Annotated in this window: 49 protein-coding genes, 1 tRNA gene and 1 other annotated feature (1 of these 51 running past the window's edge); of the genes, 44 read left to right on the top strand and 6 right to left on the bottom strand. The window is 45.7% G+C overall.

All coding sequences use genetic code 11. The annotated features are described in order from the left end of the window. Positions 1 to 113 precede the first annotated feature (113 nt). Positions 114 to 1,010: a YitT family protein gene (locus tag HGO97_RS19545; RefSeq protein ID WP_168866259.1), complete on the bottom strand. Its 897-nt coding sequence runs from the start codon at positions 1,008 to 1,010 to the stop codon at positions 114 to 116. A gap of 217 nt (positions 1,011 to 1,227) precedes the next feature. Between HGO97_RS19545 and HGO97_RS19550 the strand changes: the two genes are divergently transcribed. From HGO97_RS19550 to HGO97_RS19570, 5 genes are all read left to right on the top strand, one after another. Beyond that, positions 1,228 to 3,138, top strand: a complete 1,911-nt coding sequence (locus HGO97_RS19550) for an EAL domain-containing protein (RefSeq protein ID WP_168866258.1) — start codon at positions 1,228 to 1,230, stop codon at positions 3,136 to 3,138. Positions 3,139 to 3,222: 84 nt separating this feature from the next. Then, complete coding sequence (locus HGO97_RS19555; protein WP_168866256.1) at positions 3,223 to 3,861, top strand: cytidylate kinase-like family protein; 639 nt, start codon at positions 3,223 to 3,225, stop codon at positions 3,859 to 3,861. Further along, a complete protein-coding gene (locus tag HGO97_RS19560; RefSeq protein ID WP_168866254.1) occupies positions 3,854 to 4,081 on the top strand; it encodes a hypothetical protein in 228 nt (75 codons plus the stop codon). The genes HGO97_RS19555 and HGO97_RS19560 overlap by 8 nt, the downstream gene beginning before the upstream one ends. After that, the gene (locus HGO97_RS19565; RefSeq protein WP_216244559.1) at positions 4,062 to 4,376 is read left to right on the top strand and encodes a YbjQ family protein; all 315 of its coding nucleotides are present in this window, start codon (positions 4,062 to 4,064) and stop codon (positions 4,374 to 4,376) included. The genes HGO97_RS19560 and HGO97_RS19565 overlap by 20 nt, the downstream gene beginning before the upstream one ends. Positions 4,377 to 4,477: 101 nt before the next feature. Further along, entirely contained in the window at positions 4,478 to 5,611 is a 1,134-nt protein-coding gene (locus HGO97_RS19570; protein ID WP_246597612.1) for a ComEC/Rec2 family competence protein, read from the top strand. A gap of 153 nt (positions 5,612 to 5,764) precedes the next feature. On the opposite strand, the gene HGO97_RS19575 is transcribed toward HGO97_RS19570, so the two are convergent. Next, entirely contained in the window at positions 5,765 to 6,685 is a 921-nt protein-coding gene (locus tag HGO97_RS19575) for an AEC family transporter (RefSeq protein ID WP_168866248.1), read from the bottom strand. Between the two features lie 277 nt (positions 6,686 to 6,962). Here HGO97_RS19575 and rhmD point away from each other — a divergent pair, with 277 nt between their 5' ends. The 6 genes from rhmD (at position 6,963) to HGO97_RS19605 (ending at position 13,213) form a co-directional block, all read left to right on the top strand. After that, positions 6,963 to 8,156, top strand: a complete 1,194-nt coding sequence (gene rhmD, locus HGO97_RS19580; RefSeq protein WP_168866246.1) for an L-rhamnonate dehydratase — start codon at positions 6,963 to 6,965, stop codon at positions 8,154 to 8,156. 26 nt (positions 8,157 to 8,182) lie between these two features. After that, positions 8,183 to 9,565, top strand: coding sequence for a GntP family permease (locus tag HGO97_RS19585; protein ID WP_168866244.1), 1,383 nt, complete (start codon positions 8,183 to 8,185; stop codon positions 9,563 to 9,565). 224 nt (positions 9,566 to 9,789) lie between these two features. Then, a complete protein-coding gene (locus HGO97_RS19590; RefSeq protein WP_216244560.1) occupies positions 9,790 to 10,548 on the top strand; it encodes an IclR family transcriptional regulator in 759 nt (252 codons plus the stop codon). 1 nt (position 10,549) lies between these two features. Further along, positions 10,550 to 11,446, top strand: coding sequence for a dihydrodipicolinate synthase family protein (locus HGO97_RS19595; protein WP_216244561.1), 897 nt, complete (start codon positions 10,550 to 10,552; stop codon positions 11,444 to 11,446). Between the two features lie 96 nt (positions 11,447 to 11,542). After that, positions 11,543 to 12,049, top strand: coding sequence for a YhcH/YjgK/YiaL family protein (locus HGO97_RS19600; RefSeq protein ID WP_216244562.1), 507 nt, complete (start codon positions 11,543 to 11,545; stop codon positions 12,047 to 12,049). Positions 12,050 to 12,061: 12 nt separating this feature from the next. Then, complete coding sequence (locus HGO97_RS19605) at positions 12,062 to 13,213, top strand: zinc-binding dehydrogenase (RefSeq protein WP_216244563.1); 1,152 nt, start codon at positions 12,062 to 12,064, stop codon at positions 13,211 to 13,213. A 109-nt stretch (positions 13,214 to 13,322) separates the two neighbouring features. Here HGO97_RS19605 and HGO97_RS19610 read toward each other — a convergent pair whose 3' ends face one another. Both HGO97_RS19610 and HGO97_RS19615 read right to left on the bottom strand, forming a co-directional pair. Beyond that, entirely contained in the window at positions 13,323 to 13,769 is a 447-nt protein-coding gene (locus HGO97_RS19610; protein ID WP_216244564.1) for a GatB/YqeY domain-containing protein, read from the bottom strand. 76 nt (positions 13,770 to 13,845) lie between these two features. Continuing rightward, positions 13,846 to 14,493 carry a PduL/EutD family phosphate acyltransferase gene (locus tag HGO97_RS19615; protein WP_216244565.1) on the bottom strand — a complete coding sequence of 216 codons (648 nt, stop codon included), beginning with the start codon at positions 14,491 to 14,493 and terminating at the stop codon, positions 13,846 to 13,848. 286 nt (positions 14,494 to 14,779) lie between these two features. Between HGO97_RS19615 and HGO97_RS19620 the strand changes: the two genes are divergently transcribed. The 24 genes from HGO97_RS19620 to HGO97_RS19735 all read left to right on the top strand — a co-directional run bounded on the left by HGO97_RS19620 (position 14,780) and on the right by HGO97_RS19735 (position 48,803). Then, positions 14,780 to 16,411, top strand: a complete 1,632-nt coding sequence (locus HGO97_RS19620; protein ID WP_216244566.1) for a Na/Pi cotransporter family protein — start codon at positions 14,780 to 14,782, stop codon at positions 16,409 to 16,411. Between the two features lie 84 nt (positions 16,412 to 16,495). Beyond that, positions 16,496 to 17,041, top strand: coding sequence for a stage V sporulation protein T (gene spoVT / locus HGO97_RS19625; protein WP_216244567.1), 546 nt, complete (start codon positions 16,496 to 16,498; stop codon positions 17,039 to 17,041). Between the two features lie 66 nt (positions 17,042 to 17,107). Then, the gene (locus HGO97_RS19630) at positions 17,108 to 17,494 is read left to right on the top strand and encodes a TIGR04086 family membrane protein (protein ID WP_216244568.1); all 387 of its coding nucleotides are present in this window, start codon (positions 17,108 to 17,110) and stop codon (positions 17,492 to 17,494) included. Between the two features lie 153 nt (positions 17,495 to 17,647). Next, entirely contained in the window at positions 17,648 to 17,791 is a 144-nt protein-coding gene (gene scfA, locus HGO97_RS19635; protein ID WP_009002406.1) for a six-cysteine ranthipeptide SCIFF, read from the top strand. A 153-nt stretch (positions 17,792 to 17,944) separates the two neighbouring features. Further along, positions 17,945 to 19,366, top strand: coding sequence for a thioether cross-link-forming SCIFF peptide maturase (scfB, locus tag HGO97_RS19640; RefSeq protein ID WP_216244594.1), 1,422 nt, complete (start codon positions 17,945 to 17,947; stop codon positions 19,364 to 19,366). Further along, positions 19,353 to 21,581 carry a protein translocase subunit SecD gene (secD, locus tag HGO97_RS19645; protein ID WP_216244569.1) on the top strand — a complete coding sequence of 743 codons (2,229 nt, stop codon included), beginning with the start codon at positions 19,353 to 19,355 and terminating at the stop codon, positions 21,579 to 21,581. The genes scfB and secD overlap by 14 nt, the downstream gene beginning before the upstream one ends. 495 nt (positions 21,582 to 22,076) lie before the next feature. Then, positions 22,077 to 23,789: a single-stranded-DNA-specific exonuclease RecJ gene (recJ, locus tag HGO97_RS19650; protein ID WP_216244570.1), complete on the top strand. Its 1,713-nt coding sequence runs from the start codon at positions 22,077 to 22,079 to the stop codon at positions 23,787 to 23,789. 142 nt (positions 23,790 to 23,931) lie between these two features. Beyond that, positions 23,932 to 26,238, top strand: coding sequence for a RelA/SpoT family protein (locus tag HGO97_RS19655; RefSeq protein ID WP_216244571.1), 2,307 nt, complete (start codon positions 23,932 to 23,934; stop codon positions 26,236 to 26,238). Positions 26,239 to 26,243: 5 nt separating this feature from the next. Beyond that, entirely contained in the window at positions 26,244 to 26,864 is a 621-nt protein-coding gene (locus tag HGO97_RS19660) for an MBL fold metallo-hydrolase (RefSeq protein ID WP_216244572.1), read from the top strand. Between the two features lie 111 nt (positions 26,865 to 26,975). Beyond that, complete coding sequence (gene hemZ, locus HGO97_RS19665; RefSeq protein ID WP_216244595.1) at positions 26,976 to 28,403, top strand: coproporphyrinogen dehydrogenase HemZ; 1,428 nt, start codon at positions 26,976 to 26,978, stop codon at positions 28,401 to 28,403. Continuing rightward, positions 28,394 to 29,659, top strand: coding sequence for a histidine--tRNA ligase (gene hisS / locus HGO97_RS19670; RefSeq protein ID WP_216244573.1), 1,266 nt, complete (start codon positions 28,394 to 28,396; stop codon positions 29,657 to 29,659). The genes hemZ and hisS overlap by 10 nt, the downstream gene beginning before the upstream one ends. Positions 29,660 to 29,759: 100 nt before the next feature. After that, on the top strand, positions 29,760 to 31,544 hold the full coding sequence (aspS, locus tag HGO97_RS19675; protein WP_216244574.1) for an aspartate--tRNA ligase: 1,785 nt from the start codon (positions 29,760 to 29,762) through the stop codon (positions 31,542 to 31,544). Between the two features lie 252 nt (positions 31,545 to 31,796). Continuing rightward, positions 31,797 to 31,869 (top strand) — tRNA-Gly (locus HGO97_RS19680). 193 nt (positions 31,870 to 32,062) lie between these two features. After that, positions 32,063 to 32,440 carry a hypothetical protein gene (locus HGO97_RS19685; RefSeq protein ID WP_216244575.1) on the top strand — a complete coding sequence of 126 codons (378 nt, stop codon included), beginning with the start codon at positions 32,063 to 32,065 and terminating at the stop codon, positions 32,438 to 32,440. A 192-nt stretch (positions 32,441 to 32,632) separates the two neighbouring features. After that, a complete protein-coding gene (locus HGO97_RS19690) occupies positions 32,633 to 33,970 on the top strand; it encodes a glycoside hydrolase family 125 protein (RefSeq protein WP_246597620.1) in 1,338 nt (445 codons plus the stop codon). Between the two features lie 138 nt (positions 33,971 to 34,108). Then, the gene (locus HGO97_RS19695) at positions 34,109 to 37,228 is read left to right on the top strand and encodes an alpha-mannosidase (protein ID WP_216244576.1); all 3,120 of its coding nucleotides are present in this window, start codon (positions 34,109 to 34,111) and stop codon (positions 37,226 to 37,228) included. Between the two features lie 103 nt (positions 37,229 to 37,331). Next, on the top strand, positions 37,332 to 38,012 hold the full coding sequence (locus tag HGO97_RS19700; protein WP_246597622.1) for a YesL family protein: 681 nt from the start codon (positions 37,332 to 37,334) through the stop codon (positions 38,010 to 38,012). 252 nt (positions 38,013 to 38,264) lie between these two features. Beyond that, positions 38,265 to 40,256, top strand: a complete 1,992-nt coding sequence (locus HGO97_RS19705; RefSeq protein ID WP_216244577.1) for a sensor histidine kinase — start codon at positions 38,265 to 38,267, stop codon at positions 40,254 to 40,256. Then, a complete protein-coding gene (locus HGO97_RS19710; protein WP_216244578.1) occupies positions 40,228 to 41,742 on the top strand; it encodes a response regulator in 1,515 nt (504 codons plus the stop codon). The genes HGO97_RS19705 and HGO97_RS19710 overlap by 29 nt, the downstream gene beginning before the upstream one ends. 276 nt (positions 41,743 to 42,018) lie before the next feature. Next, a complete protein-coding gene (locus HGO97_RS19715; protein ID WP_216244598.1) occupies positions 42,019 to 43,002 on the top strand; it encodes an ABC transporter permease in 984 nt (327 codons plus the stop codon). A 16-nt stretch (positions 43,003 to 43,018) separates the two neighbouring features. Continuing rightward, positions 43,019 to 43,969, top strand: a complete 951-nt coding sequence (locus HGO97_RS19720; RefSeq protein WP_216244579.1) for a carbohydrate ABC transporter permease — start codon at positions 43,019 to 43,021, stop codon at positions 43,967 to 43,969. Positions 43,970 to 44,005: 36 nt separating this feature from the next. Then, positions 44,006 to 45,499 carry an ABC transporter substrate-binding protein gene (locus HGO97_RS19725; RefSeq protein WP_216244580.1) on the top strand — a complete coding sequence of 498 codons (1,494 nt, stop codon included), beginning with the start codon at positions 44,006 to 44,008 and terminating at the stop codon, positions 45,497 to 45,499. A 96-nt stretch (positions 45,500 to 45,595) separates the two neighbouring features. Further along, a complete protein-coding gene (locus HGO97_RS19730) occupies positions 45,596 to 46,276 on the top strand; it encodes a D-lyxose/D-mannose family sugar isomerase (protein ID WP_216244581.1) in 681 nt (226 codons plus the stop codon). 1 nt (position 46,277) lies between these two features. After that, positions 46,278 to 48,803 (top strand): beta-mannosidase, encoded by a 2,526-nt coding sequence (locus HGO97_RS19735; RefSeq protein WP_216244599.1) that lies wholly within the window; start codon positions 46,278 to 46,280, stop codon positions 48,801 to 48,803. Positions 48,804 to 48,856: 53 nt separating this feature from the next. Here HGO97_RS19735 and HGO97_RS19740 read toward each other — a convergent pair whose 3' ends face one another. Both HGO97_RS19740 and HGO97_RS19745 read right to left on the bottom strand, forming a co-directional pair. Continuing rightward, positions 48,857 to 49,075 (bottom strand): helix-turn-helix transcriptional regulator, encoded by a 219-nt coding sequence (locus HGO97_RS19740; protein WP_216244582.1) that lies wholly within the window; start codon positions 49,073 to 49,075, stop codon positions 48,857 to 48,859. Positions 49,076 to 49,150: 75 nt separating this feature from the next. Then, on the bottom strand, positions 49,151 to 49,342 hold the full coding sequence (locus HGO97_RS19745) for a helix-turn-helix transcriptional regulator (RefSeq protein WP_216244583.1): 192 nt from the start codon (positions 49,340 to 49,342) through the stop codon (positions 49,151 to 49,153). Between the two features lie 439 nt (positions 49,343 to 49,781). Between HGO97_RS19745 and HGO97_RS19750 the strand changes: the two genes are divergently transcribed. The 9 genes from HGO97_RS19750 to ilvB form a co-directional block, all read left to right on the top strand. Next, a complete protein-coding gene (locus HGO97_RS19750; RefSeq protein WP_216244584.1) occupies positions 49,782 to 51,065 on the top strand; it encodes a homoserine dehydrogenase in 1,284 nt (427 codons plus the stop codon). Positions 51,066 to 51,194: 129 nt separating this feature from the next. Then, positions 51,195 to 51,629: a MarR family winged helix-turn-helix transcriptional regulator gene (locus HGO97_RS19755; protein ID WP_168866646.1), complete on the top strand. Its 435-nt coding sequence runs from the start codon at positions 51,195 to 51,197 to the stop codon at positions 51,627 to 51,629. A 105-nt stretch (positions 51,630 to 51,734) separates the two neighbouring features. Continuing rightward, a complete protein-coding gene (gene thyA, locus HGO97_RS19760) occupies positions 51,735 to 52,583 on the top strand; it encodes a thymidylate synthase (protein WP_168866645.1) in 849 nt (282 codons plus the stop codon). 27 nt (positions 52,584 to 52,610) lie between these two features. Continuing rightward, on the top strand, positions 52,611 to 53,102 hold the full coding sequence (locus HGO97_RS19765; RefSeq protein WP_168866644.1) for a dihydrofolate reductase: 492 nt from the start codon (positions 52,611 to 52,613) through the stop codon (positions 53,100 to 53,102). A gap of 30 nt (positions 53,103 to 53,132) precedes the next feature. Next, complete coding sequence (locus HGO97_RS19770) at positions 53,133 to 54,182, top strand: metal ABC transporter substrate-binding protein (RefSeq protein ID WP_216244585.1); 1,050 nt, start codon at positions 53,133 to 53,135, stop codon at positions 54,180 to 54,182. Next, positions 54,169 to 54,882, top strand: a complete 714-nt coding sequence (locus tag HGO97_RS19775) for a metal ABC transporter ATP-binding protein (protein WP_216244586.1) — start codon at positions 54,169 to 54,171, stop codon at positions 54,880 to 54,882. The genes HGO97_RS19770 and HGO97_RS19775 overlap by 14 nt, the downstream gene beginning before the upstream one ends. Continuing rightward, entirely contained in the window at positions 54,875 to 55,699 is an 825-nt protein-coding gene (locus tag HGO97_RS19780; protein ID WP_216244587.1) for a metal ABC transporter permease, read from the top strand. Before HGO97_RS19775 ends, HGO97_RS19780 begins: the two co-directional genes overlap by 8 nt. A 59-nt stretch (positions 55,700 to 55,758) precedes the next feature. Next, the gene (locus tag HGO97_RS19785; protein WP_216244588.1) at positions 55,759 to 56,388 is read left to right on the top strand and encodes a lysoplasmalogenase; all 630 of its coding nucleotides are present in this window, start codon (positions 55,759 to 55,761) and stop codon (positions 56,386 to 56,388) included. A gap of 151 nt (positions 56,389 to 56,539) precedes the next feature. After that, positions 56,540 to 56,796 (top strand) — a binding site (T-box leader). Positions 56,797 to 56,886: 90 nt separating this feature from the next. Beyond that, a protein-coding gene (ilvB, locus tag HGO97_RS19790; protein ID WP_216244589.1) for a biosynthetic-type acetolactate synthase large subunit crosses the window boundary here: on the top strand, positions 56,887 to 57,671 show its 5' end (the start). The gene runs 934 nt beyond the window's last position; 785 of the gene's 1,719 nt are visible here — the first part of the coding sequence; the start codon lies at positions 56,887 to 56,889; the stop codon falls past the right edge of the window.

Raw genomic sequence — 57,671 nt, forward strand, 5'->3', positions numbered from 1 at the left:
GCAGATGCAAATCTGTCTATTTGTGCTGCTTTTTAATCTCAAAAGAAGGCTGAAGACAAAAATATCTTCAACCTTTCTATTGCAAACCAATCTTAACTTAGTGACATTGCCCGTCAAGGGTACAGCCTTTTCTCGAAGTTGCCCGATACAGAGCAGCCTTCGGTAAAAATCATAAATGCATTCGGATCGATACTGCGTACGATTCGTTTCAGTTGGTTGACTTCGTATTTAGAAATCACAACGAACAGGATATAGGAGGTCTGGTTCGTATAAGCTCCAGCTCCGTCCCAGTTGGTGACGCCGCGTCCGGTCTGTTCGATGATCGCCCTGGAGATCCCAAGCTTTTTTGTAAAGATCATGACGCTCATGTTGATGTTCTGGATATGTACCCGGTCACATGCGATGGAATAAATCACACCGTAGATCAGAGAATAGATAACGACTTCCATATTGAACATCAAAAGACAGATTCCATAAACAAAGAAGTTGATGATAATGGATACTTTACCTACACTGAATCCAGGGAACTTCTTAGTGAAATAAATACCCAGGATATCCTGTCCGCCTCCGGAGCTTCCTCCGCGCAGGATCATACCGGAGCCTGTGCCTGCAATGATACCGCCGATCACACATGCGGTCAGGTAATCATCAATGACAGGAGCTGACGGAACAGGAATAAAGGTCAATGCTGCTGTCTGAATGATGATCGTTATGATGGAGCGCGCAAAAAATTCTTTGCCCATCTTGCTCCAGGCCATATATATCAGGGGGATATTAATCAAAAAATAAATGATACCTGCAATATCTGTCTGACCGAACGAAAAGTGGAACACATGTACGATCAATGTACGAATCAACTGGGAAATACCCATGAACCCTCCATTATATAAGGAGAGAGGCGTAATAAATACATTCAGCCCAAATGCGAACATGACAGAGCCGAGTATGGCGTTCCCCATCCCGAATAAACGCTGTCTCTGCTGGTTGTCTAACCGATTAAAAAATGACATCTTAATTTCCTCCGCTACAGTACTAAAGTTATCTGACGTGTATCTATTCTAGCACTTCAAATTCACCATTACAAGACAAAAATAAGGAATTCCTATTATACTTCTTTATAACTGCATAAACTGGTATTATTTACAAAATGAGAGTAAAAAAAGTCTATAATTCTTGATAAAATATGATATAATATTTCCATTAATGGCAGAAAATTGGGGGAAGTATATGATACAGTGGTCGCTTGCGGGAGACTTTATGTCTTTTATCGTCATTTTTGTTCTAATGTTGTATTTTTATGAAAAGAGGATGCTGGCTAATATCAGAATCAGGCTGTATCGGGCCTGCCTGTGGTCTTCCATGCTATCTATTATTCTCAATGCAGTATGTGTGTATCTGATTGAACATTCGGACCGGGTCCCCTATTGGGTGAATATGTTGTTCAACAGCATGTATTTCGAGCTTACCGTTATTGTATGCTCGCTGATCGCAGCATATGTATTTATTAAGATGCTGGAGCATGTATATGATAAAAGCTGTCTTAGGAGGGCCTTCACTGGACTGGCGGTGGTCAATGTCCTTTATCTGGCGGCGGTTCTCTATAATCTGAAATCAGGAATCATTTTTTATTTTGATCCGGCGGGGAATTATCACAGAGGTCCGCTGAATATACTGGGTTATGGGGCGATGGCTGTAGAAATCATGATGATCTATCTCTGTTACATAAAGAATCATCCCAGTGTCAGTCAGTCTGTTGTGAGGATTATTTATACGATTCCAACGATCACGGTGCTTTTGTATCTGTTCCAGTTTATGTATCCGCAGATGATCATGAACGGGACAGGAATGGCGATTGCAGATCTGGTCTTATTCATCAGCTTTCAGGCAAGGGAGCTTAAGAAGGATCATCTGACAATGGCAGGTAACAGGGAAAGCTTTTTTGAGAACATTTCCCTGCGTCTGGCCGGTGGTCAGCAGTTTCAGATCGTTGTACTGGCCCTACGGAAGTTTGATATTATCAATAAAAATTATGGACACCAAAAGGGAGACGAATTCCTTTATACGATTGTAAAGGAGCTGCGCATGTTGATTCCAGAAGCAGAGGTCTTTCGGTTCGGAAATGTAGAGTTTGCTTTGATCATCCCGTGGAGATCTGCTGAGGAATCTGCTGAGAACTACCGGCGTATTAAGGAACGATGCCAGGAGGGCTGGACGGTGGAAGGGATTCATGCCCATATCAGAGCTGCCTTCATGTATCTGGATTATATGGGACAGCATTGTACTCCATCTCAGTTGATGGATTATGTGGAGTACGGGATTCAGAAGGCAAAGGATTCCCCAAGCCATGATGTTCATTTTACAGAGACGGTGATGAGGGAGTATGAAGAGGAAAAGAAGATTCTTGAAATCATGCAGCAGTCCGTAGAGCAGCGGCGTTTCCGGGTGTGGTATCAACCGGTCAGTCATCTGGAAAGCGGGTTCGCTTCTGCGGAGGCACTGCTTCGGCTCAATGATTATGAAGGGAATCCGGTCCCTCCATCTCGGTTCATACCGATCGCAGAGGAATCAGGGATGATCGATGATTTGAGCTGGATCGTGCTGGAAGAGGTATGTGAGCTTTTGGAAAAGCATCCAGAAAGCCAGGTAAAGAGTATCTCGATTAATATGTCTATGCAGCAGTTCGCAGACGCAGGACTTGAAAAGAGAATTTTGGATTGTCTAAAGCGCCATCACTTAACGCCCGACAGGCTGAAGATCGAGGTGACTGAGCGGGTTCTTTTGCATGATATGGCATATATGAAAAATGTAATGTACAATATGAACCATGCTGGTATCGGCTTTTATCTGGATGATTTCGGCACAGGATACTCCAATCTTGCAAGTGTCCTGGAATTCCCATTCGAGTGTGTGAAGCTGGACAAGAGTCTGCTGATCGGATTCCCCGGGAATCCAGATTCCGAGATGCTGGTAAAGACATTGATCGAGCTATTTCACAGTATGGGTGAGAAGGTGGTCGTGGAGGGCATTGAGGATGCGGCACAGGCAGAATTCCTCAAAGCTCTGGGAGCCGACCGTATTCAGGGATATTACTATAGTAAACCTCTCCCAGAGGAGGCATTTGAAAAATATTATTTATAAATCCTACCTTTTTTCTGACAAAATGAGTTATAATGGAACTAACTAAAAGGCGGTATTTCATTTGTCATAAAAAGGAGTGATAGCATGACAGATCACACGATTATAACGATCGGCAGACAATTTGGCAGCGGCGGACATGAAATAGGAAACCGCCTTGCAGAGCGCCTGGACATCCCGCTCTATGATCATAACCTGATCAGAATGGCGGCCCAGGAACTCAAAGTGAGTAACGAAGAGGCATCCCGGGTGGATGAATCGATACTGGGTAAGTTCTTATCGGCCTATGTTGTGGGAACTGGAGATTATACCACATTTGCCGGTTCGGATGTGTATGAGGCGCCATTAAGCGACCGGATGTATGAGACGCAGACCGAGATCATTAAGAAGCTGGCTAAGCAAAGTTCCTGCATATTTGTGGGCAGATGTGCGGATTATGTACTGGGAGATTACTCGAACTGTATCAATGCATTTATTTATGCTTACAAGGATGACCGCATCCGCAGAGTGATGAATATTTACAAGTTGACAGAGAAACAGGCCTGGGATAAGATTAAAAAGACAGATAAAGAGCGTAAGCTGTATTATGAGGCGCGCACAGGCCGGGAATGGGGACAGATCGAGTCTCATGAGATGATGCTCAATGTAAGCCTGATGGGAATTGACGGTGCTGTAGATGCCCTGGAGGCTATTTATCGGACATGGGAAGGTAGAGAACATGAATAAACATCATAAGAAAATGGTTGCTCCGGTTATTATTACGGTGCTTTTGGTCCTGTATTTCATAGGATTTTTTGCACTTGTCATTATGCTGCGTCCCCCTGTAGCGGCCTGCGTCATCGGAGCGGTCATACCGCTTGCACTGGCAGGCGTTTCGTTAGCGGTCTGTATCCAGAGAATCAAAGAGATAAGGAGTGGAGAAGAAGATGATCTTAGTAAATACTGATTACATTACAGGAAAGAAATTTGAGATGCTGGGGCTGGTAAAGGGAAGCACCATCCAGTCCAAGAATGTGGGAAAGGACATTACCCAGGGCTTTAAGACACTTGTAGGCGGTGAATTGAAGGCTTACAATGAGATGATGAATGATGCCAGAGCACTGGCGACCAAGCGGATGACAGAAGAGGCAGAAAGCATGGGCGCGGATGCAGTGATCAATATCCGGTATGCATCTGCAGCAGTCATGGCAGGCGCAGCAGAGGTCATGGCTTATGGAACTGCAGTGAAGTTCGTAGATTAGAAAGCAGAACGGCCGGAATAGGAAGGGCTGTGTATTAGAAAGAAAAAGAAACAGGGATTCTGAGAAACAGGCAGGGTCCCTGTTTTTATGCAAAGGGTGGTATGATGAGAAAAAAAGGGATAAGAAACATTTTTATTGCTCTGTTTCTGGCGCTGTTGATGCTTGGCACTGGATGCTTTACAGGATCAGCAGAGATGGAAGTAAGAGCGGCAGAGAAGAACAAGGACTCACTGGAGGTACATTTTTTGGATGTAGGCCAGGGGGATGCGACACTCATTCTCTCTGACGGACATGCAATGTTAATTGATGCCGGCAATAACAGTAAAGGAACAGCGGTGCAGAGCTATCTGCAGAACAAGGGAGTCAAAAAGCTGGATTATGTCATTGGGACGCATCCTGATGCAGACCACATTGGCGGATTAGATGTAGTAATTTATAAGTTTGACTGTGGGAAAGTTTTCTTGCCGGATTTTAGTAAAGATACAAAAACGTATGATGAAGTAGTCGATACCTTGAAGGAGAAGAATTATAAAGCAATCCATCCAAAGGCAGGGGAGCGGTATCAGCTTGGAGATGCTTCCTTTACAATCACGGCTCCAAACGGCAGCAAATATGACAGCGCGAATGATTACTCGATCGCTGTCCGGCTGGAGCATGGGAAGAATCATTTTCTGTTCGTGGGAGATGCGGAGGAGGAATCCGAACAGGAGATGCTTCACAGCGGACAGAAGCTCGATGCGGACGTGTATAAGGTCAGCCATCATGGCAGCAGGACAGGGACGAGTGAGGAATTTTTGGATGCGGTCTCTCCCAAGTATGCAGTCATCAGTTGTGGAGAGGATAATTCATATGGTCATCCTCATGCAGAGGTGATGAATCTTCTGCGCCGGGAGGGCGTGAAGGTCTTTCGAACGGATGAGCAGGGGACGATCGTGGCTGTTTCAGATGGGAAGAAGATTACCTGGAATATGTCTCCAGATGAAAGCTGGAAAGCAGGAGAGCCAAAAGGAGCTCATTCCGACGCCGAGCCTGCGGTCACTGTAAAAAAGAAGGCGCAAAAGGATACGAAAAACAGTACATCCTATATTCTGAATACGAATACCAAAAAGATTCATCTGCCGTCATGCAAGAGTGTGAAAAGGATGTCTGATAAGAATAAAGAAAAGACCAGTCAGTCCATAGAGGAATTAAAGAAGGAGGGCTATACCCCCTGCCAGAATTGTCTGGGGAAGTAATCCTGTATAAGGCAGGATAATGTCCATAATGAAAGAACAGGATAGTAAATAGGATACGAGGCAGTATATGTTTCATATGAATTGAAAAAGAACCGGTCAGCGGTTCCGCTTATAAGGCGGAGGCTGGCTGGTTCTTTTTCTTTCGAAACAGGATTATTTGATTAAAAATCCGGCAACAAAAGTGACGAAAGGAATGGTGACCATAGACAGGACTGTGGTCAACGCAAAAATTTCGGAAGAATAAGTATAGTTTCTATTATAACGAATTGCCATCATTGTAGTCGTTGTCGCGGTGGGACATGCAGCAGCAATCAGTGTGGTATAGGCGATGTCATGACTGATACCTGCAGCAAACAAAAATACAGCGACCATAAGCGGCATGGCAATTAATTTTAGAAGGCTCACCCAGTAGAGATGGAAGGTGGTAAATATTTTTTTCAGGTCGGCCTGTGCAACAGAGAAACCAGCCACCATCATGGCCAGAGGAGTATTCATATCTGCGATGTAATTCATAGAGTCAAGTACGGTTGCAGGAATTTTGAACTGGATGAAGAACAAAATAACTGCAATGAAGGTCGCTATGATCATCGGGGAGAGAAGCCCCTCCTTTAATTGTTTCAATGTGAACTTATTCTCCAGGAGGCTTAAACCATGGGTCCAGGTAAATAAGTTAAATACGGTCATATATGCGGTAAGATAAAAGACTCCTTCGTTTCCAAGGACACTGTATATCAGCGGAATTCCAATGAAACCGCAGTTAGAGTACACTGCACCGAAGCGGTCAAGGCTGTATTCAGGATTGTTCTTCGCTGGGATGAGAAATCTGGCTATGATGATTCCGATGATATGTGACATACATGCGGCTGCAAATGCGATCAGCAGCCCTTTTACGAGCCTTGCATCATAGTCTGTCTGATAGACCGTGATGATCAGACAGGGATTGACGACCATCAGTAATAGGTTGGAGACCGATTTATTTCCCTCCTGAGATACGACTTTCATTTTGTAGCAGATAAAAGCCAATATCAAGATAATAAGCATTTTTAATAGTTGGTTGAAAATTAATAGAAACATAATTGTTTACTTGTCCTCTCATTGATTCCTGTAATTATTTTAGCAACAAATTAAAGTATACTGTATCTTTTTCTAAAAAGCAATCCTGCAAAAATTAGCCAAATGAGAAGAATTGTGCATAATAACCAAAAAAATAGATTTGAATTTGACAATACTGTCGAAAAAATGTATTCATTATTGACTTGATTATGGAGAGATGATAAACTGATTAAGAAATGAGAATTCAATTCACATATATGAATTCAAGAAAAACGGATGAGAAAGGAAGGTATGAAAGATGGCATTAATGGGAAGAAAGATTGCAGCAATCCGTGCTTATGTAGTGGAAGGGGGCGGAGCGGACTATCATGACCAAAGCGAGGACCACTGGATCGTTAAGCAGATTGCGACGCCGATGAGTATTTATCCAGAGTATAAAGCAACTAGGACCAGCTTTGGAATCAATGCATTGAAGACGTTGGTCGTAGAGGTAGAAGCTGACAATGGAGTGACCGGGTTTGGAATTACAACAGGCGGATATCCGGCAGCATGGCTGGTAATGAATCATCTGGACCGTTTTGTGGTAGGAAAGGATGCTAACGAGATCGAGGCAGCCTGGGATCAGATGTACCGTGCATCTTTGTACTATGGACGCAAGGGTGTTGTTATGAATGCGATTTCTGCAATCGACCTTGCATTATGGGATCTGCTCGGTAAGCTGCGTCAGGAGCCTGTATATGCAATGCTGGGCGGAAAAGTCCGTGAAGAGCTGACCTTCTATGCAACAGGACCGAGACCGGATCTGGCAAAGGATATGGGATTTGTTGGAGGAAAGATTCCACTTGTCTATGGGCCGGATGATGGGATGGAAGGATTAAGAAAGAGTATAGAACTGGCAGCCGACATGCGCGAAAAATGCGGAGACGATTTCCTGTTGATGTGGGACTGCTGGATGGCACTCGATCTATATTATGCAAAACGGCTGATGCAGGCATCTGCAGATCTGAAATTCAACTGGATCGAGGAATGCTTCAACCCGGATGATTATTGGTCATATAGAGATTTAAAGAAAGCTGCGGGCAATCAGATCATGGTAACGGGCGGAGAGCATGAAGCCTCCAAATTGGGATTCCGTATGCTGATCGAGGATTGCGATTTGGATGTCATTCAGCCGGACGTTGGCTGGTGTGGCGGTATGACAGAGCTGATCAAGATCGGTAACATGGCAGAGGCGCATGGCAAGCTCGTGATTCCTCACGGAAGTGGTACATACAGTTATCATTATGTCACAACAAAAACAAATTCTCCAATCACAGAGTGTCTGATGATGGCACCTCAGGCTGATAAGGTAGTACCACAGTATTATCCGTTACTGAAGGATGAACCAATGCCGGTGAACGGAAAATTGAAGGTCAGTGACAAGCCTGGATTCGGCGTGGAATTAAATAAAGATAAGACACTCATTGAGGTAAAGAAAGGCACGAGGCTGTAAAAGCCGCCTTTATGTAGGAGGGTAAAATGTCAACAGCGTTCTTGATCATTAGTTTGATTATTTCAATCGTACTTGTAGTATTATTTATCATTAAAGCAAAGATGAATCCGGCCATTGCATTGATACTCGGATCTTTGCTGCTTGGATTTTTAACAAAAGTTCCTTTGACTGATATCACGGCAGCGGATGGCACTGTAACGACAGGACTGGTCAACGTGATAAACAATGGATTCGGAAGTATGCTGGGAAGCATCGGTTTCCCGATCGGCCTTGGTATCATTTTGGGACAGTTCGTAAGTGATACAGGCGGGGCCAGTGTCATTGCTGACAAGCTGGTTTCCATCTTCCCGAACAAATGGGCCATGTATGCAGTTGGATTTGCAGGCTTCGTACTTTCCATTCCAGTATTCTTTGATGTGACTTTCGTGATTCTGATTCCGATCGGAGTTGCGTTAATGAAAAAACTCAACAAAGGAATCGGATATATCGTAGGTGCGATTTCGATTGGAGCAGGTGTGGCGCATACACTGGTGCCGCCGACACCGAACCCGCTTGTTGCACCGGAGTATTTTGGTTTTGACCTTGGTATTATGATTGCGGCAGGGCTGCTATTTGGTATTCCAATGACATTGATCGCAGTTACGATTCACGGAAAATTAATGGACAAGGGTCTTTGGAATGTAGAGAAAGATGAGAATGGAAATGGCCTGAATGTAGATGAACTGGTGCTTCCCGAAAAACTGCCGGGGTTCTTCGTTTCCCTGCTTCCAATTCTCATTCCGATTATTTTCATTCTGTTGAATACAGTTGCAGGTGCAACTATGGACAGTGTTCCGTCATGGATTGATTTCCTGGGACAGAAGACGACCTCCATGCTGCTCGGTACATTGGCAGGAATGGCAATCTCTATCAAGATACTGGGACTTAAGAAAACGGAAGAGGTAGCTACAAACGCACTGAAATCAGCAGGACTTGTTTTCTTGATTACAGGTGCAGGCGGTTCCTTCTCATCTGTTATTACCGCATCAGGAGTCAGTGAGGCAATCAAGAACATGGTCTCCAATATTTCGAATAATATTGTACTGATTCTTTTGATTGGCTGGATTCTTGGACTTCTGTTCAGACAGATTACAGGATCTGGTACGGTAGCATCTCTGACAACATTTGCAATTATGCAGAGTGTGGCAGCTACAGTTGCTATCCATCCGGTTTTCATAGCGCTGGCATGCTTGGATGGGGCACTGTTCGGAGCAACGGTAAACGACTCTGGATTCTGGATCGTTTCCAATATGACCGGATTTAATTTTACTGGTGGTCTCAAGACGTATACCTTAGGGCAGGCGATCGCCTCAGTAGTAGGTATTATTCTGATTATCATAGTTGGTTTGATCTCATGTCTGTTTGTATAGTAATGTGAATGTCCGCTTTATGAACGGATAGGAGAAAAAAGGGGCGGGGACGGCGCGTGGCTGCAGGGGCTTCCATGAGATGGAAAAGGCCCTATCGGCCTTGCCTCTCCTGTCCTGATTTTACGTTTTACGGATAACCATTCTGGCTGTACCATACGAAGTTGACAAGGAAAGTTGGTCGTGGTAATGTAAAATTATTATGGAAAAATAAGGGCGGTGTTTTTATGGCAGTAAAATCGGCAGAAAGAGTCTTAAGGATTTTTGAACTCCTGGAGGGCAGTTCTGATGGAATGACGAACAAAGATATCAGCGAGCGTTTAAACTATGCACCGAGCAGCACGATCGCACTTTTACAGACATTGGCGGAGAATGGATATCTCATTGTAAATGAACAGAAAAAGTATTCTTTGGGAGGAAAGCTGGTAAGCTTAGGGGCCGTGGCGGCTTCCAGATTTGATATAGGGCGGATGGCCTCCCCGTATTTGAAGCATCTGATGCAGACCTTAGAGGAGACTTGTTTTCTGGGAGTTCTTTCCCAGGATGAAATCGTATATATATCGAAGGAAAATTGTGAGCGTACGATCAATACCAATGCACAGATAGGTTCCAGAAAACCGGTATACTGTACTGGTCTTGGAAAGGCGTTTCTATCATTCCTTCCCCCGGAGGAGAGCCGTGATATTATAGATGGACTGGAGTTTGAGGCGTTTACAGAGAACACAGTAAAGAATAAGGAAGAGTTAAGAAAGCAGTTGCAAGAGTTTCGGCTTCAGGGATATGCAATAGATGACCAGGAGATTGAAGAAGGATTGTGGTGTCTGGCTGTGCCGATTTATGACGGATATCATAGGATGGCAGCCGCAATCAGTGTATCAGGACCCAAACAGCGTATGATAGCAAAAAAGGATCTGATCGCTCAGGAGATGCTCAAAGCCGGGAAGAGTCTGTCCCGGGAATTGGGGTATCAAAAGGAGGAAAAATAACATGAAGAGACTATGCGGTGTGAATCCGCCCGTCATCACGATTTTTGATGACAAATGTAAGATTGATATAGAAGCAAGTAAAAGGCAGGCAGATTTTCTGATCTCCAATGGTGTGGATGGTCTGGCGTATTTAGGCACTTCCGGTGAATTCAGTGTGATGACAGTGGAAGAAAAGAAGAGATTCATCAAGGAGATGATAGAGTATGTCGACAGACGAGTGAATGTAATCGTCGGTGTCGGTGACACCTGTCTGGAGAATACGATGGAACTGCTAAAGTATGTGGAAGCAGCCGGGGCGGATGGCGTCTTACTGGTCAATCCATATTTCAGTGTATACAGTTCAGAGATGGTGGAGGCGTATTTTGGATACGTAGCTTCACATACATCTCTTCCTATTATAATATATAACTTCCCAGATCTGACCGGATACTGTTTTGATCCAGATGTGGTCTTAAAGCTTGTGAAAAAGAATCCGAATATTGTGGGAATCAAAGATACAATCAGTGATTTTAACCATGTACTTGCCATGCAGAAGGTGAAAGAGGTCAATCCTGACTTTTCTGTTTTTGCTGCTTATGAGAATCAGGCCATGGGACTCTTGGCCTGCGGCGTGGATGGATTTATTAATGCAACGGCTAATTTTGCCCCTGAGTTTACGGTGAATACATATCAGGCAGCAAAAAGGGGAGATTTTAACGAGGCAGCAGTGTGGTTCCAGAAAATGGTACATGCAATGGATATCTATAATTACAGCTCCCCGCTGTTTTTGGCGTGCAAGCAGGCCATGTATTATCGGGTCTTAAATAAAGACGGGCATGAGAGACTGCCGGCATTGGCTTTGGATGCACAGGCAAAAGCCAATGTGTATAATAAGATGAAAGAGCTAAGGCTCTTGTAAACGAAAGCATTGAAAATCAGGTGTTTACGGCATAGATTTTTGGTGAACGATCAAATGATGTGAAGAGATGAGAAAAGAAATGGAGCAGGACGTGTCATGATAATGGATAAACTGGAGCACTTCCGCTACTATCAGCGGTGCGTGCCGGAAATTTGGGATGCAGTCCGTTTTGTAGAACGTGTCCGTAAGGAACAACTGCCAGAGGGACGTTATCCAGTGGGAAAAGGATTTGCTTTCGTACAGGAAGGGCAGACACGCAGCTTTTTAGAAGCCGATTTTGAGACTCATGATAAGTACCTGGATATCCAGGTGCTCTTAGAAGGTTCGGAGATGTGGGAATATGCGGATAAAGCAGATTTGACGGTGAAGACACCTTATGATTCCCAGGCAGATATTGAGTGGCTTAAGGGAAGCGGAGAGAAGATTCAGATGAAACCTGGCATGTTCTATCTGGTCTACCCTACAGATGCACATAAGCCGTGCTGTCACGAGAGCGTTCCCACTTCTTATAGGAAAGTGGTGGTAAAAATCAAGATAGATAAGCTGCTGCACAGAGTGGACACGAACAGACCAGGTCAGAAAAAGCAGAGCTGGTCCTGGTAAAGGAGATACGAAATGGATTTAAAGATAGATGATATTGTAAAACAGGTTCTGTCCGAGGTCGGTGTGCCAAAGGTGGAAAGGACAGCCTTTCCTTTGGAACGACAGCCTGTATTTACGGGAAACGAGACAGGCAGGACGGCTGTGCTTGCCTCTCCTGAAAATTATGAGATAAAAGAGTTCAAGCTTCCTGAAATTGGGGGAAAGGAAATCCTCGTTCAGGTCGAAGGGTGCTGTGTTGCACCTTCAGATACAGCAGAGTTCATGAAAGAAAAAAGAATTGGGCAGGCATCTCTTCTGGGGCAGCAGGGGACTGGCGTGATCGTGAAGCTGGGAAGCCCCCCTCTTACGGATGCGAAGGGGAATTCTCTGAAGGTGGGAGATCGGATCGTGGCAGTCAGAAAAGCGGGCGGTTCCATAGGAGCCTTTGCTGGAAATCGTGTGATTACAGGCGTGACGGCAAATGGCTGGTTTTCCAATTATGTCATCCTTCAGGCTGGAAGTCAGGTATATCAGGTAAATGATCTGGATCTGGAATCCCGCCTGTTGACGGAGACTGCAATCGCCGTCAATAGTACTGTTCTAAGGGCTGGAAAACTGAGCCGTCTGGATGAGCGCAGTAAAGTAATTGTCCTTGGGTGCCGTCTGGAAGGTCTGATGGTCATTGCTGCATTAAGATGTATGGGAGTAAGCAGCATTATCGCCGTTGACGGGGATGAGTCTATGTTAAAACTTGCGAAGAGCTTTGGAGCAGAACAGGTCATTGATTATCGAGATAAGAATGGAATGGCAGGTGTGATAGAGCAAGTTCGTTCGAACTGCGGTGGAGACCTTGCAGATACCGTTTTCCAGTGTACATGCTCCGCACTTGGGCGGAGTACAGCAAGGCGTTTTGTGAAGAGCAGTGGAAATGTATGTGAGCTTGGCTATGTTCTTGGAAGGGGAAAGTCTTCTGCGAAATATTATGAGGAATCCATGCCGGTCAAAGGACGATTTTATTCCGCCAGGGATTATGAGCAGTGCTTTGAATTTTTAAAGAAAGCATCAGAACAAGGGATTCCGATGTATCAGCTCATGACTCATAGATATTTGCTGGAACAGATAAACGAAGCGCACTGGGCTGCGATTCGAGGAGAAGGCCTTGCAATCGCTGTGTTTAATAGATAATCAGGATTTCATAAAATGAATTTGAAGAAGAATCAGATATGCAAAAAGCCACGGAGAAGAAACTTAAAAATTTCTTTCTCCGTGGCTTTTGTATGAAATACGAGATGATTTATTCCATAAAGGAAGCAACGATTTCACTGACCAGTTTTCCGTCAGCTTTCCCTTTTACCTTAGGCATCAATTCTTTCATGATCTTCTCTTTGTCTTTGGCAGTAGGCGCATCAATTCCCAGGTCAGAGAGAACTCCCTTGACGATTTCTTTGATCTCCTCCTCGCCCATCATCTTAGGTGCATACTCCTCAAGAACAGCAAGACGTTTCTTGCATTCATCGATAATATCAGTGCGGTCACTTGGTGTCATCTCTAATGTTTCTTTTGTCTGCTTGATCTCCTTTAAGATGACCTGGCTTTCCTCCTCCTCGGTCAGATCGGCGCGTTTGTCGATTGCCTTGTTCTTTAGTGCAGATAACAAAAAAGAGAGAGCAGCCTTTCTTTCCTTATCTCCAGCTTTCATCGCTGCGACCATAGCACCTCTTACCTCTTCGATTTTACTCATTTCATGATACCTCCGTTCCGTTTATTGTCAGAATAGTGTTGGAATTGCGTGGAGGCCTGACCACTTTGTAAAGGGGTCAGACCCCTCTGTTGATTCCGGACTGCAATTCATCTGCCCATGTCTGCAGATTATAAGTATGCCCGTCAAATAATTTTAAAATCACGCCGGTTGGATTGTCTTCATTCGCGAACGCATTGGCCTCGTCAGTATCCACATGCATGGCAAGTGAAAATTTAGGGCTGACCCGGACGACGACGTCGGAAAAAATCAGGGAGCGCTCATAGCTTGTGGTGATGACAAAGACAATATCATTGTCCTTCACATGTGCTCTGATTGCATCCAGGGGAGTCATGTGGATATGTCGTTTGGCAACGATCACACCCTCTTTTAACTCTACTGTTCCATGAGGTCCAACTAAGGTACATCCGGGACTGCCGGCGATATCTCCAGATTGGCGGATGACGCTTTTGATTCCCAGCTTTCTTGCATCGGTCACGGAAACTTCGACCTGGGTCGCAGGCCGAAAGGGGCCCAGAACAATGACCTTTTCAAATCGTCCTTTTGGGCCGATGACTGTGAGCCGTTCTTTACAGGCATATTGTCCAGGCTGGCTGAGCTCTTTGGTGTAGTTCAGTCGTGCACCCGGGCCGAATAACTGTTCAAAATCTTCCTGGGAGACATGGATGTGTCTGGCGGAAGTCTCAATTGGGATTTTTAAACTCATAACATCGCTCCATCCTGCGTGTATTTGATATCTACTAATTTTAGCAGAATAAAGTGCGATTTTCAATCAGGAATTTTAACACACACAAAACGCAAAGCGGACAGCCTTCATGAGCAGGCAGCACAGCAAAAGAGGAATACTTTTCAGAAGGTTAAGATAGTGCTAAGAAGCGTGTGCATGAATTGACGGTCCGATTTTTTTTATGCTAATCTTGTCAGGAAAAGTGCGGATTTTGAGAGAATCCGGGACTTTACGATTCTATAGATACGAAGGAGAAGTATTGGAGATGGGAATACGGGATATACTGACCCTATTAGGAGGGCTGGCATTATTTTTATATGGAATGCAGATGATGAGTAATGGACTGGAGGCGGCCGCAGGGAACCGGATGAAGTCGATTCTGGAGAAGCTGACGGCGAATCGGGTAAAGGGGGTTTTGGTCGGAGCCGGAATTACGGCAGTGATTCAGTCCTCCTCTGCGACTACGGTCATGGTAGTTGGATTCGTGAATTCAGGGTTGATGACCCTGAAACAGGCTGTCTGGGTCATCATGGGGGCAAATATTGGAACGACGATCACGGGACAATTGATCGCTCTGGATATCGGGGCGGTTGCTCCGGTGTTCGCGATCGCCGGTGTGGCAGCCATTATGTTTATAAAAAATGAGAAGGTCCATCATATCAGCAGCATTTTTGCGGGTCTTGGAATTCTTTTTATGGGAATGGATATGATGGGGAGTGCAATGGAGCCGCTGCAGGATTCGGCAGCGTTCATCCAGTTCATGACCACATTTAAGAATCCGCTGGTGGGAATCCTGATTGGAGCCGTGTTCACAGCAATTATTCAGTCTTCCTCAGCTTCTGTGGGGATTTTGCAGGCACTTGCGGCAACCGGGATGATTCCGTTATCCAGTGCAGTATATATTCTGTTCGGACAGAATATCGGTACATGCATCACGGCAGTTTTGGCATCCATTGGGATGAAGGTCAATGCGAAGAGAACGACGGTCATCCATCTGATGTTCAATATCTTCGGCTCTATTTTGTTCACGGTCATCTGCCTTGTGACGCCTTTTGTCTCCTGGATGGAGGCACTGACACCGGGAAATCCGGTATCACAGATCGCGAATGTACATACGGTATTTAATATCGTGACTACGTTGATCTTGCTTCCGTTCGGAACCTATATGGCAGCGGCGGCAGAACGTATCTTGCCAGACAGCAAGAAGGAAGAGGATGAAGAGTACTGCCTGAAATTTATATCCAGATTTGAATCCTCTTATGCAATCGGGCACGGAGCAGTCGCAATCTCACAGGTGAAAAATGAAGTCGGAAGAATGCGGGATATGGTGGAGAAGAATTTAAGCAGCGCATATGACATTCTGGTGAAGTTCAATGAGAAGGAAATGAAGAAAATCGGGGAGCGGGAGGCTTATATTGACTATCTGAACCAGGAAATTTCAAGTTATATCGTGTCCTTGATGGCCAGTGAGATGTCACTGTCTGATTCCCGGCAGATCAACGGGTATTATGTGATCATCAGCAATCTGGAGCGTATCGGAGACCATGCAGTGAATCTGGCAGAATATGCCCGGGACTTAAAAGGCTGGGATGTGGAGCTTTCGGAGACGGCAAAAGAAGAAGTTGAAATCATGAAGAAGCAGTGTCTGGAAGCCCTGGATATTGTAAAAGATTCAGAGGCAGGAAAGGCAGGCGTGATTTTGGAGAGAGCTTCGATCATGGAGCAGAAGATCGATGACACACGGGATAAGTATTTTAAGAAACAGATGCAGCGGCTGAAAAAAGGAAAATGCAAACCGCAGAGCGGAATCGTATTTACCGAGATTTTGACGGATTTTGAAAGAATGGGCGATCATGTAAAAAATATTGCCGAACAATATGTAGAAATGGAAAACTAATAAGATTACGAATATTTTCCTCTGTTTAACAAATAATAGTAGCAGTGCTAATTATTACTATGACGTTAAATGGAGGAAATTTTTATGAAAGCTACAGGAATCGTAAGGCGGATCGATGATCTGGGTAGGGTCGTCATTCCGAAAGAGATACGAAGAACATTGCGGATTCGGGAAGGGGATCCGTTGGAAATATTTACAGACAGAGAAGGAGAGGTCATACTTAAGAAATATTCTCCAATCGGGGAATTGGGAACACTGGCGAAACAGTATTCCGAGAGCCTTGCACAGACCATGGGGTATACTGTATGCATTACGGATACTGACCAGGTGGTGGCAGCATCAGGAAGCGGGAAAAAGGAGCTGCAGGATAAATATATCAGCAAGGAGCTCGAAAAGCTGATTCAGTCGAGAGAACAGGTACTAGCCAAATCAGACAGTGCAAAGTATGCGGCGATAACTCCGGATGAAAAAGAATTTAAGGAGGAAGTCGTCTGCCCAATCCTATGTGAGGGCGATGCAATTGGCGCTGTTGTATTTCTGAATAAGGATGAGAAGAAAAAAATGGGAGAGTTGGAGCAGAAGGTAGCACAGAGTGCAGCAGGATTTCTCGGCCGGCAGATGGAGCAATAAAAAAGCATATTTCTCCGGGGACAATCATATGCTGTATTAGTATATGGATGGACGAGGAGGTTATGGATGGAAAGAAAAACGAATAAGGGACGTGAGGCGGAAGGAAAGGCAGTCTGGATCTTGAAAGCTCTCCTGTGTGCTTATGTAGTGACCGGAATCCTTCTGCTTCTTTTGACCCTGCTGCTGTATAAAATGAATCTGGATGAAGGAAAGGTGACGGGCGGAATTGTTGCGATTTATGTGGTGTCCACCTTTGTCGGAGGTTTTGTGGCAGGGAAACTTGCAAAAGTCAGAAAATTTGCCTGGGGACTGACCATAGGAATTTTATATTTTGGACTTCTGCTTCTGATCTCCCTTGGAGTATACAGGACTCTTCAGGGCAGTGGAGCGAATGTACTGACGACCTTTCTTCTCTGCGCAGGAGGCGGGATGCTGGGCGGTATGGTATCTTGAGGGGAAAACAGACATGGATTTTGGCTATGACCAAAAGATTTTAGAACATTTTGCATTCATCTTGGTTCATGAAAAAAACACTTTAAAAACTGTATGCTCTGTGCTATAATGTTACGAGGTAAATACAAGCATGAAGAATAGGAGGAGAGAACCATGAAACACATCAAAACATTGAATACACAGACTTTGAACAATACAGTTAAAAAGGGCGGCTGCGGAGAATGCCAGACATCCTGCCAGTCAGCATGCAAGACTTCCTGCACAGTAGGAAACCAGACTTGCGAACATAAGAAATAAGCTGCACACACAATCTAGTTACATAGGAATTACGTGACAGCAGAATAATGTAATGAACAATGAAAGGCAGCGACCTCGGCCGCTGCCTTACGCTTGTTACTGGGGAGTGTTTCCGGCGGCAGGTGAATTAAGATGAAAGTGGGGGTATCTGTTGTGATACATCAGTACCAGAATAATGGATATAACATTGTCCTGGATGTGAACAGTGGTTCTGTTCATGTGGTGGACAAGATTGCATATGATGTGATTGGGTGTCTGGAGGCTGAGAATTCCTTCCATACACCAGAGACTCTGCGTAAAGAGGAGACCTTTGAATCCCTTTGTAAGAACCTGGAGGGTACATATAATAAGGAAGAACTTGGTGAGGTCCTTGAGGCAGTGATCGAACTGACTGAGGCAGGACAGCTTTTTACGAGAGATATTTATGAAGATTATATTGGTGAAGTAAAGCAGAGGAAGACCGTTGTTAAGGCTCTTTGTCTGCATATTGCACATGACTGTAACCTGGCTTGCAAGTACTGTTTTGCAGAAGAAGGGGAATATCATGGAAGACGTGCCCTGATGTCCTATGAGGTCGGGAAGAAAGCATTGGATTTCCTGATTCAGAATTCTGGGAACAGAAGGAATTTGGAAGTGGACTTTTTCGGTGGAGAGCCGCTGATGAACTGGCAGGTCGTAAAAGACTTGGTTGCATACGGAAGAGAGCAGGAAAAGCTCTACAATAAGCACTTCCGTTTTACCTTGACGACGAACGGAGTCCTGTTAAATGATGAGGTCCAGGAATTTGTCAACAAAGAGATGGATAATGTAGTCTTAAGTCTTGACGGACGAAAGGAAGTCAATGATAAGATGCGTCCATTTAGGAACGGCAAGGGAAGCTATGATCTGATCGTGCCGAAGTTCCAGAAGCTGGCCAAGAGCCGCAATCAGGAGAAGTATTATATCAGGGGAACATTTACAAGAGACAATCTAGACTTTTCAAATGATGTCATGCATTTTGCAGAGCTGGGATTCAAACAGATTTCGATAGAACCGGTCGTTGGTGAGGACACGGACCCCTATGCAATCAGGGAAAGCGACTTGCCGCAGATTTTCAGGGAATATGACATTCTTGCAAAGACGATGGTGGAAAGAGAGCGAAAAGGAGAAGGATTTACCTTTTTCCATTTCATGCTGGATTTGGAAGGCGGGCCATGCGTAGCGAAGCGTCTGTCAGGCTGTGGATCGGGTACAGAGTATCTGGCCGTGACTCCGTGGGGGGATTTGTATCCATGTCATCAGTTCGTTGGGGATGAGAAGTTCTTGATGGGAAATGTGGAGGAAGGCATCACGAAGCCTGAGATTGCAGATGAGTTCAGAAGCTGCAGTGTCTATTCCAAGGAGAAATGCAGGAATTGTTTCGCAAGGTTCTATTGCAGCGGGGGCTGCATGGCAAACTCTTACAAGTTCCACAATACCATCCACGATACTTACGATGTAAGCTGCGAGATGGAGCGGAAGCGCGTGGAGTGTGCGATTATGATAAAGGCTGCATTGGCAGATGAAGAAAGGAAAGAGACTCATGAAGAAAAGTAAAGGTATTATCAGCCTGATTCTGACCGTAGCATTGGTTGCTCTTCTGGGATTTACGACCGTGGTCGGTTTCGGGAAGACTGGCTCAGGCGCCGCTAAGAACATCAAGCTTGGCCTTGACCTTGAGGGTGGTGTCAGCATCACATACCAGGTAAAAGGGGACACACCTTCGCAGGAGGATATGGACGATACGATCTATAAGCTGCAGAGACGTGTGGAGCAGTACAGCACAGAAGCCACTGTATATCAGGAAGGTGAAGACCGTATCAGTATCGAGATTCCCGGAGTCAAGGATGCCAATAAGATCCTCGATGAACTGGGACAGCCAGGATCTCTGTATTTTATCAGGGAAAAGGACAGCGACGGGAATGCGAACTATAGTGTAGGTTCTGATGGAAAGTATCATTTGGACAAGACGATCGATGAATTGAAAGAAGATGGTTCTATCGTCCTGACTGGAACGGATGTCAAGAATGCACAGGCAGCTACATCTCAGGACGAGATGAAGAATAAGAAGAACATCGTTCAGTTGTCATTTACAAAAGAGGGAACCGAGAAGTTCGCGGCTGCGACAAAAGAAGCAGCAGGGAAAGAGACCATTGCCATCTATTACGATGGGGAATTGGTCAGTGTACCGAATGTTGAAAATGAGATCAAAGACGGAGAGGCACAAATTACCGGAAGCATGAGCTTTGAAGATGCAGATCAGCTTGCATCCACGATCCGTATCGGTGGATTGAGCCTGGAACTGGAAGAGCTCCGTTCTAACGTAGTTGGAGCACAGCTTGGTGAAGAGGCTATCAGCACCAGCTTAAAGGCAGGTGCGATTGGACTTGCGATCGTGTTTATCTTTATGTGTTTTGTATATCTGCTGCCTGGATTTGCAGCAAGTATTGCACTGGTAATTTATACCGGACTGATTCTTGTACTTTTAAATGCATTTGATATTACATTGACACTGCCTGGTATTGCAGGTATCATCCTTGGCATTGGTATGGCAGTGGATGCGAATGTTATCATTTTCGCCAGAGTGCGTGAGGAGCTGACAGCAGGAAAATCCGTAAGAGCATCTTTAAATGCAGGTTTCCACAAAGCAATGTCAGCCATCCTGGATGGGAATATTACGACCTTGATCGCGGCAGCAGTGCTGTGGCTCAAGGGAAGCGGTACAGTAAAAGGATTCGCACAGACACTTGCTCTTGGTATTGTAGTTTCTATGTTCACTGCACTGGTAATCACACGTGTGATAGTCTACGCATTCTATGCAGTGGGCATCCGTAACCCGAAAGTGTATGGGCGTGTGAAACCAGAAAGAAAACCAATTGATTTCTTAGGAAAGAAAAAAGTTTTCTTTGCGGTTTCTATTGCGGTTATTTTAGTTGGTTTTGTCTTCATGGGAATCAACGGCGGCCAGGGAAAAGGCATTTTGAACTACAGCCTGGAATTCAAGGGCGGTACTTCCACAAATGTAACATTTGATCAGGATTACAGCCTGGAAGAAATCGATAAAAATATCGTACCTCTGATTGAGGAGGCAACGGGAGATAATAATGTTCAGGTTCAGAAGGTAGAAGGAACCAATCAGGTGATCTTTAAGACACAGGCTCTGGAATTGGACAAGCGTGAAGCATTCAATAAAGCAATGACCGATAACTTCAAAGTGAATGAGGATGAGATCACAACGGAGAATATTAGTTCTACGGTAAGCTCTGAGATGAGACAGGATGCGATCGTAGCTGTCCTCATTGCAACGGTCTGCATGCTGCTTTATATCTGGTTCCGTTTCAAGGATATCCGGTTTGCTACGAGTGCAGTACTGGCACTGCTCCATGATGTACTGGTAGTACTCGCATTCTACGTCATTGCGAGAGTATCTGTCGGTAACACGTTCATTGCATGTATGCTGACGATTGTCGGTTACTCCATCAATGCTACCATCGTTATCTTCGACCGTATCCGTGAGGAGATGAAGATGAAGAAACGCGGGGAAGAGCTAAGCGATCTGGTGAACAGATGTATCACTAAGACTTTGACACGTAGTATCTATACTTCATTGACGACATTTGTGATGGTTGCAGTATTGTTTATCATGGGTGTCAGCTCAATTAAAGAATTCGCACTGCCGCTGATGGTAGGTATCATCTGCGGAGCTTACTCATCCGTATGTATCACAGGAGCCCTGTGGTATGTGATGAAGAAGAAGGTTGGGAAAAAATAAACGCGAGTAAAATGGCTGCGGGGGCGCGGAGTGGAGTCCTGACCGGGACCGCCCTCCGGCACTGTGCATGTCATTTCGAAAGCCGCACCGTTTGCGGAGTATTTCTAAAAGTAAAAATGGGAAAAAGAGAGGCACCGAGCCTATATGCCGAGAAATCTTGATGATTTCTTGGCAAGTAGGCCGCAGAATTACGCCGTTGTGCGGCGAATTCTGACCTCTCTTTTTTCCATTTTTGCTTTAAGAAATTCTAGCGCTCACTTTAAGGCTATTCGAAATGACATGCACAGTGCCGGGGACAGTCCCGGTCAGGACTCCACTCCGCTGTGTGCATCCAGACTGTAATTTTTTTCAACGGGACGCCGGTGGAGAAGACGGATGTGTGTTCTTTTTGGGGAACGGCGTGTCCTTTTTATTGGGGACGGAGGGAAAAGGGATTGACAGGGGGAGGGGGATGTGGAAAAATGATTATGATATGTGTACGGAGGAGGAGATTAGGTGGAAAAGTGGTTTGTTTCTATGAAGAAGGCGGATTTTAATGGGATTGGGAAGCGGTATGGGGTTTCTCCGATTCTGGCGCGGTTGATTCGGAACAGGGATATGGTTTCGGATGAGGAGATTGGATTTTATTTGAATGGAACGATTGCAGATCTTTTTGATGGTATGCTGATGAAGGATATGGATAAGGCGGTGGAGATTCTGGCGGAGAAGATCCGTGAGGGGGCGCCGATCCGGGTAATCGGGGATTATGATATAGATGGGGTGAACGCGACTTATGTATTGCAGCAGGGAATTTCCAGGCTGGGGGGCGAGGTGGATACGGACATTCCAGACAGAATCAAGGATGGGTACGGACTGAACCGGATGCTGATCGACCGGGCCTTGGATGACGGAATCGATACGATTATTACCTGTGATAATGGAATCGCAGCTATGGATGAGATTGCTTATGGAAAGAAGATGGGACTTACGGTAATCGTGACGGATCATCACGAGGTGCCCTATCTGGATGCAGGGGGAGAGCGTGAATATCTGATGCCCCAGGCGGATGCGGTAATTGATCCTCACAGGCCGGACTGTGAATATCCGTTCAAAGGGCTCTGCGGCGCTGCGGTAGCTTATAAGCTGGTGGAGGCTCTTTATGAGGTGATGCAGCGGGATGTGGACGATGTAGATGATCTGATGGAAAATGTGGCGATTGCTACGGTCGGGGATGTGATGGACCTGGTGGGCGAGAACCGTATTTTTGTAAAACAGGGGCTTGAGATGCTGAAAAGGACTAGCAATCATGGGCTGAAAGCTTTGATGGAATGTACTGGTGTGCCTGTGGACAGGCTGTCGGCATATCATATCGGGTTTGTCTTAGGGCCATGTATCAATGCGAGCGGACGTCTGGATACGGCAAAGCGGGCCTTGGATCTGCTGAATGCACCGAACCGCAGGGAAGCGGTGATGCTGGCGGAGGATCTGAAAGCGCTGAATGACAGCCGCAAGGAGATGACGGAAAAGGGCGTGGAGCAGGCGGTGGAGCAGATTGAAAATACATCGCTGAAAGAGGACCAGGTACTTGTTGTATATCTGCCGGACTGCCATGAGAGTATAGCTGGGATCATTGCGGGAAGAATCAAAGAGAGATATTATCGTCCGACCTTTGTGTTAACTGCAGGGGAGGAGGGGGTAAAAGGTTCAGGACGCTCGATCGAAGCCTATAATATGTTCGAGGAAATGTGTAAGTGCCGGGCTCTTTTTACTAAGTTCGGAGGACATAAGCTGGCAGCCGGACTCTCCCTGGAGGAGGAAAATGTAGGTCGCTTCAGGGAAGTGATCAATGAACTGGCTCACCTGTCTAAGGAAGATCTTTTGCCGAAGGTCTCTATTGATATGCAGCTCCCCCTCCCTTATGTGACAGAAGAACTGGTGTCGGAGTTAGAACTTTTGGAACCATTTGGAAAGGGGAACACAAAACCGCTTTTTGCAGAAAAGAACCTGCGTGTGATCAGTCCGAGGATTATTGGGAAGAACCAGAATGTTCTAAAGTTCAAGGTTCAGGATCAGCAGGGGAATCAGATGGAAGCAATCTACTTCGGAGATGCGGCCGCATGTATGGAATATATGCGTGGAAAAGAGAATATGTCCTTTACTTTTTATCCTTCTGTAAATGAATATATGGGTAACCGGACGCTGCAAATTACGGTCGTAAATTACCAATAGCTATGTGATGGACGCAAAATTGGCGGTTTTACGCCATTTTTCTGGATGAAATAGTTTGAAAATCACAAAAATGATGGTATACTTAGGAGTATGAAAATTAGGATAGAGAGAAATTATACGGTAGAGGAAAGGGGGAATTGATATGGCGGGAACTCCGGAATATGAAATGATGAATAAGAATTTGGAGATTGTTGACGGGCATGCCGTAAAAGCACCCGAAGATTATCAAGACCCTGAACAATTATATCAGGCTCTGATCGCCAGGGTGAGGAAGTATCATCCGTCGGCCGATATCACGATGATCGAGAAGGCATATAAGATAGGGACGGAGGCACATCAGGGACAGGTACGTAAGTCAGGTGAGCCTTATATCATCCATCCGTTGTGGGTGGGGATTATCCTGGCAGACCTGGAGATGGATAAAGAGACAATCGTGGCAGGGATGCTTCATGATGCTGTAGAGGATACGGAGATGACCCTGGAGGATGTGACAAAAGAGTTCGGGGAAGAGGTAGTGCTTCTCGTGGACGGCGTTACTAAGCTGGGCCAATTGTCCTATTCTCAGGATAAGCTTGAGGTGCAGGCAGAGAATCTGCGTAAGATGTTCCTTGCTATGGCAAAGGATATCCGTGTCATTATCATTAAACTGGCGGACCGTCTCCATAATATGCGGACGCTGGAATTTATGACCGAGGCTAAGCAGAAGGAGAAGGCCAGAGAGACGATGGATATCTATGCTCCGATCGCACAGCGTCTCGGTATTTCTAAGATCAAGACGGAACTGGATGACCTTTCTTTAAAATATTACCAGCCGGATGTGTATTTCGACCTTGTGCAGGACTTGAATGAACGTAAGACGGAACGGGAGGAATTTGTTCAGCAGATCGTGGCGGAGGTATCCACTCATATGAAGAACTCCCATATCCATGCAAAGGTATATGGAAGAGTGAAGCATTTCTTCAGTATTTATAAGAAGATGGTCAATCAGAACAAGACGCTGGATCAGGTGTATGATTTGTTTGCGGTCCGCATTATTGTGGATTCTGTGAAGGACTGTTATGCTGCACTTGGTGTGATTCATGAGATGTACACGCCGATTCCGGGACGTTTTAAAGATTATATTGCTATGCCGAAGGCAAATATGTATCAATCTCTGCATACGACACTGATGGGCCCATCCGGGCAGCCATTTGAGATTCAGATTCGTACAGAGGAGATGCATAAGACGGCAGAGTTCGGTATCGCGGCTCACTGGAAATATAAGGAGAGCGGCGATTCTACCAAGAGTGTAAAGGCCCAGGAGGAAGAGAAGTTAAGCTGGCTGCGTCAGATTCTGGAGTGGCAGCGGGATATGTCAGATAACCGGGAGTTTTTGAGCCTGCTGAAAGGTGACCTGGATCTGTTTGCGGAGGATGTCTACTGCTTTACTCCGAACGGAGATGTAAAGAATCTGCCGAATGGCTCCACGCCAGTGGACTTTGCTTATGCGATTCATAGTGCAGTTGGAAATAAGATGGTCGGTGCCAGGGTAAATGGCAAGCTGGTCAATATTGATTATAAGATACAGAACGGTGACAGGATCGAGATTCTGACCTCACAGAATTCGAAGGGCCCGAGCCGTGACTGGTTGAACATTGTGAAGAGTACTCAAGCAAAGAACAAGATCAATCAGTGGTTCAAGAAGGAGTTCAAGGAAGATAATATCATCCGTGGCAAGGAGATGATCGCGGCCTATTGTAAGGCAAAGTCGATTAATCTGTCCAATATCATGAAGCCAAAGTATCAGCAGATCGTACAGAAAAAGTATGGATTCCGTGATTGGGATGCAGTATTGGCTGCGTTGGGACACGGCGGCTTAAAAGAGGGACAGGTGGTGAACCGTCTTGTGGAGGAATATGAGAAAGAACACAAGAAGGCGATCACAGATGAGACGATTCTGGAGAAGATTTCAGAGGCGAGCAATCAGAAGGTCCATATTGCCAAGTCCAAGAGCGGTATTGTCGTGAAGGGAATCGATGATATGGCAGTACGGTTCTCAAAGTGCTGTAATCCGGTGCCGGGAGATGAGATTGTTGGGTTTGTGACCCGTGGGCGCGGGATGTCCATTCACAGGACGGACTGTGTCAACATGCTGCATCTGTCAGAGAAGGAGCGTGAGCGCCTGATCGATGCGGAATGGGAAGAGACCGCAGAAGCAGAGAGCGGCGGACAGTACCTGGCAGAGCTTAAGATTTTCGCACATGACAGGCAGGGACTTTTAATGGATCTTTCCAAGGTCTTTACAGAGGCGAAGTTAGATGTGAAGTCCATGAATGTGCGGACGAGCAAGAAGGGAACAGCAACACTGGATATGGGATTCATTGTGCATGGGCGTGATGAGCTGCATAGAGTGATTGAGAAGCTGCGTCAGTTGGATGGCGTAATAGACATAGAACGAACGGCAGGTTAGAAAAGATGAAGATTGAAAAGTTTGTAATTGGAATAATTGGCACGAATTGTTATCTCGTGCAGAATGAAGAGACTAAGGAGTGTATTCTGATCGATCCGGCGACTTGTAAGCAGAAGATCGTGGATCATATCAGGGAGCAGGGGCTTAACCTTAAGGCGATTCTGCTGACCCATGGGCACTTCGACCATATTATGGGAATCGACGGATTTTTGGATGCGTTTCCGGTCCCTGTTTATGCCCACGAGGAGGAGAAGGCGTTGCTAAATGATGCTTTTCTGAATTCTTCCTCCACTTATGGTCCGGGATATACATTTTCCAGGGCTGAGTATGTGAAGGATGGGGAGAGACTTCATCTGGCAGGAATGGAGATTGAAGTGATCTACACACCGGGACATACGATTGGGGGATGCTGCTATTATCTTCCGGCAGAAGGGGTACTGTTCTCAGGAGATACCTTATTCTGTGCATCCGTGGGACGTTCCGATTTCCCAACAGGAAGTTCCAGTCAGTTGATCCGTTCGATTCGGGAAAAGCTGATGTGCCTCCCGGAAGAGACCGTGGTGTATCCAGGGCACATGGGTGAGACGACGATTGCTTATGAAAAGGAAAATAATCCATTTCTTTAACTCATCCAGGAAGTGGTGAAGCAGATTAGAAATATTTATTTGGACTTTTAGCAGGCCGTGAGGCCGGCTTTTAAGGATTTGCTTTGACAAGAACAGAAAGTGAAATTGATTATGATTGAAATCAGCAGTAAAGATACATTGTATATGTATAATTTATATCATATCACCAAAGCCTTTTTTCCGAATACGGAAATCAGGCAGCAGGTGGATGAAGGGCAAGAACCTCTGGTAAGACTTAAGTTGGAAGGAGGCTCTTGCTTTTCCATTGAAGAAGGAGAAATAAAAGAGTTTACAGACCGCCAGGACGGAAAGCGTTTTGTGACGAAGAAGGTGTATGACTGGCTGTCCCAGAAGACAGGCAGAACCCTTGCATGGGGAATGCTGACAGGAGTCAGGCCGACGAAGCTTGTGATGCAGCAAATAGAAGCTGGAATGGATCGGGAAGAAATAATAAAGTTTCTAAATAAAGAATACGGTGTTTCTGATGGGAAAGCACTTCTGGGATGGGAGATTGCCCAGAGGGAGAAAGCACTGCTCGAACAGTTGGATTATGTAGATGGCTACAGTCTTTATGTGGGAATTCCATTCTGCCCCAGCATCTGTTCTTACTGCTCTTTCAGCTCTTCGCCGCTAGAAAAGTGGAAGGACCGCATGGATTCTTACCTGGATGCGCTGTGCAGGGAGATTACTGCGATTGGTAAGGCAGCATCGGGAAAGAAGCTGAATACCATTTATATCGGGGGCGGGACCCCGACCACATTAGAGGCACATCAATTGGAACGGCTGCTTGGTACGATCGATGCAGTTTTTTCTTATGAGAATCTGAAAGAATTTACGGTGGAGGCAGGACGGCCGGACAGTATTACCAGAGAGAAATTGGAAGTAATTTCCAGATATCCGGTCACCCGTATTTCCATTAATCCGCAGACCATGCAGCAGAAGACACTGGATGCGGTGAGGCGTCTGCATACGGTGCAGGATGTGAAGGATGTCTTCCAGCTTGCGAGAAGCCTTGGATTTGATAATATAAATATGGATCTGATTGCAGGACTCCCTGGGGAAGATGCTTTAGATATGCAGGATACTTTACGGCAGATTGAAGAACTGGGACCTGACAGCCTGACCGTGCATGCACTTGCGATTAAAAGGGCGGCGAAGTTCGGGCAGGAACACAAGGAGATCGACCTGCATTCGGAGATCGAACAGATGGTAAGTGACAGTGCAGATGCAGCGGACCGGATGGACCTTGTACCTTATTATCTGTACCGGCAGAAGAATATTGCAGGAAATTTTGAGAATGTTGGCTATGCAAAGGTTGACAAAGCCGGAATATACAATATACTTATTATGGAAGAAAAGCAGACGATCCTTGCAGCTGGTGCAGGTGCTTCGACCAAGATCGTGCTCCCTGAGAAGATTCAGATGGCGAATGGAAAGAAGACCAATCTGGTAAGGATTGAGAATGTAAAGGACATTACGGAATATATTGGCCGTATTGACGAAATGATAGAGCGAAAAGGAGAATGGTTATGGCGTTAAAGAAGAAACCGGTTACCGGAATGAAAGACATGATGCCCGCCGAGATGGAAATCAGAGATTATGTGATTGGGCTGATCAAAGAAACCTATAAAGCGTTTGGATTCTCTTCCATAGAGACTCCATGCGTGGAACACATTGAGAACCTGTGCAGCAAGCAAGGCGGCGACAACGAGAAGCTGATTTTTAAGATTTTAAAGAGAGGCGAGAAGTTAAAGATTGATACCGCTCAGACGGAAAGCGACCTGGTCGATGGAGGACTTCGTTATGACCTGACTGTACCGCTGTCCCGTTACTATTCCAACAATGCAAATGACCTGCCGTCTCCATTTAAAGCATTGCAGATGGGAAATGTATGGCGCGCAGACAGACCGCAGAGAGGACGTTTCCGTCAGTTCATGCAGTGCGATATCGATATTTTGGGCGAACCGAGTAACCTGGCAGAGATCGAGCTGATCCTGGCTACCTCTACACTGCTTGGCAAGCTGGATTTCAAGAACTTTACGATTCGCATCAATGACCGCCGTTTCTTGAAAGCAATGGCAGCATACAGTGGATTTAAAGAGGAAGATTACGAGAATGTATTTATTATCCTGGATAAGATGGACAAGATCGGTATGGATGGTGTGGCATCTGAATTAGAGGAGTGTGGATATGCGAAAGAATCGGTGGAAAAGTATCTTCAGCTTTTCAAAGAGATTACGAATGACGTGGAAGGCGTACGTTTCTGCAAAGAAAAATTGGAAGGCTTTCTCCCGGATGAAGCGGCGGCTTCACTGGAAATGATCATTACAAGTGTAGAGAGCGCCAAAGAGGCCGAATTTAAGATCAGCTTTGATCCTACACTGGTGCGTGGAATGTCCTACTACACCGGAACTATTTTTGAAATTTCTATGGATGAGTTCGGCGGAAGCGTAGGCGGCGGCGGACGCTATGACGAGATGATCGGTAAATTTACCGGACAGAATACCCCGGCAGTCGGCTTTTCTATCGGTTTCGAGAGAATCGTCATGCTGTTGCTTGAGAGAGGATACAAGGTACCTTCAAGCAGATCAAAGAAAGCATTCCTGATTGAAAAGAATATGCCGCAGGAAGGTATGCTCAAGGTACTGACTCTTGCAAGAGAAGAACGTGCCGCAGGAAAGCAGGTTATGATCGTCAATATGAAGAAAAATAAAAAATTCCAGAAAGAACAGTTGGCAGAACAGGGATACGAGGATATCGTAGAGTGCTACCGTGATTCTGTGGATGAACTGTAAATTGTGAAAAATGTGTGAAAGGGGTCTGACCCTTTTGCAAAGGGGGGGAGTCCCCTTTGTAAAACTGCCGGGCTTCTGTAGAGAAGAGAGGATGAAAATTATGGCTGAAACAATGAAAGGATTGAAGAGAACCCACCGCTGCGCGGAGTTATCCAGCGCGAACATCGGGGAAATTGTTACTGTGATGGGATGGGTTCAGAAGAACAGGAATAAGGGCGGCATCGTGTTCGTGGACCTGCGTGACCGTTCCGGTATTCTACAGATCGTATTTGAAGGGGAAGAGAAAGCGGAGCTGATTGAGAAGGCAGCAAAGCTGCGCAGCGAGTTTGTTGTTGCGATTGTTGGAAAGGTGGAGGCAAGAAGCGGGGCAGTGAATCCGAATCTTGCAACAGGTGAGATCGAGATCAGGGCAGAGGAACTGAGAATCCTTTCCGAATCCGAGACACCACCGTTCCCGATTGAAGAAAACAGCAAGACGAAGGAAGAACTCCGTCTGAAATACCGCTATCTGGACTTAAGAAGACCGGATTTGCAGAGAAACCTGATGATGAGGAGCAAGGTTGCGACTCTGACACGTCAGTTCTTAGCAGATGAGGGATTTTTAGAGATTGAGACACCGATCCTTGGAAAGAGTACGCCGGAGGGCGCAAGGGATTACCTGGTGCCGAGCCGTATCCATCCGGGCAGCTTCTATGGGCTTCCGCAGTCTCCACAGTTGTTCAAGCAGCTTCTGATGTGTTCCGGTTACGACCGTTACTTCCAGATCGCAAAGTGTTTCCGTGATGAGGACCTCCGTGCGGACAGACAGCCGGAGTTTACCCAGATCGATATGGAGCTTTCTTTCGTAGATGTAGATGATGTCATTGATGTTAATGAGAGACTTCTGGCAAAGTTATTCAAAGAGGTGCTGGATGTGAACGTGACACTTCCGATTCCGAGAATGACCTGGCAGGAGGCCATGGACCGTTTTGGTTCCGACAAGCCGGATATCCGTTTTGGCATGGAGCTTGTAAATGTGACGGAGACAGTAAAGGACTGTGATTTTGTAGTATTCAAAGGTGCCATTGAAAATGGCGGAACGGTCCGTGGTATCAACGCAAAGGGACAGGGCGGCATGCCGCGTAAGAAGATTGACAAACTGGTTGATTTTGCCAAGGATTTCGGCGCAAAGGGACTGGCTTATATTGCACTGCAGGAAGACGGGACTGTGAAATCTTCTTTTGCAAAATTCATGACAGATGAGCAGATGAGCAGTCTGATTCAGGCAATGGCAGGAGAGCCGGGCGACCTGCTTCTGTTTGCGGCAGACAGGAATAAAGTGGTCTGGGATGTATTAGGAAACCTGCGTCTGGAGATTGCGAGACAGACAGAAATCCTGAACAAGGACGAATATAAATTTGTATGGGTAACGGAATTCCCGCTTCTTGAGTGGAGCGATGAGCAGGGCCGTTTCTTGGCAATGCACCATCCGTTCACCATGCCGATGGAGGAAGACCTTGAGTTCATCGATTCTGATCCGGGAAGAGTGCGTGCAAAAGCATACGATATCGTACTCAATGGAAATGAGATCGGTGGAGGAAGCGTCCGTATCTTCCAGAATGAGGTACAGGAGAAGATGTTCGAGGTGCTTGGCTTTACAAAAGAGCAGGCATACGAACAGTTCGGGTTCCTTCTGGATGCATTTAAATACGGCGTACCGCCTCACGCAGGGCTTGCCTATGGTCTGGACCGTCTTGTCATGCTGATGGCAAAGGAAGACAGCATCCGTGACGTGATGGCGTTCCCGAAGGTAAAGGATGCCTCCTGCCTGATGACAGAGGCGCCGAGTGTTGTCGATAATAAGCAGTTAGAAGAACTGGGACTGGAAAAGGTCGCAGAAGAGTAAGAACGGAAAATCCGGTCTGTAAAAGCGGCTATAAAAATACAAGGGGCAGATTCTTTTTAGATAGAAGAACTGCCTCTTGAATATAGAGAATAGGTATTGATGCTTTGCTTTGAATTGAGTGAGATATTGTGAATTTAATATAATATACATAAAATACAAAAAAATTAAAAAAAGGTGTTGACAATCTGAATATCATATAGTATAGTAAGTATTGTTCCGGTGAGGTACTAAAACAGGAACGAAAAAACAAACGCGATAGTGGCTCAGTTGGTAGAGTACGACCTTGCCAAGGTCGGGGTCGCGGGTTCGAATCCCGTCTATCGCTTTCAAAACATTGAGAGGAAGACATATCAGGTATTAAAACAATACCTGATATGTCTTTTTTTGAGTGTTCTGACCTGCAGTCATGATTTTTAAGAGTTACCGATCAGGTTACCCACTAAGGGTTAGTCTGTTTCTAATAGAATGACTTTCCCCTGTGTACGTGCTATAATCCAGATAAAGGGGAGGTGATAAGTATGCAGATGTCAGATCAGGAACTGCTCCAGTCAATTTCTACAATGATGGATGAAAAGCTGGACGCCCGTTTTGGACAGGTAGATACTCGTTTCGAACGGATGGAGGCCCGCTTTGAACAGGTAGATACCCGTCTCGATAATATGGTGACAAAGGATTATCTGGACGAAAGATTGTATACCCTCGAGAATGATCTTCTCAGGGAAATTGATACGGTTCAGGAAAAGGCGAATTCCCATTTTGCCAGAGTAGAAAGGCGAATAGACCGTTTGGAGACGACTGTGAATACGATCAAGCTGGAAAGCGACAGTATCCCTATTTTGATGAAAAGTTTTGCAGACCTCAGGGACAGGGTTAAAGTATTAGAAAGAATATCATAGTGTGATGAGAACAATGCATATATAAGGTATAAGGCCGGTTATGTTATCATGCACTGCCGGGAGATATGGTCAGTTTCATATCTCCCGGCAGTTTTTATTTTTCTGTAATTTCCCCATGATATCTTTTATATTTCCACTATCTTTTCTCCATCTTTCTGACTAAACTGAAAGAAAAAACAAGGAGGGCAGAGAATGGAGTTTCAAATAACAGATGCAATGGAGAATTCCATGAACGAACTCATCAGAACCGTAAAAGAAAGATTTTCAGATAACCAGAAGCTGGGAGAGATGTTTGAACGCTGTTACAGCAACACCGTTCGGACAACAGTGAAGCAGATGGAGGACGACACGGTACACATCATCACAGGTGATATCCCCGCGATGTGGCTTCGGGATTCCTCTGCACAGGTAAAGCCTTATCTTGTCCTTGCTGGGCAGAATGAGGGATTCAGGGATATGATAGCTGCACTTTTAAAAAGGCAGTTTATGATGATCTCGATCGATCCTTATGCAAATGCATTTAATGAGAAACCGGATGGTAGCTGCTGGTCCAAAGATGAGACAAAGAGAAATGCCTGGGTGTGGGAGCGTAAATATGAGATCGACTCTCTATGTTATCCTCTTCAATTAGCATGGATGTTGTGGAAAACAACAGGGTGTACCGCTCCATTTGGTGATAATTTCCACATAGCAGCAGAAAAAATCCTGGAAGTGTTTCAGATTGAACAGAACCATGAAAAGGATTCTGGATACCACTTTATCAGGCGGAATACTTATTATACGGATACCCTGTCGAGAGAGGGGAGAGGCAGTCTCGTGAAGGATGGCATCGGAATGACATGGTCGGGCTTTCGTCCAAGTGATGATACGTGTACCTATGGCTATCTGGTCCCGTCGAATATGTTCGCATCAGTGGTGCTTTCCTATCTTTCAGAAATTGCAGAAGTAGTGCTTAAGGAGAAAGAGCTGGGGCAAAGAGCAGAGAAATTAAGTCGTGAAATCCGGGAAGGAATCGAAAACTATGCGATCACTGAGAAGGAAGGCTTTGGAAAGGTCTATGCTTACGAGATAGATGGTTATGGGATGTACAATCTGATGGATGACGCCAACGTGCCGAGCCTGCTTTCCATGGATTACATTGGATATTGCCCGAAGGATAAGGCCGTTGCAGAAAATACAAGAAAAATGATCCTAAGTGAGGCCAACCCTTATTATTATTCCGGGAAGACTGCATCAGGTATTGGAAGCCCGCATACGCCGCCGGGATATATCTGGCATATTGCGCTCGCCGTGCAGGGATTGACGGAAAAAAGCCGGGAGAAAAAAAGGGAGATTCTGGAATTGTTAGCAAGGACAGAGGATGGGACTAAGATGATGCATGAGGGATTTAATAAAGATGATCCGTCCCAATATACGCGGGAATGGTTTTCCTGGGCGAATGCGATGTTCTGTGAATTGGCACTGGATTACTGCGGCATACGGCCGGACTTGCAGGAGGAAAATGCAAAATCAGCAGATGGCAAAAACTAAAATTTGTCCACTGAACATAGAATAAGTTGAATTGCGGCACAGAATTATGCGGGTTACAATGAAATCAGACTCAAAAGGGTTTATGAGGAAGCAAAAAGAGAGAAAGAAAAAGATAGAGCAGGAGAAGGAGAAAACGAGATGTTTTTGACAGACAGAAAATTAGACAGAAGAATCAGTGAATTAAAGGAATACAGATACCGTGATATCATCCACCTGGAGAAATTTGTGGTGCAGGAGGATAGACAGGGAGTCGTCAATCCAGAGGTGCCGACAGAATTTGCCGGATGGGAGACGATGAATACAGGCGATACATGGAAGGGCAGGGATCTGTACCTGTGGATGCATAAAAAAGTGAAGATACCGGCTGCGTGGTCAGGAAAGAAGGCAGTAGGAATTTTTGATTACGGTAACACTGGAGCCGGGAATAATTCTGGATTTGAATCCATGCTTTACCTGAATGAGACACCTTATCAGGGAGTGGATGCCAACCATAAAGAAGTCTTTTTTGAGGAAGAGGTATATGGACAGGAAATCAGCCTGACCTTCCGTCTATGGACCGGTCTGGAGGGTGGAGGGATTCCGACGCCTCAGGAACACAGGATCAACAGGGCGGATCTGGCGTGGCTGGACGAGCAGGTGGATGGTTTTTACTATATGGGAACTATGATTTTAGATACTCTGAAAAATCTGGATGACCATAATGAAATCAAATACGACCTGCGTCAGGCATTAGATGCGGCGTGTCATGTGATTGACTGGTCAGAACCAGGAAGCCCACAGTTTTACGAGTCCGTTCACCAGGCAGCGGAGATTTTGGATGAAAAAATCAGCAAAATGGAGAAGCACACCGAGATCATGGTGAAGTGTGTAGGGCATACGCACATTGATGTGGCATGGCTCTGGCGCCTGAAACATACGAGAGAGAAAATCTCACGTTCCTTCTCAACCGTGCTGCGTCTGATGGAGCAGTACCCGGAGTACATTTTCCTGCAGACACAGCCTCAGCTTTACGAGTACATCAAAGAGGATTTTCCGGAAATCTATGCAAAGATGAAGGAGCGCATCGCAGAGGGGCGCTGGGAGAGCGATGGAGGCATGTGGGTCGAGGCCGACTGCAATCTTACGAGCGGCGAATCACTGACAAGACAGATTCTGCTGGGAAGTAAATTTATCAAAGAGGAATTCAAAAAAGAGGTGGAATACCTGTGGCTGCCAGATGTATTTGGTTACTCCTGGGCACTGCCGCAGATTTTAAAGAAGGCCGGGATTGATACCTTCATGACGACTAAGATCAGTTGGAATCAGTTCAACCGTATGCCTCACGATACCTTCTGGTGGAAGGGAATTGACGGAAGCAAGGTCCTGACCCATTTTATTACCACGCCAGATCCATGGAGCGAGCCTGGGTCCTGGTTCTATACATACAATGGCCAACTGACTCCGAAGACGGTCAAAGGTGCCTGGGAGGCATACAGCGAGAAAGAGCTGAACAAGGAGCTGTTGATCTGTTATGGATATGGGGACGGAGGCGGCGGTGTCAACCGGGATGCCCTGGAGCAGAGAAAATGTATTGACCGGATTCCGGGACTGCCTCATCTTGAACCCTCTACGGCCGGAGAATATTTCCGTGATCTTCACAAAACGGTGGAGGATACGGACCAGTTTGTCCACACATGGGATGGCGAGCTATATCTGGAATACCACCGTGGGACTTATACCAGTCAGGCATACAATAAACGAATGAACCGGAAAATGGAGCTGCTTTACCGCAGGGCAGAATGGATGGCAGTCATGAATGGTATCCAGGCTGGAACGCTTAAAAAAGCAGATCAGGAGAAATTGACTGTGGGCTGGAAGCATATCCTGACAGATCAGTTCCATGACATCATACCGGGGTCCTCGATCCATGAGGTCTATCAGGATGCCAGAAAAGATTATGCGTTTATCGAGCAGAATGCAAGAGAGGTCGAAGAAGCATTTTTACAGGCGGTGAAGGAGGAAAAGGAGAATCAGTACACGATTTTCAATAGCTCCGGCTGGGAGAGGACCGGGCTTGTAGAGCTTCCTGGGACATCGGAGGGAACCTATCGGGATGAGGACGGGAAACTGCTTGTCTCTCAGAAGGCAGAGAATCATACCTATGTGGAGGTCTGTGGTGTCCCATCCATGGGAATGAAGCGGATTCTATTTGTACCAGGTACGGCTGAAGAGGAAAAGGCTTTATTTACTGTGAATCAGAGAGACATCGAGACGCCATTCTATACGGTATCTCTGAACCAGTATGGACAGATTATGCGCCTGTATGATAAGACCTTTTCAAGGGAAGTGCTCCCTGAGGGAGAGCGCGCCAATGTCCTGCAGATGTTTGAAGATAAACCGCTGGATAATGATGCATGGGATATTGATATTTTCTATCAGCAGAAAATGCGTGAGATCACGGATCTGACCAAATTCGAGGTGAGGGAATGCGGAGCCCTGCGTCTGGTCATTCATATGGAATGGAAATATATGAGATCTGTGATCGAACAGGACATGATTCTTTACAGCAGAGACCGGAGAATCGATTTTAAGACCTATGTGGATTACCATGAACAGCATCAGCTTCTCAAAGCGGCATTCCCGGTGGATATTCGTTCGACTTACGGGACTTACGATGTGCAGTATGGAAATGTCAGACGTCCGAACCATTGGAATACAAGCTGGGATCTTGCGAGGTTCGAGTCTGTGGCACACAGATGGGCAGATCTGTCTGAGCGCAGCTATGGTGTCAGCCTGCTCAACGACTGCAAATATGGTCATGACATTAAGGATCATGTGATGCGGATCAGTCTTCTCAAAGCAGGAACACATCCAGATCATCTTCAGGATCAGGGCGAGCATGAGTTTACCTATTCCCTGCTTCCGCATGGCGGTGACTTCGTTGAGGGAAGAACTGTACAGGAGGCTTTTGACCTGAATGAGCCGATGCAGGCGGTAAAGGGAGAGATTGATCTGGGATATGAAAGTTTTGTGACGTTCGATAATGATCAAATCGAGCTGGATGCAATCAAGAAATCTGAGAGCGGAGATGCCATAGTCGTGAGATTTCACGAGTTTGCTGGTTCAAGCCAGCATGTGGGATTAAAGCTAGGATTCAAGATCCGGTCCTGGGCAGAGTCCGATTTAAGAGAACGTCCGATTATGGAAGAAGTTCCGGGAGGCGACATCTACATGGAACTAAAGCCATATGAGATTAAGACCATTTTACTGTATTTATAAACAATCGATGTAAATAATTCAAAATCTGCTGGATTTTGCTTTTATTAAGAAAGCAGTCAGGCAGATTTTGAATATCTGTTCTGGAATGAGGAAAAGGAGGCACATGATGCTCAGTGAATTATTCAATATTGAGAAGGTTTTAGGTTTCTGTGAGAAGGTATGCTATTTTCTGGTGGTGAACCTTTTGTTCTTGATCAGCAGTCTGCCGGTCTTACTATTCTTTTTGTTTATGGGCATCAGCCATGTCCGGGAATACCTGCCCTTCTTTTTAATATGTGCAATGAGCGTGCCTCCGGCATTTTCAGCAGTTCTTTATGCCATGAGGCGTCTTTTGGATGGAACGGAAAGAGGACCTGTAAAGGATTATTGGAAAGGATACCACACAGACTTCTTACAGAAGCTTTGCCTGGGAGGGGTCCAAATGCTTACATTCCTTATCTTATGGACAAACATTGAATTTTTCTCTAAGCAAATGAAAAATGTACCACTCACCATTTTGTTTGTTCTTTTGTTCGCATTTGCAGTAGCAGTGACACCAAATCTGTATCTGCTCGCTTCGCGCTATGAGATGAAAAATCAAGATATCATCAGAACGGCCTGTCTTCTGACGGTGACAAGACCAATCTGTACATTAGGGACCATCGCAGCGCTGGGGGCAGTCCTGGCAGCATTCGAGATCGCGGCAGGAACGGCAGTATTGTTCATGGTAAGTACTTATGCGTTTTTAGTAGTGTTCATAAGCAAAAAAGTACTGGATACACTCGAAGAAGGCGGTGAGAAGTGACTCTTTTGGGGAGAGAGAGGGGGGCGCTTCGAGGAAGTCGAGCCGTGGACAGGAGCCGGGCAGGGGTCATCTGCCGTTTTCCAGGGCTGGAACGTTCGCTAAGAGGCACTAAATGGACCAGAACCGGATTTTACGGAACATGAGGGATTCAACGAGTTTTCTGATGAAAACTCGTCTCAGCCCTCAATGGAATTTGATGTTGTACATCAAATTCCATCCGCAAAATCCGGCTCTGGTCCATAAAGTGCCTCTATGCTTACTTTATGCCCCGGAGAAACGGCAGATGTCCCCTGCCCGGCTCCTGTCCACGGCTCGACTTCCTCGAAGCTTGGTTCATCCAGCGGCAAAAGCGTCGATGGGGGACCGCTGGCTAAAAGCAGCGGGGGGATTGGGGAGAGAGAAGAGGAGGGGATGATCGTTAGGGAGGTATTTCGCGGGATTGGGATTCATGATATAATGATGGAACGAAAGGGAGGGGGATGGAGGATGCCTAAGAAGAGTCCGAAGCAATTGTTTCACAAGCTTTTTTATAGATATACGGTTCTGATCGTGTGTATTGTTCTGGCTTTGGCGGTGTATTTTATTTCGGCCATGCGGAACCGGATTTTGGAGACGAACCGGCATTATATGGATATGATGACGGAGGAGGCGGCTTCTTATGTGGATGAGTGTTCGCAGACTGCGGGGCATATTCAGGCGGAATTGTACCAGTCGTCGGGGATTTTGAATGATCTGCTGACTTATTTTCAATATGAGCCGGAGGAATATCAGAAGTACCGACTGGATACTTTTATTGCTTCTTCATCGGCTGCCTATGAAGGATTCAATAATTTTATGGAAAAGGTGATGGAGAATAATTCTGACATTCGTTCTATTGAGATTATTGCGTACGATAAATCGGAAGTGACGACTTGTTATCCTGATGGAAAGACGTATATCCGTCAGAATGCCAAGCTGCGAATGGCGGAAGTGGAGAGGCGGGATCTGGCCAGGGATGGGACGTTTTCTTTTGTGAAGGAGATTCGTGACCCGGATACGCTGACCGGGGCGGGCTGTATGATCGTGAATTTCAAGGCGGACCAATTCAGGAAGATTCAGGAATACTACTCTATTGCGGGGCTGCTTGTCTGCAGCCAGAATCATATGGTGATTTTTCAATCTGATAACGAGTTGGATGCAAATGCTTTTTTTCAGACACAGGAAGGAGAGATTGCCAGGGATACCTCCCAATATTATGTACAGAAGTCGGATATCGGTGATTATTCCATCTATGGAATGGCAGACAAAAAGAAGGCCGCACAGGTACCGTTCACAACCATTCTGGCAGTCCTTGGAGTCGGTCTGGGCGTAATTCTGCTGGGGGAATGGTGCGTGCGGATCTATCTGCTCCATCTGACAGGACGGTTGAATCATATCATTGACGGGATGCAGCGTGTGACCACTGGTGATCTGAGCACGCGCCTTGCAGCGGATGAGAATGGGGATGAGCTGGATGTAATTTCTACTCAGTTCAATGAGATGTGCCAGGAATTGGATCGTTATATCCAGAAAAGCTATCTTGCCGAGATCGAACAGAAAAATGCAGAGATGGAGGCGCTTCAGAGTCAGATCAATCCTCATTTTCTATATAATACGCTGGAGGCGATTCGTATGAAGGCCATCTGCAATGGGGATCGGGATGTCGGGAAGATGCTTTACAGCATGTCTGTCATTTTCCGCAGCCAGTTAAAGGACAGCGATATTATCACGCTGATTCAGGAAATGCATTATTGTAAAAAATATTTGGAGCTGTTCGAATATCGTTATCAGGGGAAGTTTACATCCAAGGTAGAGTGTCCAGAAGAGCTGATGAATTATCCGGTCATGAAGTTCATTCTACAGCCGATTGTGGAAAATTATTTTGTCCATGGTATCCGTTCTGAACAGGAGGGGAACACCATCCATATCTGGGCAAAGCGGATAGAAGACGCTCTGTTCGTCCATATTGAGGACAATGGAAAGGGAATGACAGAGGAAGAGATAGAAGCGAAAAATGCGGAGCTTGAGGCTGCAGAGCACCATAAAAAGTCAGTCGGTATCAGCAATGTCAACACCCGTATCCGTGCCGTTTATGGAGATGGTTATGGTGTCATTTTAAAATCCAGAGAGGGCGGCGGACTGCATGTGATTGTAAAAATAGGGATCGATAAGAAGGATGAAGTGAGGGAGATATGTCATGAGGAAAGTGATGTTAGTAGAGGATGAGGAGTTTATTCTTCAGGGACTAAAGAACATTCTGGATTGGGAAGCAATCGGGATGCAGATTGTCCAGACGGCGCACAACGGGAAAGAAGCATTGGAAAAATGGGATCAGAATCCGGTGGATATCATCGTGACTGATATCAGTATGCCTGTGATGGATGGGCTGGATTTCTTAAAAGAATTAAGGAAGACGGAGGAACGGGCCCGCTGTATCATACTGACGGGGTATGATGAGTTTGATTATGCTAAGCGTGCAATCACCCTGGATGTGGAGGATTATATCCTAAAGCCGATCAATGAGGAGGAACTGGAAGAGGTCTTAAAGCGCTGTGATGAAGAACTGCGACAACTGGATCAAAAGCAGGCTGCAGATATGGATGATAAAGCAGGCTGGATTCAGTTCTTGCGGGGGAACCTGACCCGGGAAGAGATGGAGAGCTATCTCTCGATTCTGCCGGAAATCAGTCCAAACACAGAGGTATGGCCCGCAATCATGAAGCTGGATATGGAAAGCTTAAAGTCTGCCCGAATGTCGGATGTTCTGTTGGAATTCCAGGAGGAAAAAGACATCCGTGTGATTTATCTGTCCGCCGGAAATCTGCTTCTGCTCCTATATGGAAAACAATCAGAAGAAGACTGTACATCCAGGCTTTCCGACATTCAGGCCCAGATAGAAAGCAGATATGCGATTCTGTCATTCATTAGCGTTGGATCACCGTTTGAGGATTACCACGAACTGCCTGCCTCCTACGAGGAAGCTAAAAAACTGCAGAAATACCAGGTAATAGAAGGGTACGGAAGCTGTATGTCAGCGATTCGCGTCAAAGAAAAAGGCAGTGAGGACATTTCCGTAGATAATGCCAGACTCCGCAAACTGATTCTGAAAAAAGATAAGGAAGGGGCGGTTAGCTATCTGGAGGATTTGTTTATCCATGTCATTCAAAAAGATGTTTCCATTGATGATGTCTACAAAATGTGCATCCAGACCGCCATGCTCCTCCAGGAGATCAAAGAAGAATATCAGCTTGAGAACCGTAAGAATATGCAGAATCTAACAGAGCTGATCGGTCAGATCTACCAGGCAGAAGACCTATTTACCATAAAGACCATCTTCATCGGAGAGGCAGCCGAAATCATCACCTATCTTCACGAGGAGGATTCTCAATATACACCAGTGGTAAAACAGATCCTCTCCGAGGTCCAGAAGAATTACAAAGAGGATATGAACTTAAAGACCTTAGCCTACAAATACAACATGAACGCCTCCTATCTAGGCTCCATTTTCCAAAAAGAAGTAGGCTGTACCTTTGCGCAATATTTAAGCAATACGAAGAACAGCATCGCCAAAGACCTCATTCTAAACACCAACATGCGGATCAACGATATCGCCAAAGAAGTAGGCTACCCCGACACCAGCTACTTCTACCGTAAATTCAAACAATGCTACGGCGTATCCCCCGCATCCCTGCGTGAGATGAAAAAATATTAGAAGACCGCTCAAGGGGAAGAACACCGATTCTTCCCCTTTCTTTCCCGCTCTTAGTACAGTGTCCTTTTCCTTCCTAGAATATGTCCAACAAATCTGAAAGTTTTCGACTATCCTTTTTCCCTTTCTTTTTGTATAGTTATTTACAGAACAAGTGATTATCAGACAACTGGCCGGTTGAAAGAGTTCTGTCCCTCAAATGGGGCGTTTATGAGGCTTTGCTTCATAACGAAGTATGTTCATAAAAGCACACGGGTTGAAGTGTCAATTTTCAAAGAGATGTGCACAGAGAGAAAGGGAGGTCAGAAGTTGAAACAAAGTAAAAACAAGGTCCCAAAGCAAGGCTTTTGGAACAGGGTCAAGAACAACAAGGAATTACTGATTTTGAGTATGCCTGGTGCAGTTTGGTTCATCCTGTTCGCCTATCTGCCTTTGTTCGGGGTCCTGGTGGCATTCAAAAAATATCGTCTCTCAGGCGGATTTTTCCAGAGCCTGATCGAGAGTGAATTCGTCGGGTTTGACAACTTCAAGTTCTTATTCAGCAGTGGCGACGCATGGATTATTCTACGCAATACAGTACTTTACAACTTTACATTTATTATATTGGGAGTTGTTCTTCCGGTCATCGTAGCTCTGCTTCTAAATGAGCTGCGCAACAAGGGGATGGCCAAGATTTATCAAAGTTCCATGTTTTTGCCTTATTTCCTTTCCTGGGTAGTAGTCAGCTATTGTTTATTCGCATTCTTGAATCCGGAAAAAGGATATTTTAACAATATATTACAGCAGTTTGGACATGATGGGATTTCCTGGTATACGGAAAAAGGCTATTGGCCCTTTATCATCATCTTCATGAGCCAGTGGAAGGGCATCGGTTATAACACAGTGGTCTACCTGGCGTCCATCTGTGGAATCGACAAGACTTATTATGAGGCAGCAGTGCTGGACGGGGCAAGCAAGTGGCAGCAGATCAAGTATGTGACGCTCCCGCTGTTAAAGCCAGTTATCACGATTCTGCTGATCATGGCAGTGGGCGGTATCTTCAAGGCAGACTTCGGACTGTTCTTCCAGTTACCAAAAGACTCCGGTCCGCTGTATCCGGTGACGAACGTGTTGGATACTTATATCTTCCGGGCATTAAAAGCCAACGGAGAGATCGGTATGAGTTCCGCTGCAGCACTGTTCCAGTCTACGGTCGGTTTTGTCTTGATCATGATAGCAAATAAGATCGTATCCAAGATCGATAACGAGAACGCATTATTTTAGAAAGGGGAAGGTACACATGTTTGAAAAACACAGACAGAAAGCTCTGGAAGCCAAGATGGAACAGAACCAGAGCAAGTTCAACCAGATTAAGAAACCAACCAATGTACTGTTCAATATCATCCTGTCCATCCTCTCCCTTCTGAGCGTGATACCGTTTATTTTCGTTATCATCATCTCATTTACAGATGAGAACACGCTGGCGATGAACGGATATCGCTTCATCCCGGAGAAATTCAGCTTATATGCTTACCAGTACATTGTAAGTGCGGGGGAAAATATTATTCGCAGCTATGGGGTGACCATTCTAGTGACCGTACTCGGAACACTCCTTGGACTGCTGCTGACAGGTACATATGCTTACGCGTTATCAAGAAAGACCTATGCTTTCAAGAAATTTTTTACGACTATGATCACGATTCCGATGCTGTTCAGCGGCGGTATGATCGCAAATTATCTGATCGTGACTAAGGTATTGATGCTAAAAGATACTATTTGGGCGCTGATCCTGCCCTTGTGTCTGAATTCGTTCAACATCATTGTATTGAGGACATTTTTTAAGACCAGTATACCGGATGCGGTCGTGGAATCCGCGAAGATCGATGGTGCCTCCGAATGGAGACTGTTTTTCCAGATCGTGATTCCTATGGCGCTGCCGGGACTTGCGACAATCGGACTATTTCTTACATTAGGTTACTGGAATGACTGGTTTAATGCTATGATGTATATGGACAGTAAAAAATGGGTCCCATTGCAGTATCTGCTCATCCAGATCGAGAGCTCCATGGACTGGCTGGCGAGCAATAAGTCCATGATGGGCGTGGATGGAATTCAGGCGGCGGCGAACCTGCCTAAAGAGACGATTAAAATGGCAATTGTTGTGATTTCAACATTACCGATTATATTTGCATACCCGTTCTTCCAGAGATATTTTGTCAATGGTCTTACGGTGGGAGCAGTGAAAGAATAAAGAATTTGTATAAAGGAATCAATTCGGAGGATTAGAATGATGAAATTGAAAAAAATCGCAGCACTCGGGCTTGCTTTAGTGATGGCAGCGACATCCCTGACTGCATGTGGCGGCAAAAAGGGCGAGACAAATGAAAATGGAGAAGAAATCGTAGAACTGACCTGGTATCAGGTAGGAGATACCCAGAAGGATGCTCAGAAGGTCATCGAAAAGGTAAATGAGTACACTACGGAAAAGATTGGTGTCAAGCTGAACATTATCAATGTAGGCTGGGGAGATTACAACCAGAAGATGCAGGTAGTCATCAACACAGGAGATAAATGGGATATGTGCTTTACCTGTTCCTGGGCAAATGATTACCTTCAGAATGCCAACAAAGGCGCTTTCCTGGAACTCGATGAGTACCTGGAAAAGGAAGGGAAAGAAATGCATGACCTGGTCGATCCGCGTTTTTGGGAAGCAGCTAAAATCGGTGGTGTGACCTATGGCGTTCCCCATGAAAAAGAAATCGGAAGCTGTCCGATGTGGGTATTTACGAAGGAATACGTAGATAAATACAATATCCCTTATCAGGACATCCATACACTGGAAGATTTAGAGCCATGGCTCAAGCTGATCCATGAAAAGGAACCAGATGTAGTCCCTCTTTATCTGACCAAGGATTATACGGCTCCGACCTATATGGATAAGATCCAGGACCCGGTCGGAATCGAGTATGGTGATGATACACTGACTGTCAAGAATGTATTCGAGACAGAAAGGATGAAATCTACCTTAAAGACCATGCGTAAATATTATACTGAAGGCTACGTTAACAAAGATGCAGCAACGGCATCTGATGATAAGTCCATCAAGAGATTTGTGACAAAAGGAGATGGACAGCCGTATGCAGAGCTGATCTGGGGAAAAGATTTAGGATATGAAGTGGTCGCTACGGAAATCATGGATACGCAGATTACGAATGCTTCTGCCCGCGGTGCCCTGACAGCAATCAACAAGAACTGTGAACACCCGGAAAAGGCAGTGGAGTTCTTGAACTTAATGTATACGGACGAGTATTTAAGGAACCTGTTGAATTATGGGATCGAGGGCGAGCACTATGAATTTGTAGAGCCGGCCAAAGAAGAGATTCAGGCTGCAGAAGGAAAAGAATATGTGTATGACAAGAAAGTCAGGCTGAACGAAGAGACGAAAAAGGATTATTCCGTTCCTTATTGGGTACAGGGCGGCATGTTCAATACTTATGTATTAGAAAATGAACCTCTGGATAAATGGGCTGCCTTCAAAGAGTTCAATGATGCTTCAAAAGAAGCTCCGTCCTTCGGATTTGATTTTGATTTAGAGCCGGTCAGCACACAGGTTGCAGGGTTTCGAAATATCCTGGACGAATTCGGAAAATCTCTTTATACTGGAAGTGTAGATCCAGATGAGTATCTGCCGCAGCTTCAAAAGAAACTGGAAGCAACCGGAATTCAGGATGTCATCGACGAGATGCAGAGTCAGATCGACGAGTGGAAGGCACAGAAATAAGTTAAAACAGCTTATATGCGCCCCTGCCCCAAGGGGCGGGGGCGTATCATAATATCATAATCACATTTATCAAGGAAAGAATGGAGAGTAAGCAGTATGAAAAGATCAAAAATCAATGCAGTTATCCGTGATATGGAGAAATTAATCGAGGAGAAGAGATTTGAACTTCCGCCGTTCTGCAAATGGACGCCTGAGGACTGGCAGTCGAAAGGACATGAGTATGATGAGATTCGTGATAATCAGCTCGGATGGGATATTACAGATTACGGCCTGGAGAAATTTGATGAGGTAGGATTTGCCTTGATCACGCTCCGTAACGGTAATCTGAAAAATGATAAATATACAAAAACATATGCGGAGAAGCTTTTGATGGTGAATGAAGGACAGATGGCACCGATGCATTTCCATTGGAATAAGATGGAGGATATCATCAACCGCGGGGGCGGAAATGTGCTGATTACCGTTTACAACTCTACGAAAGACGGAGGTTTTGCAGATACCGATGTAACCGTGAACTGTGACGGAAGAGAATTTACCGTACCTGCAGGTACAAAAGTGAAGCTTTCTCCTGGTGAGAGCATCACGATCTATCCGTATATGTATCATGATTTTCATGTAGAAGAGGGCAGCGGGGCCGTTCTTTTGGGAGAGGTATCTATGTGCAATGATGATGAGAACGACAACCGTTTCTATGAGCCCATCGGAAGATTCCCGGCCATCGAAGAAGATGAAGAGCCATACCGTCTGCTCTGCAACGAGTACCCGGAGGCAGAGTAAGATGCGCAGTCAGGAACTTTCAAGCGGATGGAGGATGCACTGTCTGGGGGAGGATACATGGATTGACGCAGTGGTACCCGGAACTGTCTATACAGATTTGCTTCGGGAAGGAAGGATGGAAGATCCTTTCTGGAAGGATTATGAGGACCAGGCATGGAAACTGATGGAGGAAGACTATGAATATGAGACCTGCTTTGAGGCGGCAGATTCTCTTTTTGAGAGCAGTAAGATTCTTCTTCGGTTCGATGGGATTGACACCATTGCAGATATCTTTCTGAATGGAGAAAAAATCGGGGCAGCAGAGAACATGCACCGAATCTGGGAATTTGATGTGACAAAGAGCCTGGCAAGGGGGAGGAATACGCTCCGTGTGCGATTGCATTCCCCGAACCGCTGTGCCAGAGAGGCATTTGAGAACTGCCGGACTCTTGGCTCAGAGGATGCCATGGATGGTTTCGTACATATTCGAAAAGCACACTGCATGTATGGCTGGGATTGGGGGGCGCATCTCCCTGATGCCGGGATTTTCCGCAGGGTCAGCCTGATTGGAATCGAACAGGCAAGACTGGATGATGTATATGTGATTCAACAGCATACGGACGGAAGAGTCGAATTAGAGGTCAGGATAAAGATAGAAGAAGCGGCATCTTCCATAGAAAAGAAAGACCAGATGGGGGCAGAAGGTGTGTGTTTGCCGTCTATACAGATGAACAGCCGCCAATATGAGATTCGGCTCTCTCTTTTTTCACCGGATGGAGAGCTCCTGTCTGAGACGTCCGAATGGAGTTCGACTACGGAATTCCATCCTGGTCATATGATGGTGGAGAACCCAGAACTCTGGTGGCCCAATGGCTATGGGGAACAGCCCTTATATCGGATGAGGGTGGAACTGATTTCGGAGGGGCGGGTACTGGATATCTGGGAAAAACGGATTGGTCTGCGCACGATGACAATGCGGCGTGAAAAGGACGAGTGGGGAGAGAGTTTTGCACATGAGATCAATGGCGTCTGTATTTTTGCTATGGGGGCGGACTATATCCCAGAAGATCATTTGATCGGGCGTACATCTCCGGAAAAGACCAGGAGGCTATTAGAGGACAGCTGCGCTGCGAATTTTAATACGATCCGCGTCTGGGGAGGGGGATATTACCCGGAAGATTGGTTCTTTGACCTTTGTGACGAATTGGGCTTGATTGTGTGGCAGGACTTCATGTTTGCCTGTGCTGTATACGAACTGACGTCCCATTTTAAGGAAAATATCCGTCGTGAATTCATTGACAATATAAAACGGATCCGACACCATGCCTGTCTGGGGCTTTGGTGCGGCAACAATGAGATGGAACAGTTCGTCAGTGAAAAGCATCATTGGGTGACCAAGCCGTCCGAGGTGCGTGACTACATCATTATGTATGAGCAATTGATCCCGGAAGTACTAAAGGAATATGACCCACAGACCTTTTACTGGCCTGCAAGCCCGTCTTCGGGCGGTTCTTTCGATGAGCCGAATGACCCGGACAGAGGAGATGTCCATTACTGGCAGGTATGGCATGGAAACAAACCGTTTTCCGAGTATCGGAAATATTTCTTCCGTTATGCCTCGGAATTTGGCTTTCAGAGTTTTCCGTGCAGGAAGACGATCGAGACATTCACAGATGACGAAAGAGATTACAACCCATTTTCCTATATCATGGAAAAACACCAGCGCAATTATGGGGCCAATGGGAAGATCATGAATTATATGCAGCAGACTTTCCTCTATCCGACCAGCTTTGACAGCTTCCTTTATGCGTCGCAGCTTCTCCAGGGGGAGGCGATCCGCTATGGGGTAGAGCATTTCAGGAGGAACCGGGGCAGATGCATGGGAGCGATCTACTGGCAGCTCAATGATTGCTGGCCTGTGATTTCCTGGGCCTCGATTGATTACACCGGGCGCTGGAAGGCACTGCACTATTACGCAAAACGTTTCTTCGCTCCGGTCATGATCAGTTGTCAGGAGGAGGGCATGATGACCCAGGAGGCAGATATGAACCGGGAACATTTTGTGTTCGAAAAATCGATTTGTCTGAATGTGGCAAATGAGACCCGAAAGGTCCAGAAGGGGACTGTTTTCTGGGAGGTGCGCAATGCAAAGGGCATCAGCCGCAGATGTGGACGGTGTGATGTTGTAGTTTTACCGCTTTCCAGTCTGTGGCTGGATAAGGAGCTTATGGAAGATGTGGATATATTCAGGGAATATGTGAGTTACCGGTTCGAGCAGGAAGACGGAAATGTTTCAGAAGGGAGCGTATTGTTCTCATATCCGAAGTATTTTCAATATGAAGATCCAAAGTTGTCCTATGAAATAGAAGGGGATGAGATCATCCTGCATGCAGATGCTTATGCGGCCAGTGTAGAGATCGCCAATGCACAGGAGGACCTTGTTCTGAGCGATAATTATTTTGATATGAATGCCGGAGAAAAGAGGGTGAAGATCATCCGCGGTGCAGCTGAAGGTATCCGGCTTCGCAGTGTATACGATATCAGGTAAATGTGAGAAAAGAAACAAAATGAAGCTGTAAAAAACAAGAGGCAGGATACCGGTCATTTCTGTCCGGTATCCCGCCCGATTAATTCATCGATACTAATTTCATATAGATCCGCCATGGCCCATAGGGTATAGATATCAGGGACCCGGCTGCCAGTTTCATATGTGGACACAGTCTGTCGTGACATATTCAGAGGTTTTGCCAGGTCGAACTGAGTCATATTGCAGGCAGTCCGAAACCGTTTCAGCCGATTACCAAGTCTATTTTCTGTCATCTTAATCACCTAACCATTTTAAACTGATAATAATTCTGAATACTGTGTATACAACTAATGCGTATGCCCCTCCCCTCATAGTATAAATATATCCTCAACAGGCATTCCCAGAGCCTTAGAGAGAAGCAGAGCTGTCTCAACGGACGGATTGGTCGTCGTACCAGATTCAATTGCCGAAATTGTAGTTCTAGGAACACCGCTCAACCTGCTTAACTTCGCCTGTGACCAGTCTTTTTTCCAACGTAATTCCTGTAGTCTATTGTTCATATATTTACACACCTGGTTAATTTTTAGTATGCGTAAATTCCAGCTTTCGTTTACATACCAAATATTAACATATAAAAATGACCGATATCTGTCGACTTTTTACGACAAATTTCGTAAGTCCTCTTAAAGTGGATTGTTTTATTAATGAGGGAATGTCTTATAATATAAAAGAGGCTTAAAAACAAGCCTCTTTTTTTGATGTGATCATTGTTATTCATCTGAAAACGTAGGAATTCTATGTGTCCATATCTCATATTCGTTTGTTTGGTGTGATCGAAATTATGACTGGTGGTATATGATTAGGATAACATTTTTTGAGAAAAAATGAAAGAAGTAAAATACAGACTTAAGGAGAAGCTAAAAATCTTTGTGGCTTTTCTTATTTGTTTGTGCTATAATATGACCCAATAAAATTTTACCGTGGTAAAGGAGCACAGAGATGGAGAAAAGGAAGATAAAAGCGGCTCTGCTTGGCTTGGGAACAGTCGGAACAGGTGTTTATAAGCTGATACACAGAAGAGAAGATGTCATGGAGCGCACCATAGGAGCGGAGCTTGAGATTTCTAAGATATTAGTACATGATTTGAAAAAGACCAGGGAGGGTGTGGATGCATCACTTTTGACGAATTGCTGGCAGGAGATTCTGGAGGATGAGGAGATTCAGATCGTGATTGAGGTGATGGGCGGAATCGAGCCTGCCAGATCTATGATTCTGGACGCACTTCATGCTGGAAAGCATGTGGTCACGGCGAATAAAGATCTTGTGGCTGAATATGGAAGAGAGCTTCTGGATGCAGCAGAGGAAGGTAAGTGTGATTTCCTGTTTGAGGCAGCGGTGGCAGGGGGCATCCCAATCATCCGTCCGCTGAAACAGTGCCTGGCGGGAAATGATATCTCCGAGGTCATTGGAATCGTAAATGGAACGACCAATTATATTTTGACGAAGATGTTTGAAGAAAATATGAGTTTTGAGGAGGCTCTCGCAAAAGCGACAGAGCTGGGGTATGCAGAGGCAGACCCTACGGCCGATGTAGAGGGATTGGATGCGGGGCGTAAGGTGGCAATCATGGCTTCCATCGCCTTCCATTCCAGGGTGGTGTTCCAGGATGTGTATACGGAGGGAATCACGAAGATCACGTCTGCGGATATTGCATATGCAAAAGAGTTCGATAGTGTGATTAAGCTGCTTGGTGTCGCACATAATACAGAGAGCGGAATTGAGGTCGGCGTGTATCCAATGCTGATCAATAAAGAGCACCCGCTGGCATCTGTCAGGGATTCTTTTAATGCAGTGTTCGTGCATGGTGATGCAGTGGATGATGCCATGTTCTATGGAAGAGGGGCGGGGGAACTGCCGACAGCCAGTGCGGTGCTGGGAGACGTCATTGATGTGGCAAGGGATATTGAGTATCAGTGTACCGGAAGGATTAGTTGTACTTGTTATAAGGAGCTTCCGATCAAGGCTTTTGACGATGTGAAGAATAAGTTCTTCCTCAGGATGCAGGTGAAGAACCAACCGGGAGTACTGGCGTGCATCGCGAAGGTATTCGGAGACCATAAGGTCAGCATTGCCAGGGTCGTGCAGAAGCGTGTCCGGGACCATGAGGCGGAGCTTGTCATCGTAACGGAGAAGGTGAAGGAATATCATTTAAAGGATGCATTGCATGAGTTGCAGGAAATGGACAGTATTTTGGAAATCAGCAGTGTGATCCGGGAATATTAATGTAAAAGAGGTGTGAAGTTGACACACCTCTTTTATAATGGTATAACAGTATATAGCACGCTATCTATTACATGGAGCGATGAGAGAATGTGAAGATACAGATAGGAAAAGGATGGAAAGGAGAGCAGCATGGAGAGGAGAAATCAGCCGATCGGATTTACCGTAAAGCAGATCAATAATGTGTTTGAGAAAGACTTGAACGAAAAGCTGCGGACTATTGGAATCACAGCGTCTCAGTGTGCCGTATTGGATTACCTGTTCCATACGAATCAGGAAGAAGTCAGTCAGCGCGATGTGGAGCGTCATTTGAGTCTGAAGAATCCGACCGTGACCGGACTGTTAAAAAGATTGGATGAAAAGGGCTTTATTTTCTGTGTTCCGAATGCCATAGATAAACGGAAGAAGAATATCTATCTTACAGAAAAAGCCTATGATATTCAGCGAAGAATGGAAGCGGACCGCAGGAAGCTGGACCGGGAGATGACCCGGGGAATGACCAAAAAGGAAATCGCGGCCCTCACAAGAGGACTTGAGAAGATGTTATATAATATAGCAGATCCATAAAAATGGAAATGCTATATTGACCAAATATTCAAAATAATAATTCGAAATTAAGAGAAGACGGGGAGCAGAGGGGCCTGAACCCTTTGCAGGAAAGGAGACGACAACATGAGTTATGCAGATCAGTTATTCATCAATATGTGTCAGGACATCATCGAGAACGGCACCAGCACCGAGGGAGAGAAGGTCCGCCCGGTCTGGGAGGACGGGACCTCGGCTTATACAATCAAGAAGTTTGGAGTAGTGAACCGCTATGATCTCTCAAAGGAGTTCCCGGCGTTGACACTTAGAAGGACAGGAATCAAGAGCTGTGTGGATGAGATGTTGTGGATCTGGCAGAAGAAGTCCAATAATATCCATGAGCTAAATAGTCATATCTGGGACAGCTGGGCAGATGAGGACGGCTCGATTGGAAAGGCTTACGGCTACCAGATGGGGGTGAAGCACCAGTATAAGGAAGGGATGATGGATCAGGTCGATCGTGTGATCTATGACCTGAAAAATAATCCGTACAGCCGCAGAATCATGACGAATATTTATGTACATCAGGATCTGCACGAGATGCGTCTGTATCCGTGCGCATACAGTATGACCTTTAATGTGACGAAGGAAAAAGGCAGCGAGCAGTTAACACTGAACGGCATTTTGAACCAGCGTTCCCAGGACATTTTGGCAGCGAACAATTGGAATGTCTGTCAATATGCGGTGCTTCTGCATATGCTCGCTCAGGTATGTGATATGAAGGTCGGGGAATTGGTGCATGTAATTGCAGATGCCCATATTTATGACAGGCATATCCCTCTGATCAAGGAATTGATTTCCAGGGAGCCTTATCCGGCACCGAAGTTCTGGCTGAACCCAGAGATCAAGGATTTCTATGAGTTTACTACAGATGATGTGCGTCTGGATGATTATCAGACACATCCACAGATAAAAAATATACCGATTGCGGTTTAGAGTGAGAGAGATAGGAGGTTCTACAGAATGAATTTAATTGCAGCAGCAGATAAAAATTGGGCCATCGGCTATCAGAATAAACTATTGGTTAGTATTCCTTCGGACATGAAGTTCTTCCGGGAGACGACTTCTGGAAAGGTAGTCGTTATGGGACGTAAGACTCTGGAAAGCTTTCCGAACGGTCTGCCCCTAAAGAACAGAGTAAACATAGTCCTGACATCTAACCAGGATTATTGTGTAAAAGATGCGGTTATTGTGCATACTTTAGAGGAATTGTTAGAGGAACTGAAAAAATATAAGTCAGAGGATGTTTACGTGATAGGCGGTGACAGTGTGTACCGGCAGCTTCTAGATTACTGTGATACAGCGTTGATCACTAAGATAGATCATGCGTTCCAGGCAGATACGTATTTTCCGAATCTGGATGAAAAAGAGGACTGGGAGATGACACAGGAAAGTGAGGAGCAGACCTGTTTTGATCTGGAATACAGGTTCACGAAGTATGAGCGCCGTCAGTAGATACTGACATAGAAAGTAAGTGAAATTTTGATGGATAAAAAGAAGTGGATCAACCAAATACAAAGAACCGGAAGAAATATTAAGGGCGGAAAACGCATCTTCGCCCTCCTTCTGGTTTTTTCGGCTGTCTTTCTTTTTGGCTGTGCGGCGGCTGATTCAGGCAATCAGAAAGAGGCCAAAAAAGGGGACGAAAAAAAACTGAAAGTAGTCACCACTATTTTTCCACAGTATGATTTCGTGCGGGAAATCGCAGGAGACCGAGTGAATCTAAAGATGCTTCTGAAACCAGGGGAGGAGAGCCATTCTTATGAGCCGACTCCCAAGGATATCATCGATATCCAGAATTGTGACCTGTTCATCTATGTGGGCGGGGAGAACGATGCCTGGGTGGAGGATATCTTAGATTCCATGGATGCAGGCAGCAGGAAGACGCTGCGGCTGGTGGACTGTGTGGAGACGGTGGAGGAAGAACATGTGGAGGGCATGAAAGAGGAGCGCTCTGTAGAAGAACTTCACGGAACAGGGGAAGAGGAGCAGGCAGAAATCGACGAGCACGTGTGGACATCTCCCCAAAATGCAGTAAAGATCGTGGAAAACCTGACAACGCTTTTGTGTCAGGAGGATCCAAAAGGGGCAGATCAGTACAGGCAGTCGGCTGAGGCATATGAAAGGAAGCTTGAGAAGCTGGATGAGCAGTTCAGAAAGGTAGTGAAGGAGTCGCCCAGAAAGGAACTCCTTTTTGGAGATCGTTTTCCATTCAGATACTTTGTGGATGAGTACTCTCTGAACTATTATGCGGCATTTCCGGGATGTGCATCTGATACGGAACCAAGCGCCGCAACGATGGCTTATTTAATCAATAAGGTAAAAAAAGAGCATATTCCGGTCGTCCTGAAAATGGAATTGAGCAATGACAATATCGCTCAGGCAATCGCAGAGGCGACGGGGGCAAAGGTAAAGGTGTTCTATAGCTGTCATAATATTACGGCAGAGCAATTCAAGGAGCATACTACTTATCTGAGTTTGATGGAGCAAAATGTTGAGACGTTGAAGGAGGCACTGTCAGATGGCACTGATTAAATGTGAAAATATATCCATTGCCTATGAAGGGCAGACCGTCGTGCATGACCTTTCTTTTGAGGTAGGGCAGGCGGATTACCTCTGCATCATCGGGGAGAATGGCTCGGGAAAAAGTACGTTGGTAAAGAGTCTTTTGGGACTGAAAGCTCCGGCAAAGGGAAAGATTATCCTGGGGGACGGGCTGAAACAAAATGAAATTGGATACCTCCCGCAGCAGACGGATGTCCAAAAGGATTTCCCAGCCAGCGTCTATGAAGTGGTTCTCTCAGGCAGGCTTAACAGCCGGGGATTTCGTCCGTTCTACACTGCGACAGATAAGGAGAAGGCCAGAGAGAATATGGAGCTGTTGGGAATTCAAGACTTGGAGAGGCAGTGCTTTCGGGACCTGTCAGGAGGACAGAAGCAGCGGGTACTTTTAGCACGTGCGCTGTGTGCCACAAAAAAGCTGCTGCTTCTGGACGAGCCTGTGACCGGGCTGGATCCGATCGTAACCCAGGAATTCTATCAACTGATCAATGAGATCAATAAAAAATCAGGAATCGCGGTTGTTATGGTCTCCCACGACATCGAGAGTACGATGGCATATGCCAGTCATATCCTGCACCTGCAGGAGACTGCACTTTTCTTCGGCAGTGCGATGGACTATCAGAGAAGTGAGATCGGACAGGCGTTTTTGAGAGGCGGTGAGCACCATGCTTGAGAAAATGATTGAGATGTTTTCCTATCCCTTTATGGTGAGGGCGATTTTGGTTGGCTCCTTGGTATCTCTGTGCTCGGCACTTCTGGGAGTCAGTCTTGTATTGAAACGCTATTCTATGATTGGGGACGGACTGTCCCATGTAGGCTTCGGGGCGCTTGCCATTGCAACGGCCATGAATGCAGCACCGCTGGGAGTGGCAATCCCAATCGTGATTCTGGCAGCAGTTCTGCTTCTTCGGATCAGCGGGAACAGCAAAATCAAAGGAGATGGGGCAATCGCATTGATTTCAACGGGAGCTCTTGCAATCGGTGTCATGGTGATTTCTATGACTACCGGGATGAATACAGATGTCTACAATTATATGTTCGGAAGTATCCTGGCAATGAGCGGCAAGGATGTAGAATTAAGCATGATACTGTCAGCAGCGGTCCTGATTCTTTACATCCTCTTCTACCATAAAATATTCGCAATCACATTTGATGAGACCTTTGCGCGCGCTACGGGAGTCAGGGCAAATCTGTACAATACCTTGATTGCTGTCCTGACTGCAGTTACGATTGTCCTGGGGATGCGGATGATGGGAGCATTATTGATTTCCAGCCTTATCATCTTTCCTGCATTGACTTCCATGCGGATATGCAAGACATTTAAAAGTGTCATAATAAACTCTGCAATTGTCTCGGTAGTTTGCCTTTTTATTGGGATTGCCATCTCATACATTTGGGCAACTCCTGCCGGAGCAAGTGTGGTAATTGTAAATATGGGAGCGTTATTCTTATATACGATTGTAGGTTCAGTAAAGAATAGAAGCTTTTAGGGAGACTTAAAAGTGAACGTTATATATTCACTTCTGCGAATGGTTTTAGGAGGAGAAAAATGTTGATTGCGGCAGCGGTTCTGATGGTTCTGTTTGGTAGTATTTACTTTTTCTGGAAAGAAGGCGGAAGCAGAAAACCGCTGATTTTTAAGGCAGTAGCGACCTTGATGGCTGTGCTGCTGGCGTTTTATCATGCTGTAAATTCGGAGGCAGCCGATTTATGGTGGCTCTTTTTTGGTATTCTGTTTTATATGGCAGCAGATGTACTTCTGGAAATCTGGTTCCTCAGCGGAGTGACTGCATTTGGAATCGGACATATCTGTGTGATTGTGAGCCTGCTTGGAACAGGGGCGGCCGCCTGGAATACGGTCCTGATTTTTTTGATCCTGTATGGAGGCATGTTCCTGGTAGTCAGAAAATATCTGAAGGATCTTGGCAAGCTGCTCCTGCCCGGCGTTTTCTATGCGGCCCTTCTTTGTCTGATGGCGGCGCTGGCAATATCAAGGGGAATTAAGGTGCAGAACCTTGCATCTGTCCTGACAGGGATTGGCGGCATCTGCTTCGTGGTTTCGGACACGATCCTGGGCTGGAGTCATCTCAGCGGAAATCGGAGGCGGGGGTACAGTGCCCTTCTGTTGATTCTATATTATACGGCGGTATATCTTTTGGCCGCAGGACGGATGATGTAATGATGTGTTTTGTTTCTTCATTTTGGTCATATATAGCCTGGTCCGAACAAGGCGGCTGATTTAGTATAGGATAAAAAACATCAAGGATATGGCATTGACAAAGTTAAATACACACACTATAATGAATATAAATTTACCAAAACAGATGTTGTGAAATGCTAAGACAGGGAGGAGTACATAGGAACCGGATGCCAAGAGAGAAGACGGCTGGTGGAAGTCTTCGTGACGGATCTATGGAAGTAGCCCCCGAGCAGTGGACCGAACAGGCATATCGCCTAAGTAAGCTTCAACGTTGTTCCTACGTTACAGGGAAGCAGTATCGGAAGAAGTTCCTTCCTGTACTGACTGAGTGCAGAGAGTCATTCTCTGAAGTTAGGTGGTAACACGGATTGCAGATTCGCCCTAAGCTAATTATAGCTTAGGGCTCTTTTAGCTTTCAGGGGCATTGTAAAAGCACGGTACAAGAAAGACAGCTGGGGAAATAAAGGAGGTATATGCATGAGACAGATTTCAGGAAACAAATTGTTGGTTAAGGCATTGAAGGAGGAAGGTGTAGACACACTGTTCGGATATCCGGGTGCCTGTACGATCGATATCAGTGATGAACTTTATAAGCAGGATGATATCCGGGTTATTCTGCCAAGACATGAGCAGGCTCTTGTGCATGAGGCAGATGCTTATGCGAGGACAACAGGAAAAGTAGGAGTATGTCTGGTGACCAGCGGACCAGGAGCGACTAATCTGGTCACGGGGCTTGCAACAGCGAATTATGACAGTGTTCCGCTTGTATGTTTTACAGGACAGGTGGCAAGGCACCTAATCGGAAATGATGCATTCCAGGAAGTGGATATTGTGGGCATCACAAGAAGTATCACAAAGTATGGTGTGACGGTCCGCAACAGAGAAGACTTAGGAAGAATCATTAAAGAAGCGTTCTATATCGCAAGGACAGGAAAGCCCGGACCAGTACTGATCGATCTTCCTAAGGATGTGATGGCGGAGCTGGGCAGTGCCGAATATCCGTCAGAGGTGAATATCCGCGGCTATAAGCCGAATACAAATGTACATATCGGACAATTGAAAAAGGCAATCAAGATGCTGAATAAGGCAGAGCGTCCCCTGTTCCTTGCAGGCGGCGGCGTGAATATTGCCCGTGCAAATGATATTTTCACGAAGATCGTAGAGAAGACGAATATCCCGGTCATCACGACTGTTATGGGAAGGGGCGCAATTCCGACCAATCATCCGCTTTATATCGGTAATCTGGGAATGCATGGCGCTTA

Source organism: Faecalicatena faecalis (assembly GCF_012524165.2).
GTDB classification, from domain to species: domain Bacteria; phylum Bacillota; class Clostridia; order Lachnospirales; family Lachnospiraceae; genus Faecalicatena_A; species Faecalicatena_A faecalis.

Excerpts from the sequence above, each read along its gene's own strand:
- HGO97_RS19750 (WP_216244584.1), top strand. The coding sequence starts at position 49,782 with ATGGAGAAAAGGAAGATAAAAGCGGCTCTGCTTGGCTTGGGAACAGTC.
- HGO97_RS19700 (WP_246597622.1), top strand. The coding sequence starts at position 37,332 with ATGATGCTCAGTGAATTATTCAATATTGAGAAGGTTTTAGGTTTCTGT.
- HGO97_RS19695 (WP_216244576.1), top strand. The coding sequence starts at position 34,109 with ATGTTTTTGACAGACAGAAAATTAGACAGAAGAATCAGTGAATTAAAG.
- HGO97_RS19570 (WP_246597612.1), top strand. The coding sequence starts at position 4,478 with ATGATGAGAAAAAAAGGGATAAGAAACATTTTTATTGCTCTGTTTCTG.
- HGO97_RS19785 (WP_216244588.1), top strand. The coding sequence starts at position 55,759 with ATGTTGATTGCGGCAGCGGTTCTGATGGTTCTGTTTGGTAGTATTTAC.
- hemZ (WP_216244595.1), top strand. The coding sequence starts at position 26,976 with ATGATTGAAATCAGCAGTAAAGATACATTGTATATGTATAATTTATAT.
- HGO97_RS19770 (WP_216244585.1), top strand. The coding sequence starts at position 53,133 with ATGGATAAAAAGAAGTGGATCAACCAAATACAAAGAACCGGAAGAAAT.
- HGO97_RS19745 (WP_216244583.1), bottom strand. The coding sequence starts at position 49,342 with ATGAACAATAGACTACAGGAATTACGTTGGAAAAAAGACTGGTCACAG.
- HGO97_RS19660 (WP_216244572.1), top strand. The coding sequence starts at position 26,244 with ATGAAGATTGAAAAGTTTGTAATTGGAATAATTGGCACGAATTGTTAT.
- HGO97_RS19585 (WP_168866244.1), top strand. The coding sequence starts at position 8,183 with ATGTCAACAGCGTTCTTGATCATTAGTTTGATTATTTCAATCGTACTT.
- HGO97_RS19565 (WP_216244559.1), top strand. The coding sequence starts at position 4,062 with ATGATCTTAGTAAATACTGATTACATTACAGGAAAGAAATTTGAGATG.
- HGO97_RS19735 (WP_216244599.1), top strand. The coding sequence starts at position 46,278 with ATGCGCAGTCAGGAACTTTCAAGCGGATGGAGGATGCACTGTCTGGGG.
- HGO97_RS19595 (WP_216244561.1), top strand. The coding sequence starts at position 10,550 with ATGAAGAGACTATGCGGTGTGAATCCGCCCGTCATCACGATTTTTGAT.
- HGO97_RS19610 (WP_216244564.1), bottom strand. The coding sequence starts at position 13,769 with ATGAGTAAAATCGAAGAGGTAAGAGGTGCTATGGTCGCAGCGATGAAA.
- HGO97_RS19780 (WP_216244587.1), top strand. The coding sequence starts at position 54,875 with ATGCTTGAGAAAATGATTGAGATGTTTTCCTATCCCTTTATGGTGAGG.
- HGO97_RS19655 (WP_216244571.1), top strand. The coding sequence starts at position 23,932 with ATGGCGGGAACTCCGGAATATGAAATGATGAATAAGAATTTGGAGATT.
- secD (WP_216244569.1), top strand. The coding sequence starts at position 19,353 with ATGAAGAAAAGTAAAGGTATTATCAGCCTGATTCTGACCGTAGCATTG.
- HGO97_RS19765 (WP_168866644.1), top strand. The coding sequence starts at position 52,611 with ATGAATTTAATTGCAGCAGCAGATAAAAATTGGGCCATCGGCTATCAG.
- HGO97_RS19555 (WP_168866256.1), top strand. The coding sequence starts at position 3,223 with ATGACAGATCACACGATTATAACGATCGGCAGACAATTTGGCAGCGGC.
- HGO97_RS19560 (WP_168866254.1), top strand. The coding sequence starts at position 3,854 with ATGAATAAACATCATAAGAAAATGGTTGCTCCGGTTATTATTACGGTG.
- HGO97_RS19620 (WP_216244566.1), top strand. The coding sequence starts at position 14,780 with ATGGGAATACGGGATATACTGACCCTATTAGGAGGGCTGGCATTATTT.
- spoVT (WP_216244567.1), top strand. The coding sequence starts at position 16,496 with ATGAAAGCTACAGGAATCGTAAGGCGGATCGATGATCTGGGTAGGGTC.
- HGO97_RS19615 (WP_216244565.1), bottom strand. The coding sequence starts at position 14,493 with ATGAGTTTAAAAATCCCAATTGAGACTTCCGCCAGACACATCCATGTC.
- HGO97_RS19575 (WP_168866248.1), bottom strand. The coding sequence starts at position 6,685 with ATGTTTCTATTAATTTTCAACCAACTATTAAAAATGCTTATTATCTTG.
- HGO97_RS19755 (WP_168866646.1), top strand. The coding sequence starts at position 51,195 with ATGGAGAGGAGAAATCAGCCGATCGGATTTACCGTAAAGCAGATCAAT.
- HGO97_RS19710 (WP_216244578.1), top strand. The coding sequence starts at position 40,228 with ATGAGGAAAGTGATGTTAGTAGAGGATGAGGAGTTTATTCTTCAGGGA.
- HGO97_RS19690 (WP_246597620.1), top strand. The coding sequence starts at position 32,633 with ATGGAGTTTCAAATAACAGATGCAATGGAGAATTCCATGAACGAACTC.
- HGO97_RS19630 (WP_216244568.1), top strand. The coding sequence starts at position 17,108 with ATGGAAAGAAAAACGAATAAGGGACGTGAGGCGGAAGGAAAGGCAGTC.
- HGO97_RS19605 (WP_216244563.1), top strand. The coding sequence starts at position 12,062 with ATGGATTTAAAGATAGATGATATTGTAAAACAGGTTCTGTCCGAGGTC.
- rhmD (WP_168866246.1), top strand. The coding sequence starts at position 6,963 with ATGGCATTAATGGGAAGAAAGATTGCAGCAATCCGTGCTTATGTAGTG.
- HGO97_RS19550 (WP_168866258.1), top strand. The coding sequence starts at position 1,228 with ATGATACAGTGGTCGCTTGCGGGAGACTTTATGTCTTTTATCGTCATT.
- HGO97_RS19775 (WP_216244586.1), top strand. The coding sequence starts at position 54,169 with ATGGCACTGATTAAATGTGAAAATATATCCATTGCCTATGAAGGGCAG.
- scfA (WP_009002406.1), top strand. The coding sequence starts at position 17,648 with ATGAAACACATCAAAACATTGAATACACAGACTTTGAACAATACAGTT.
- HGO97_RS19730 (WP_216244581.1), top strand. The coding sequence starts at position 45,596 with ATGAAAAGATCAAAAATCAATGCAGTTATCCGTGATATGGAGAAATTA.
- thyA (WP_168866645.1), top strand. The coding sequence starts at position 51,735 with ATGAGTTATGCAGATCAGTTATTCATCAATATGTGTCAGGACATCATC.
- aspS (WP_216244574.1), top strand. The coding sequence starts at position 29,760 with ATGGCTGAAACAATGAAAGGATTGAAGAGAACCCACCGCTGCGCGGAG.
- HGO97_RS19715 (WP_216244598.1), top strand. The coding sequence starts at position 42,019 with ATGTGCACAGAGAGAAAGGGAGGTCAGAAGTTGAAACAAAGTAAAAAC.
- HGO97_RS19705 (WP_216244577.1), top strand. The coding sequence starts at position 38,265 with ATGCTTACTTTATGCCCCGGAGAAACGGCAGATGTCCCCTGCCCGGCT.
- HGO97_RS19720 (WP_216244579.1), top strand. The coding sequence starts at position 43,019 with ATGTTTGAAAAACACAGACAGAAAGCTCTGGAAGCCAAGATGGAACAG.
- HGO97_RS19590 (WP_216244560.1), top strand. The coding sequence starts at position 9,790 with ATGGCAGTAAAATCGGCAGAAAGAGTCTTAAGGATTTTTGAACTCCTG.
- HGO97_RS19725 (WP_216244580.1), top strand. The coding sequence starts at position 44,006 with ATGATGAAATTGAAAAAAATCGCAGCACTCGGGCTTGCTTTAGTGATG.
- hisS (WP_216244573.1), top strand. The coding sequence starts at position 28,394 with ATGGCGTTAAAGAAGAAACCGGTTACCGGAATGAAAGACATGATGCCC.
- HGO97_RS19740 (WP_216244582.1), bottom strand. The coding sequence starts at position 49,075 with ATGACAGAAAATAGACTTGGTAATCGGCTGAAACGGTTTCGGACTGCC.
- HGO97_RS19600 (WP_216244562.1), top strand. The coding sequence starts at position 11,543 with ATGATAATGGATAAACTGGAGCACTTCCGCTACTATCAGCGGTGCGTG.
- HGO97_RS19545 (WP_168866259.1), bottom strand. The coding sequence starts at position 1,010 with ATGTCATTTTTTAATCGGTTAGACAACCAGCAGAGACAGCGTTTATTC.
- HGO97_RS19685 (WP_216244575.1), top strand. The coding sequence starts at position 32,063 with ATGCAGATGTCAGATCAGGAACTGCTCCAGTCAATTTCTACAATGATG.